Annotated in this window: 46 protein-coding genes and 1 tRNA gene (1 of these 47 cut by a window edge); 32 read left to right on the top strand and 15 right to left on the bottom strand. The window is 71.4% G+C overall.

What is annotated here, in order from left to right; translation table 11 throughout:
• Positions 1 to 79 precede the first annotated feature (79 nt).
• From pflA to IE206_RS09330, 8 genes are all read left to right on the top strand, one after another.
• Positions 80 to 910, top strand: a complete 831-nt coding sequence (gene pflA / locus IE206_RS09365; RefSeq protein ID WP_189961585.1) for a pyruvate formate-lyase-activating protein — start codon at positions 80 to 82, stop codon at positions 908 to 910.
• Between the two features lie 163 nt (positions 911 to 1,073).
• Positions 1,074 to 1,508: an ester cyclase gene (locus IE206_RS09360; protein WP_189961584.1), complete on the top strand. Its 435-nt coding sequence runs from the start codon at positions 1,074 to 1,076 to the stop codon at positions 1,506 to 1,508.
• Positions 1,509 to 1,759: 251 nt separating this feature from the next.
• Entirely contained in the window at positions 1,760 to 2,770 is a 1,011-nt protein-coding gene (locus IE206_RS09355; RefSeq protein ID WP_226598900.1) for an MFS transporter, read from the top strand.
• Positions 2,767 to 5,067: a molybdopterin oxidoreductase family protein gene (locus IE206_RS09350; protein WP_189961582.1), complete on the top strand. Its 2,301-nt coding sequence runs from the start codon at positions 2,767 to 2,769 to the stop codon at positions 5,065 to 5,067. Before IE206_RS09355 ends, IE206_RS09350 begins: the two co-directional genes overlap by 4 nt.
• An 8-nt stretch (positions 5,068 to 5,075) precedes the next feature.
• Positions 5,076 to 5,678 (top strand): 4Fe-4S dicluster domain-containing protein, encoded by a 603-nt coding sequence (locus tag IE206_RS09345; RefSeq protein ID WP_189961581.1) that lies wholly within the window; start codon positions 5,076 to 5,078, stop codon positions 5,676 to 5,678.
• Positions 5,675 to 6,328, top strand: coding sequence for a QcrA and Rieske domain-containing protein (locus IE206_RS09340; protein ID WP_189961580.1), 654 nt, complete (start codon positions 5,675 to 5,677; stop codon positions 6,326 to 6,328). Before IE206_RS09345 ends, IE206_RS09340 begins: the two co-directional genes overlap by 4 nt.
• Positions 6,325 to 6,750: a hypothetical protein gene (locus tag IE206_RS09335; protein ID WP_226598888.1), complete on the top strand. Its 426-nt coding sequence runs from the start codon at positions 6,325 to 6,327 to the stop codon at positions 6,748 to 6,750. The genes IE206_RS09340 and IE206_RS09335 overlap by 4 nt, the downstream gene beginning before the upstream one ends.
• Before the next feature lie 162 nt (positions 6,751 to 6,912).
• Positions 6,913 to 7,116 (top strand): hypothetical protein, encoded by a 204-nt coding sequence (locus IE206_RS09330; protein WP_189961579.1) that lies wholly within the window; start codon positions 6,913 to 6,915, stop codon positions 7,114 to 7,116.
• Between the two features lie 16 nt (positions 7,117 to 7,132).
• Here the strand turns inward: IE206_RS09330 and mscL are convergent, their stop codons facing one another.
• The 6 genes from mscL to IE206_RS09300 all read right to left on the bottom strand — a co-directional run bounded on the left by mscL (position 7,133) and on the right by IE206_RS09300 (position 12,935).
• Positions 7,133 to 7,582 (bottom strand): large conductance mechanosensitive channel protein MscL, encoded by a 450-nt coding sequence (gene mscL, locus IE206_RS09325; protein ID WP_189961578.1) that lies wholly within the window; start codon positions 7,580 to 7,582, stop codon positions 7,133 to 7,135.
• Between the two features lie 123 nt (positions 7,583 to 7,705).
• Positions 7,706 to 8,269, bottom strand: a complete 564-nt coding sequence (locus tag IE206_RS09320) for an RcpC/CpaB family pilus assembly protein (RefSeq protein WP_189961577.1) — start codon at positions 8,267 to 8,269, stop codon at positions 7,706 to 7,708.
• A 238-nt stretch (positions 8,270 to 8,507) separates the two neighbouring features.
• A complete protein-coding gene (locus tag IE206_RS09315; protein WP_189961576.1) occupies positions 8,508 to 9,341 on the bottom strand; it encodes an S-methyl-5'-thioadenosine phosphorylase in 834 nt (277 codons plus the stop codon).
• A gap of 74 nt (positions 9,342 to 9,415) precedes the next feature.
• Positions 9,416 to 9,721: an FmdB family zinc ribbon protein gene (locus tag IE206_RS09310; RefSeq protein ID WP_189961575.1), complete on the bottom strand. Its 306-nt coding sequence runs from the start codon at positions 9,719 to 9,721 to the stop codon at positions 9,416 to 9,418.
• Positions 9,722 to 9,789: 68 nt separating this feature from the next.
• Positions 9,790 to 11,061, bottom strand: a complete 1,272-nt coding sequence (locus tag IE206_RS09305) for an MFS transporter (protein ID WP_189961574.1) — start codon at positions 11,059 to 11,061, stop codon at positions 9,790 to 9,792.
• 293 nt (positions 11,062 to 11,354) lie between these two features.
• Positions 11,355 to 12,935 carry a potassium/proton antiporter gene (locus IE206_RS09300; RefSeq protein WP_189961573.1) on the bottom strand — a complete coding sequence of 527 codons (1,581 nt, stop codon included), beginning with the start codon at positions 12,933 to 12,935 and terminating at the stop codon, positions 11,355 to 11,357.
• Positions 12,936 to 13,187: 252 nt separating this feature from the next.
• Between IE206_RS09300 and IE206_RS09295 the strand changes: the two genes are divergently transcribed.
• Positions 13,188 to 15,938 (top strand): penicillin acylase family protein, encoded by a 2,751-nt coding sequence (locus tag IE206_RS09295; RefSeq protein WP_189961572.1) that lies wholly within the window; start codon positions 13,188 to 13,190, stop codon positions 15,936 to 15,938.
• A gap of 22 nt (positions 15,939 to 15,960) precedes the next feature.
• On the opposite strand, the gene IE206_RS09290 is transcribed toward IE206_RS09295, so the two are convergent.
• Positions 15,961 to 16,554, bottom strand: a complete 594-nt coding sequence (locus IE206_RS09290; RefSeq protein WP_189961571.1) for a 5-formyltetrahydrofolate cyclo-ligase — start codon at positions 16,552 to 16,554, stop codon at positions 15,961 to 15,963.
• Positions 16,555 to 16,647: 93 nt separating this feature from the next.
• Between IE206_RS09290 and galU the strand changes: the two genes are divergently transcribed.
• From galU to IE206_RS09255, 7 genes are all read left to right on the top strand, one after another.
• Positions 16,648 to 17,550, top strand: coding sequence for a UTP--glucose-1-phosphate uridylyltransferase GalU (gene galU, locus IE206_RS09285; protein ID WP_189961570.1), 903 nt, complete (start codon positions 16,648 to 16,650; stop codon positions 17,548 to 17,550).
• A gap of 6 nt (positions 17,551 to 17,556) precedes the next feature.
• Positions 17,557 to 18,858, top strand: a complete 1,302-nt coding sequence (gene glp / locus IE206_RS09280) for a molybdotransferase-like divisome protein Glp (protein WP_189961569.1) — start codon at positions 17,557 to 17,559, stop codon at positions 18,856 to 18,858.
• A 59-nt stretch (positions 18,859 to 18,917) separates the two neighbouring features.
• Entirely contained in the window at positions 18,918 to 19,415 is a 498-nt protein-coding gene (gene moaC / locus IE206_RS09275) for a cyclic pyranopterin monophosphate synthase MoaC (protein WP_053729598.1), read from the top strand.
• Positions 19,412 to 20,002: a MogA/MoaB family molybdenum cofactor biosynthesis protein gene (locus IE206_RS09270; protein WP_189961568.1), complete on the top strand. Its 591-nt coding sequence runs from the start codon at positions 19,412 to 19,414 to the stop codon at positions 20,000 to 20,002. Before moaC ends, IE206_RS09270 begins: the two co-directional genes overlap by 4 nt.
• Complete coding sequence (locus tag IE206_RS09265; RefSeq protein WP_189961882.1) at positions 19,999 to 20,643, top strand: GNAT family N-acetyltransferase; 645 nt, start codon at positions 19,999 to 20,001, stop codon at positions 20,641 to 20,643. Before IE206_RS09270 ends, IE206_RS09265 begins: the two co-directional genes overlap by 4 nt.
• A 152-nt stretch (positions 20,644 to 20,795) precedes the next feature.
• Positions 20,796 to 21,893 (top strand): divisome protein SepX/GlpR, encoded by a 1,098-nt coding sequence (gene sepX / locus IE206_RS09260; protein ID WP_189961567.1) that lies wholly within the window; start codon positions 20,796 to 20,798, stop codon positions 21,891 to 21,893.
• Between the two features lie 75 nt (positions 21,894 to 21,968).
• Positions 21,969 to 22,042: transfer RNA gene (locus IE206_RS09255), tRNA-Ala, on the top strand.
• Between the two features lie 125 nt (positions 22,043 to 22,167).
• On the opposite strand, the gene IE206_RS09250 is transcribed toward IE206_RS09255, so the two are convergent.
• Positions 22,168 to 22,653, bottom strand: a complete 486-nt coding sequence (locus IE206_RS09250; RefSeq protein WP_189961566.1) for a GNAT family N-acetyltransferase — start codon at positions 22,651 to 22,653, stop codon at positions 22,168 to 22,170.
• 58 nt (positions 22,654 to 22,711) lie between these two features.
• Here IE206_RS09250 and IE206_RS09245 point away from each other — a divergent pair, with 58 nt between their 5' ends.
• Positions 22,712 to 23,515 carry an exodeoxyribonuclease III gene (locus IE206_RS09245; protein WP_189961565.1) on the top strand — a complete coding sequence of 268 codons (804 nt, stop codon included), beginning with the start codon at positions 22,712 to 22,714 and terminating at the stop codon, positions 23,513 to 23,515.
• Between the two features lie 36 nt (positions 23,516 to 23,551).
• On the opposite strand, the gene IE206_RS09240 is transcribed toward IE206_RS09245, so the two are convergent.
• Complete coding sequence (locus tag IE206_RS09240; protein ID WP_189961881.1) at positions 23,552 to 24,172, bottom strand: MerR family transcriptional regulator; 621 nt, start codon at positions 24,170 to 24,172, stop codon at positions 23,552 to 23,554.
• Between the two features lie 291 nt (positions 24,173 to 24,463).
• On the opposite strand from IE206_RS09240, the gene IE206_RS09235 reads away from it, so the two are divergent.
• Genes IE206_RS09235 through IE206_RS09225 form a run of 3 tightly spaced genes read left to right on the top strand, consistent with a single transcriptional unit; the run spans position 24,464 to position 27,788 of the window.
• Entirely contained in the window at positions 24,464 to 25,981 is a 1,518-nt protein-coding gene (locus tag IE206_RS09235; protein ID WP_189961564.1) for a flavin-containing monooxygenase, read from the top strand.
• Positions 25,978 to 26,895 (top strand): alpha/beta fold hydrolase, encoded by a 918-nt coding sequence (locus IE206_RS09230; RefSeq protein ID WP_189961563.1) that lies wholly within the window; start codon positions 25,978 to 25,980, stop codon positions 26,893 to 26,895. Before IE206_RS09235 ends, IE206_RS09230 begins: the two co-directional genes overlap by 4 nt.
• Complete coding sequence (locus IE206_RS09225) at positions 26,892 to 27,788, top strand: SDR family oxidoreductase (protein WP_189961562.1); 897 nt, start codon at positions 26,892 to 26,894, stop codon at positions 27,786 to 27,788. The genes IE206_RS09230 and IE206_RS09225 overlap by 4 nt, the downstream gene beginning before the upstream one ends.
• 242 nt (positions 27,789 to 28,030) lie before the next feature.
• Here IE206_RS09225 and IE206_RS09220 read toward each other — a convergent pair whose 3' ends face one another.
• The gene (locus tag IE206_RS09220) at positions 28,031 to 31,294 is read right to left on the bottom strand and encodes a S41 family peptidase (RefSeq protein WP_189961561.1); all 3,264 of its coding nucleotides are present in this window, start codon (positions 31,292 to 31,294) and stop codon (positions 28,031 to 28,033) included.
• Positions 31,295 to 31,515: 221 nt separating this feature from the next.
• On the opposite strand from IE206_RS09220, the gene IE206_RS09215 reads away from it, so the two are divergent.
• Both IE206_RS09215 and IE206_RS09210 read left to right on the top strand, forming a co-directional pair.
• The gene (locus tag IE206_RS09215; RefSeq protein WP_373300893.1) at positions 31,516 to 32,091 is read left to right on the top strand and encodes a TetR/AcrR family transcriptional regulator; all 576 of its coding nucleotides are present in this window, start codon (positions 31,516 to 31,518) and stop codon (positions 32,089 to 32,091) included.
• 111 nt (positions 32,092 to 32,202) lie between these two features.
• Entirely contained in the window at positions 32,203 to 34,437 is a 2,235-nt protein-coding gene (locus IE206_RS09210; RefSeq protein WP_189961560.1) for an MMPL family transporter, read from the top strand.
• 145 nt (positions 34,438 to 34,582) lie between these two features.
• Here IE206_RS09210 and IE206_RS09205 read toward each other — a convergent pair whose 3' ends face one another.
• The gene (locus IE206_RS09205; RefSeq protein ID WP_189961559.1) at positions 34,583 to 34,987 is read right to left on the bottom strand and encodes an SsgA family sporulation/cell division regulator; all 405 of its coding nucleotides are present in this window, start codon (positions 34,985 to 34,987) and stop codon (positions 34,583 to 34,585) included.
• Positions 34,988 to 35,198: 211 nt separating this feature from the next.
• Here IE206_RS09205 and IE206_RS09200 point away from each other — a divergent pair, with 211 nt between their 5' ends.
• From IE206_RS09200 to IE206_RS09180, 5 genes are all read left to right on the top strand, one after another.
• Complete coding sequence (locus tag IE206_RS09200) at positions 35,199 to 36,275, top strand: energy-coupling factor ABC transporter permease (protein WP_189961558.1); 1,077 nt, start codon at positions 35,199 to 35,201, stop codon at positions 36,273 to 36,275.
• A 1-nt stretch (position 36,276) separates the two neighbouring features.
• Positions 36,277 to 37,038, top strand: a complete 762-nt coding sequence (gene cbiQ / locus IE206_RS09195) for a cobalt ECF transporter T component CbiQ (RefSeq protein ID WP_189961557.1) — start codon at positions 36,277 to 36,279, stop codon at positions 37,036 to 37,038.
• Between the two features lie 11 nt (positions 37,039 to 37,049).
• Complete coding sequence (locus IE206_RS09190) at positions 37,050 to 37,826, top strand: energy-coupling factor ABC transporter ATP-binding protein (RefSeq protein WP_189961556.1); 777 nt, start codon at positions 37,050 to 37,052, stop codon at positions 37,824 to 37,826.
• Between the two features lie 174 nt (positions 37,827 to 38,000).
• Positions 38,001 to 39,209, top strand: a complete 1,209-nt coding sequence (locus IE206_RS09185; RefSeq protein ID WP_189961555.1) for a serine hydrolase domain-containing protein — start codon at positions 38,001 to 38,003, stop codon at positions 39,207 to 39,209.
• On the top strand, positions 39,206 to 40,000 hold the full coding sequence (locus IE206_RS09180; RefSeq protein ID WP_189961554.1) for an SDR family NAD(P)-dependent oxidoreductase: 795 nt from the start codon (positions 39,206 to 39,208) through the stop codon (positions 39,998 to 40,000). The genes IE206_RS09185 and IE206_RS09180 overlap by 4 nt, the downstream gene beginning before the upstream one ends.
• A gap of 28 nt (positions 40,001 to 40,028) precedes the next feature.
• On the opposite strand, the gene IE206_RS09175 is transcribed toward IE206_RS09180, so the two are convergent.
• The 4 genes from IE206_RS09175 to IE206_RS09160 all read right to left on the bottom strand — a co-directional run bounded on the left by IE206_RS09175 (position 40,029) and on the right by IE206_RS09160 (position 44,967).
• On the bottom strand, positions 40,029 to 40,874 hold the full coding sequence (locus IE206_RS09175) for an EamA family transporter (RefSeq protein ID WP_189961553.1): 846 nt from the start codon (positions 40,872 to 40,874) through the stop codon (positions 40,029 to 40,031).
• On the bottom strand, positions 40,871 to 41,356 hold the full coding sequence (locus IE206_RS09170; RefSeq protein ID WP_189961552.1) for a YbaK/EbsC family protein: 486 nt from the start codon (positions 41,354 to 41,356) through the stop codon (positions 40,871 to 40,873). Before IE206_RS09170 ends, IE206_RS09175 begins: the two co-directional genes overlap by 4 nt.
• 76 nt (positions 41,357 to 41,432) lie before the next feature.
• The gene (locus tag IE206_RS09165) at positions 41,433 to 43,058 is read right to left on the bottom strand and encodes a penicillin-binding transpeptidase domain-containing protein (RefSeq protein WP_189961551.1); all 1,626 of its coding nucleotides are present in this window, start codon (positions 43,056 to 43,058) and stop codon (positions 41,433 to 41,435) included.
• A gap of 133 nt (positions 43,059 to 43,191) precedes the next feature.
• Positions 43,192 to 44,967 carry a dolichyl-phosphate-mannose--protein mannosyltransferase gene (locus IE206_RS09160; protein WP_189961550.1) on the bottom strand — a complete coding sequence of 592 codons (1,776 nt, stop codon included), beginning with the start codon at positions 44,965 to 44,967 and terminating at the stop codon, positions 43,192 to 43,194.
• 85 nt (positions 44,968 to 45,052) lie between these two features.
• Between IE206_RS09160 and rsmI the strand changes: the two genes are divergently transcribed.
• The 5 genes from rsmI to rsmA form a co-directional block, all read left to right on the top strand.
• Positions 45,053 to 45,931, top strand: coding sequence for a 16S rRNA (cytidine(1402)-2'-O)-methyltransferase (gene rsmI / locus IE206_RS09155; protein ID WP_189961549.1), 879 nt, complete (start codon positions 45,053 to 45,055; stop codon positions 45,929 to 45,931).
• A 192-nt stretch (positions 45,932 to 46,123) separates the two neighbouring features.
• Positions 46,124 to 46,492 (top strand): hypothetical protein, encoded by a 369-nt coding sequence (locus IE206_RS09150; protein WP_189961548.1) that lies wholly within the window; start codon positions 46,124 to 46,126, stop codon positions 46,490 to 46,492.
• A gap of 60 nt (positions 46,493 to 46,552) precedes the next feature.
• Positions 46,553 to 47,425: a TatD family hydrolase gene (locus tag IE206_RS09145; RefSeq protein ID WP_189961547.1), complete on the top strand. Its 873-nt coding sequence runs from the start codon at positions 46,553 to 46,555 to the stop codon at positions 47,423 to 47,425.
• A 244-nt stretch (positions 47,426 to 47,669) separates the two neighbouring features.
• Positions 47,670 to 48,959: a resuscitation-promoting factor gene (locus tag IE206_RS09140; protein WP_189961879.1), complete on the top strand. Its 1,290-nt coding sequence runs from the start codon at positions 47,670 to 47,672 to the stop codon at positions 48,957 to 48,959.
• Positions 48,956 to 49,385: the beginning of a 16S rRNA (adenine(1518)-N(6)/adenine(1519)-N(6))-dimethyltransferase RsmA gene (rsmA, locus tag IE206_RS09135; RefSeq protein ID WP_189961546.1), read on the top strand. Its footprint extends 434 nt past the window's final position; the window shows 430 of its 864 coding nt (coding positions 1-430); it begins with the start codon at positions 48,956 to 48,958; its stop codon lies beyond the right edge, outside the window. The genes IE206_RS09140 and rsmA overlap by 4 nt, the downstream gene beginning before the upstream one ends.

The raw sequence follows: 49,385 nt of genomic DNA, 5'->3' as shown, positions 1-49,385 counted from the left end.
CCTCCCGCCCCCCGCGCCCACCCACCCCACCCGCCCACCACCCCTCCCCGCGCCCCACCGTTTGAGGAAGGTCCCTGCCATGGCCGTTCTGCTCAGCCCCGAGTTCCCCGTCGGCCGTCCGGCCCGTGCCGGCGGCGACGAGGACGCCAGCACGCTCGCCGGGGCGGCCACCCGCCGGCCGATCGTCGGCTCGGTGCACTCCTGGGACCTGTCGACCGGCGTCGACGGCCCGGGCACGCGCTTCGTCACCTTCCTCTCGGGCTGCCCGCTGACCTGCCTGTACTGCCACAACCCCGACACCTGGCGGATGCGCAACGGCAAGCGCACCACCGCGGACGACGTGGTCGCCGAGGCCGCGAAGTACACGACGTTCATCCGCGCGGCGGGCGGCGGCGCCACCGTGAGCGGAGGTGAACCGCTGCTCCAGCCCGTCTTCGCCGGTGAGCTGCTGCACCGCTACAAGCACGAGCTGGGTCTGCACACCGCCCTGGACACCTCCGGTTTCCTCGGCACCCGGGCCACCGACGCGCTGCTGCGCGACGTGGACCTGGTGCTGCTCGACATCAAGTCCTGGGACCGCGACACGTACAAGAAGGTCACGGGTCGCCCGCTGCAGCCGACCCTCGACTTCGCACGCCGTCTCGCGGACCTCGGCAAGGAGGTCCACGTCCGCTTCGTCCTCGTCCCGGATCTGACCGACGACCCCGCCAACATCGAGGGCGTCGCCTCGTTCGCCGCCTCCCTCGGCAATGTGTCCCGCGTCGACGTCCTCCCGTTCCACAAGCTGGGCGAGGGCAAGTGGCAGGCCCTCGGCATGAACTTCTCCCTCCACGACACCCCGTCACCCACCGCCGGCCAGGTGGCGGCGGCCCGGGAGGCCTTCACCGCGCACGGGCTGTACGCGGTCTGAAGCGGTCGCGGCGTGCACAACTGCTTCCGTAGCTGCGTCCGGGTGAACCTTCGGGGCGGCCCGGCTCGTCGTGCGGCCGCACGGGGAACCCCAGTGGTGACGCTTCCGGCCAGGTGTGCCGTTTCCGGCGTCACCACCCACGCGACCGCGAAGAGGGGTTCCGGTGTCAACGGAAGAGAACAAGAAGCTTGTACGCCGCTTCTACCAGGAGATCGACGCGGGCAACATCGACGCCCTGGACGAGCTCGTGGCCGAGGACTACCAGGACCACTCGCCGCCGCCCTTTCCCGGTTTCGGAGAGGGGCGCGAGGGACTCAAGGAGGCGTTCAGGGTGTTCTGGGAGGCCACGCCCGGCACCCACACGATCGAGGACCAGATCGCGGAGGGCGACAAGGTCGTGACCCGCCTGACGGCTCGTGGAGTGCAGGAGGGGGACCTCCCGGGCATCCCGCGCACCGGCAACCAGATGGAGATGACGGCGGTGGTGATCCATCGCATCGAGAACGGCCGGCTGGCCGAAAAGTGGTCGGAAAAGGACCTCCTTCGTCTTCTGCAGGAACTTGATGTCGTGCCGACGCCCGGCGGGGCAGCGGGTTAGCGAGCGTGGCGGGTTGTGCTTCCCGGAGCCGAGCCGCCGGCGCCCCGGGGCCTGGCTCCGGTGCGGCAAAGGCCGAGTGGGCTCACCCTGTTGACCGCTAAAACAGGCTGTTTGTCCCTGAACATCCCTACCGTGGCAAAGTGACCGAGCCACCCGCACCCCCCGTCGCATCCCGGGCCGCCTCCTCTCCCGGCGTGCCACCGCCACCGGTGCCGGCCGTCGCCCCCGCGCCCGCCCCGCGTTCCGTGGCGATGCGCGCGACGCTGGCCGGTACGGCTGTGTCCGTTCTGCTCGTCCTGGCCATCGTGTTCGGCAGCCGGCTGCTCCGGGACTTCGATTCCGCGCTCCTTCCGTACGCGGTCGCCACCGTCTTCCTGGCCTTCGGTGTCGCCTACCGCTACACCGTGTGGATCTCCTCCCCGGGCGCCCGCCGCCTGTTCAGGCAGGGCTGGCGGAGCCTGTTCTCGGCGGCCAACTTCCGCAAGGCGCCCACCGCCCTGCCGAAGATGATCGCCACCTATCTCGGCTTCCAGAAGTTCCTCGGCGCCCGCTCGCACGCCCGCTGGGGTGCCCACCAGCTGATCTTCTGGGGCTGCATCCTGGCTGCCGCGATCACGTTCCCGCTGACCTGGGGCTGGTTCACGTTCACCTCCGCGTCCGGCTCGGGACCGGGGTACGAGATGCGGATCTGGGGGTTCAAGGTCCTCGGGTTCGACTCGCTGAGCGTCGTCGGCTGGCTGATGTTCCACGGCCTGGACATCGCCGCCGTCCTGGTGATCCCCGGCGCCTCGTACTTCCTGTGGCGGCGGATGAAGGACCGCGGCGCCATCACCGGCCAGCGTTTCGCCTACGACCTCGTCCCGCTGATCGCGCTGATCGTCATCTCCGTGACGGGGCTCCTCCTCACCTTCTCGTCGATCTTCCTGCACGGCGGCGGCTACCAGTTCCTGTCGGTCCTGCACATGGTCTCGGTCGTGTTCACCCTCATCTACATCCCGTTCGGGAAGTTCTTCCACATCGTGCAGCGGCCGGCCGTGGTCGGCATGCAGCTCTTCAAATACACGGCCCGCCAGGACGAGCAGGTCTTCCCGTGCAAGCGCTGCGGTCAGCCCATCGACACCGCCCCGTACGTCGAGAACCTGCGGGGCACCATGCGCGACCTGAAGCTCGATTTCGACGCCTGGGCCCAGTACTGCCCGCGCTGCAAGCGGGTGCTGCGCGGCACCGCCTACCTCGGCCACGTCAAGAAGGGCTTCAAGTGAGCAGCCGGCCCATTCCGCTCGACCCTTCGATCGCGCCGCCCGGCACCCGCAACTTCAGGGACGCGGGCGGCATCCCGGCCGACCAGTGGCACGCCGACCAGAACGGCGAGACCCTCGTCCCCACCCACTGCTGCTTCTGCGGGGTGCAGTGCGGCATGTATCTGCGGGTCGACCGGGCGGGCAAGGTGTTCGGGGTAGAGCCCCGCAACCACGACATCAACCGGATGCGGCTCTGCCCCAAGGGCATCAACGCCTACCAGCAGGTCAACCACCCCGACCGGCTGACCTCGCCGCTGATGCGCCGCTCCCGCGACGAGCCGTTTCGCGAGGTCTCCTGGGAGGAGGCGCTCGACTTCACGGTCGCCGAGGTCCGCCGCATCCAGTCCGCCCACGGCAACGACGCGTTCGGGCTGCTCGGCGGGGCGAGCCTGTTCTCCGAGAAGACGTACCTGGTCGGCAAGTTCGGCCGGGTCGCCCTCAAGACGCGGCACGTCGACTACAACGGCCGGCTGTGCATGGTCTCCGCCGCCGGAGCCAACAAGCTCGCCTTCGGCATCGACCGGGCGGGCAACCCTTTCTCCGACATCCTCCTCACCGACTGCCTGCTGATCGCCGGGTCCAATGTGGGGGAGTGCTTCCCCGTCATGACCCAGTACCTGTGGGGAGCCCGGGACCGTGGGGCGAGCCTGATCGTGGTCGATCCGCGCGAGACGGCCATCGCGCGCACCGCCGACATCCACGTCGCGCTGCGGCCCGGCACCGACGCGGCCTTCTTCAACGCCGTACTGAACGTCGTCATCGAGGAGGACCTCGTCGACAAGGAGTTCCTCGCCGAGCACACCACCGGCTGGGACGAGGTGTGCGCGGCCGTCGCCTCCGTCACGCCCGATGTGGCAGCCGACATCTGCGGGATTCCCGCCTCCCAGGTCGTCCAGGTCGCCCGGGCCTTCGCGGGTGCGGAGCGGGCGATGGCCTGGCACGCACGGGGCATCGAGCATCATTCGCAGGGCGTCGAGAACTGCCTGACCGTCATCAACCTCTGCACGGCCACCGGCAACCTCGGCAAGCCGGGCGCCGGTTACGGCACCATCACCGGCCAGGGCAACGGGCAGGGCGGGCGGGAGCACGGCCAGAAGTCCGACCTGCTGCCCGGCGGGCGTTCCATCTCGAATCCGGAGCACCGGCGGCAGATCTGCGAGATCTGGGGCATCGAGGAGTCCGAACTGCCGCCCGCGGGCACCTCGATGATGGAAATGGTCTGGCAGATGCAGCGCGAGGAGATCCGCGGCCTGATCGGCATCTGCAACAACCCCTTCGTCTCCCTTCCCAACTACGGGACGGTGAAGGCGGGTTACGACGCTCTGGAGTTCCACGCTCAATTCGACTTCTTCCTTTCCGAGACCGCGGCCAACGCGCATGTCGTCTTCCCCGTCACCACCTGGGCCGAGGACGAGGGTGTGATGGCCAACGCCGAGGCCAGGGTGGTCAAGCACAACAAGGCACAGGAGCCGCCCGGGGGTGTGCGCACCGACACCTGGGTGATGTGCCAGCTGGCCCAACGCCTCGGCGTGGGCGACAAGTTCGCCTATCCGGGCTCCCGTGAAGTGTTCGAGGAGCTGCGCATCGCGTCGGCCGGAACGGTCAACGACTACTACGGCATCACCTACGAGCGCCTGGAGGAGACCGGCGGTATCGCCTGGCCCTGCCCCTCCACCGACCATCCGGGTACGCCCCGCCTGTTCGAGGGCGGCCGGACCTCGCACCCGGACGGCAAGATCCATATGCAGGTCGTCGAGTGGCATCCGCCGATGGACCCGTACGACGAAGAGCATCCGATGTCGCTGACCACGGGCCGTACGGTGGCGCACTTCCTTTCCGGCAACCAGACACGCCGGCTCGGCGCGCTCGTCGAGCAGACCCCGCGCCCCTGGGTGGAGGTCCACCCCTCGCACGGCTTCCGCAACGGCGACCCGGTGCGGGTGGTGACCCGGCGCGGCAGCGAGGTCTTCCCGGCGCTGGTCACCGAGGCGATCCGGCCCGACACGGTGTTCATTCCGTACCACTGGCCCGTTCCGACGGCCGCGAACGCGCTCACCATCGACGCCCTCGACCCCCGTTCCAAGATCCCCGAGTACAAGGTGTGCGCCTGCCGGATCGAGGCCGCCGAGCGCATCGACGAGGTGCCGGCGCCGCCGACCGCGCCGGGCCACGAGGCGTACCCGGCGACGCAGGTCTCGCGCACCGACCCCCTGCCGCCCACGTCCCCGCAGGGCCGTGGCACCGCGGAGAGGAGCTGACGCCCGCCATGATGGGCAGAACGATCTTCATCGACCCGGGGCGCTGCATCGGCTGCCAGGCCTGTGTGTCGGCCTGCCGCGAGTGCGACTCGCACCGCGGCAAGTCCATGATCCATCTCGACTATCCCGACGAGGGTCATTCCGTCGCCTCCCTTCCGACCGTCTGTATGCACTGCGAGGACCCGGTCGCCCCGTGCGCCGAGGTGTGTCCCGCCGACGCGATCCTGGTGACCGCGGACGGTGTGGTGCAGCAGGCCGACACCACCCGCTGCATCGGCTGCGCGAACTGCGTGAACGCCTGCCCCTTCGGCGTACCGAAGATCGACCTCCAGGCGAAGCTGCAGATGAAGTGCAACCTCTGCTACGACCGCACCGCCTATGGACTTGCCCCCATGTGCGCCACGGTCTGCCCGACCGGTGCGCTGTTCTACGGGACGGTCGAGGAGCTCCGCGCGGAGCGCCCCGGTGTCCAGGTCGCCGACTCCTTCACGTTCGGCGACGTCGTCGTCTCCACCGGCGTGGCCATGGTCGTGCCCGCCGACAAGGTCCAGTGGCCGGTGCCGGGTGGCCTTCCGATCGTCGAGGTCAACGGGAAGAGGGTGGGCCCGTGAGCGTCACCGACCAGTCGCCCCCCGCCCCCGACCCCGGCGCGGATCCGGCCCAGGCCGCCCTCCACGACCGCATCGCCGCCGACTCCCTCACCACCCGCCGCGACTACCTCCGTATCGTCGCCACCGTTTCGGGCGGCCTGGCGGTCGGCAGCGTGGCCGTTGCCGGGGGAGTGCTGCACCGGCACGGCGACAGTGACGACCCGCCCGCCGCCAAGCGCGTCGCGGCCGTGCTCCCTCGGGGCCAGTCCGTCGCCTTCCGCTTCCCCGGTGAGGACGACCGCGCGGTCGCCGTCCGCCTCGCCGACGGCACCCTCGTCGGCTACTCCGCCATCTGTACGCACCTGGCCTGCGGCGTTCTGTGGCGCGAGGACCGCGGCGCGGAGGGCGAGCTGTACTGCCCTTGCCACGAAGGGGTCTTCGACGCCCGCACCGGCGAGGTCACCGCCGGGCCGCCGCCGCGCCCGCTGCCCAAGGTGCTCCTCGTCGAGGAGGCCGACGGCAGCGTCTGGGCGGTGGCCACGGCGCGCTCCGGCGAGAGCGTCAAGGACGCCATGTGCCGCCAGTTCGCCGACAAGCGGCCCGACATGGCTGCCCGCATGGGCTGCCCCGCTGCGAACGCCAAGCCGGCCGAAAGGAGCGAGCGGACATGAGCACCGACGGCAACGCGGCCCCCGGTCGGGCCTCTCAGGGCGGGCCCGTCCCGGGTGAGGGCCTCCCGGTCCCTCCGCGGCCCGTGTACACCCCCGGTTCCGCACAGCCCCGGCTCAACCGGCCGGTCCACGAGCGCTACCCGCAGATCCGCGCGACCAGCGGCTACGGCGACCCCCGGATCCGGCACACCGGGCCGGGGCCGGGCGCCGGCAGCGAGCAGGAACCGGAGCGCTCATCGAAGCTGACGGCCCGCCTCACCCTGGCGATCACCGTGGTCATCGGCCAGCTGTGGGGCCTGACCGTGGTGGTCAACGAGTGGATGCGGGGCAACACCGGCACGGCCTGGTGGGGCGCGGGATTCCTCTGCCTGTCGTTCCTGGCGGTCCTCGGCCTCTGGCTCCTCGACCCGAAGGACCGGTGAGCGGGGGCTGCCGGATCGCGGCGACGCCGGCCTGAAGACCGCCGCCCCGGCTTCGTACGCCACTGGCCGAAGGACCGCTGAGGCCACCGTCCGCAGGGTCGGCGACCCGAGGGGCGCCGACCGGCCCGCGTACCCCGGCTCCGCCCGCCGTACCCTTGACGTATGAGCACCGCCCCCGCCCCCGGATCGCGCGACCGGGAATCAGCGCCCAAGGAGCAGCCCAAGCCGGCGCTGGTCTTCGACGATCCGCTGGACCAGCAATCCTCGGACGACACGGACCGCGGGTGGGGTGAGCGGCCCGCGTCCGCGGGCAGCGCCGCCGACCTGGCACGCTTCCTCGACGAGAAGCCGCCCCACCACATCTGAGCCGTACGCGGCGGCGCTACGACTCGCTGGGGCCGCGCTGGGCGACCAGCACGTCGCGGATCTCCTTCAGGACCTCCAGCTCGCTGACCTCCATCGTCTCGCGCACGCCTTCCTTCGCCTTGTCCTGCCGGGCCCGCCGGGCCAGGAACTTGGCCATGGGCAGCACCATCAGGAAGTACACGACGGCGGCGGTGATGATGAAGCTCAGCAGGGCGCTGAGCACTCCGCCCCAGGCGATCTGGATGCCCGAGTCGGCGGTGCAGGGGCCCTTCAGGCAGGAGGCGTAGCTCTCCAGGTCCTTGGTGCCGAAGGCGCCGACGAGCGGGTTGATCACACCCTTCACGACCGAGTTCACGACGTTGGTGAACGCGGCGCCGATCACCACGGCGACGGCCAGGTCGATCACATTCCCGCGCATCAGGAAGGCCTTGAAGCCGGCCAGCACGCCTGTCTTCTCCTCGCTCACCAATGAGCCTTTCTTCGCATGTGCAGGGGGCGGAGCAAACTTCTGTGCCACCTTGGACAGGGCAGCACCGCACTGTCCAATCCATGTATGCGAATGGGGGACTTGACCGTTCGCCTGTGCGAATCAACACAACGTCACCGCCAGCCGGGATGTCGTCCCCGCGCCGACCAGCGCCCTGGCGGCATCGCGCGGCACGGCGAGGACCACGAGCGCTCCGGCGTCGGAGGAAGTCCCACGTGCTCCCGGAACTTCCGTGACCCGGGCACCCGTTGCCACCACACGGGCCTGGTCTCCGCCCGCGGAGGCCGAGTTGGGGGACGCGATCACATCGACCCGGTCGCCGGGCTTCAGCAGCCGTACGGTCTCGGCGTCCGCGATCCGTACCGGCGCCGACACCAGCGCGGCCGGCCGCGCAGGCCCGCGCTCGCGTGGCGCAGGGGCCGCGGGCGGATGCGTACGCTCCGCCGCCTGCGGGCTGGAGACGGCGAGGGCCGCGGCCGTGACGGCGAGCCCGGCGGCCATGGCGCGCCGCCGCCTGCGCATCGCACGCCGCAGCCCGTGCTTTCCGCCGCGCACCCGCAGCGGCGGGAAGCACGGCACCCCGCCGGGCTCGGGCGCGGGCACGGGAGGCAGGTAGGGGAGGGGGCGGGGAGTGGGCGAGGCGGTTGATGCGGAGCCTGCGGACATGGTGATCACTGCCGATCGTGAGGAGCCTGTGCTGCTCGGACGTTCCTCACGATCCCCCGTCCCGCGGGATCTCGCCGGCGCCTGTGGACCACCGCCCGCCTGTGGACAACTCGCTCACCCGGAAGGGAGTTCAGCCGTGGAAGGGGCGTTCGGGCCCGCAGCCCGCCCCAGCGCCCCGCCCGGCCCCGGTCAGCGCCCGGCCCCGAAAAGGCGCCCGGCGCCGGGCCCGCGCCCCCGCTTACGGCAGCTCGATCCCCAGGTCCCAGCCGTCATGCGCATGCATGCACAGGCAGTCGCGGTCCGCGGTGGCCGGAAGGGCGGCGACCGCGTCGAAGAGCACCTCGCGCAGGCGCGCCACGTTCTCGCCGAACACCCGCAGGACCTCGGCGTGCGAGACGCCCTCGCCGGTCTCGGCGCCCGCGTCCAGGTCGGTCACCAGGGACAACGAGGTGTAGCAGAGCTCCAGTTCGCGGGCGAGGTAGGCCTCGGGGTGCCCGGTCATGCCGACCACCGACCAGCCCATCGAGGCGTGCCACTTCGATTCGGCGCGGGTCGAGAAGCGGGGGCCCTCGACGACGACCATGGTGCCGCCGTCCACGGCCTGCCAGCCGCGCCCGTCGGCCGCGCCCAGGGCCGCCTTGCGGCCGCTCGGGCAGTACGGGTCGGCGAACGTGGTGTGCACGACGCCCGGGACCGTGCCGTCGGGCAGCGGAAGCCCGTCGAAGAAGGTCTGGACGCGTGCCTTCGTACGGTCCACCAGCTGGTCCGGTACGAGCAGCGTGCCCGGCCCGTACTCCTCGCGCAGGCCGCCCACCGCGCACGGCCCGAGCACCTGGCGCACCCCGACCGAACGCAGCGCCCACAGGTTGGCGCGGTAGTTGATGCGGTGCGGGGGCAGGTGGTGGCCGCGGCCGTGACGGGGCAGGAAGGCCACCTTCCGGCCGGCGATCTCGCCGAGGAAGAGGGAGTCGCTGGGGGATCCGTAGGGAGTGTCCACCTGGACCTCGGTGACGTCCTCCAGGAACGAGTAGAACCCCGAGCCGCCGATGACGCCGATCTCTGCGTTAACCATGCCGGTCACACTAACCGTGGGCGGAAACGACAGAACCCCCGCCGTAGTACGGCGGGGGTTCGTACGAGGCTGGGTCAGGCGGCCGTGCCGGAGCTCGACGTCGACGCGGCCGGCTTGGAGTCCGAGCCGGACGAGCTCGACGACGTCTTCGACGCGGACGAGCCGGAGCTGGACGACGACGCGGGCGAGCTGCTCGTCGACGCGCCGCGGCTGTCGTTGCGGTAGAAGCCGGAGCCCTTGAAAACGATGCCGACCGCCGAGAACACCTTCTTCAGGCGTCCGTCGCAGTTCGGGCACACGGTCAGGGCGTCATCGGTGAACTTCTGCACCGCCTCGAGGCCCTCGCCGCACTCGGTGCACTGGTACTGGTAGGTCGGCACTTGTCTTCCTCCTGGCACTCTCACTCGATGAGTGCTAACGACGGTCCATAGTGACGTATTCCCCGGGATCAGTCCACCGTGACGGGGACACGGTGACCGACGCCACGCGCCACGGTACGTGCCGCCGGGCGCGGGGAGAGCCGGGAGCGGAGCGCGAGCAGCGTGACCAGGGCCAGCGCCGTGCCCCCCATCGGCACCAGGAATCCCGCGGTCGAACCGTGGGCGTCGGTCAGCCGTCCGGCGACCGTGACGGCGGCGGCCTGGCCCAGCGCGACCGCGCCGGTCAGCCAGGTGAACGCCTCGGTCCGCGAGGTCGCCGGGACCAGCGTCTCGACCAGCGTGTAGCCGGTGATCAGGGCCGGGGCGATGCACAGGCCGACGATCAGGCCGAGGCCGCCGAGCAGCAGTACGGAGTGCGCCGCCCACAGTCCGGAGGCCGCCAGGGTGAGCGCCGCGTAGCCGGCGATCAGCCGGGTGCGGGGCGCGGACTTCCAGGCGATGGCGCCGCAGGCTATGCCCGCCAGCATGTTTCCGGCGGCGAAAATGCCGTAAAGGACGCCGTTGATTCCGGGGTTGCCGATCTCTTCCGCGAACGCGGTCAGCGAAACCTGCATGCCGCCGAAGACCGCGCCGATGCCGAGGAAGGCCATCGCCAGGACGCGTACGCCCGGGATGGACAGCGCGGAGGTGTGCTCGGCCGCCTCGTGCTCGGCGGCGCTGCGTACCGGCGGCTGGGTGCCGCGCCGGGCCGCGAACAGGAGGCCGCCGACGAGGGTCAGGGACGCCTCGGCGACGAGGCCCGCGGCCGGGTGCACGCTGGTGCACAGGGCGGTCGCCAGGACCGGGCCGATGACGAAGGTGAACTCGTCGGTCACCGACTCGAAGGCGGCGGCGGTCGCCATCAGGGGCGAGCCGTCCAGCTTGTTGGCCCAGCGGGCCCGCACCATGGGGCCGACCTGCGGGACAGAGGCACCGGTGGGCACGGCCGCGATGAACAGCGCCCACAGGGGCGCGCCGGCCAGCGCGAGGGCGGTCAGCGCGGACACGGAGGCCGCGTGGACCAGGACGCCGGGCACCAGGACGGCGCGCTGTCCGAAGCGGTCCGCGAGCTTGCCGCTCTGCGGGGCGAACAGCGCCATGGAGACGCCGGTGAAGGCGGCGACGGCGCCAGCGCCTCCGTAGGAGCCGGTGGTGTGCTGGACGAGCAGCAGGATGCCGATGGTGAGCATCGCGAAGGGCTGCCGGGCCGCGAAGCCGGGCAGGAGGAAGGACAGTGCGCCAGGTGTGCGCAGAAGCTGCCCGTAACCGGGCCGCTTGTCAGAAGTGACCGTGGATGCCACGGCCCCTTGCCTTTCTGCCGCCTGGTAGCGCGCCCCATGCACAGATCTGTGGGTGCGGGCGTTGCCGAGAGCTGTCCTCTTGCGCGGAACTGCGGTAGATGCCGGGGGCTACTGCGGGGGCTCCCGACCGCCATACGGTCGCGCCAGCTCTGCGTCAGGCAGAGTTGGTCGATCAGTGGTGTACCTTCATGATACAGAGCTTTGGCACTCCGTGCCTACGAATCCGCACGGAGTGCCGAGTTTAGGCCTGTGTTTATGTGGACGACACGCGGTTTAACGCGGCGCCACGCGGCTTAATGCGCCGTTCGCCTGGGCTTCGCCTTCTGGGGAGGCCCGCTCGCTGCCGCGCCCCCGGTGCCAAGCCAGCCGGCCAGCTTGCCGCCCTGGCCGACCGCCCGCAGCCGGTTCTCGGCCGCGTCCCGTACCGGATCGGTGGCGACCACCAGGAGCTCGTCGCCGTGGCGCAGCACGGTGGTCGGCCCCGGCACGAAGCTCTTGCCGTCGCGTACGACGAGGGTGACGGCGGCGCCCGGCGGCAGCCTCAGCTCGTGCACCTCGACGCCGTGCATCCTCGACTTCGGCGGGATGGCCACGGAGAGCAGATGGCCGCGCAGGCGCTCCAGGGGGGCCGATTCGACGCCCAGGTCGGCGGCCTCGTCGGAGTCCGAGAGCTGGAGCTTGCGGGCCAGCCACGGCAGCGTCGGGCCCTGGATCAGGGTGTAGACGACGACCAGGATGAAGACGATGTTGAAGACCTTCTCGCTGCCGTCGATCCCCGAGACCATGGGGATGGTGGCGAGGATGATCGGTACGGCGCCGCGCAGACCCGCCCACGACATCAGGGCCTTCTCCTGCCACGGCATCCGGAACGGCAGCAGGCTGAGCAGCACTTCCAGGGGCCGCGCCACCATCGTCAGAACGAGGCCGATGATCACGGCGGGCCAGAAGTCGGCGCCCAGGTTGTGCGGGGTGACCAGGAGGCCGAGGAGGACGAACATGCCGATCTGGGCGATCCAGCCGAGCCCGTCGGCGAAGCCGCGGGTGGCGGGCCAGTGGGGCAGCTTGGCGTTGCCGAGCACCATGGAGGCGAGGTAGACCGCGAGGAAGCCGGAGCCGTGGGCCATGGCGCCGGCCGCATAGGCGGTCACGGCGATCGCCATCACCGCGATCGGGTAGAGGCCGGAGGCGGGCAGCGCCACATGGCGCAGTCCGTACGATCCGAGCCAGCCCACCGCGAGCCCGATCGAGGCGCCTATGGCGAGCTCCAGGGCTATCTTCCCGACAAGCAGGTACCAGGAGTCGACCGGTCCGGGTGTGGAGAAGGCGACGACCAGGATCACCACGGGGGCGTCGTTGAAGCCGGACTCGGCCTCCAGGACGCCGGTGACGCGCGACGGCAGGGGCACCTTGCGCAGGACGGAGAAGACGGCCGCGGCGTCCGTGGACGACACCACCGCGCCGATGATCAGTGCCTGCCGCCACTCCAGGCCCACCAGGTAGTGCGCGCCCGCCGCCGTGACTCCCACGCTCACCGCGACGCCGACGAGCGACAGCACGACGGCCGCAGGCAACGCCGGTCTGATCTCCTTCCACTTGGTGCCCAGGCCGCCCTCGGCCAGGATCACCACCAGTGCGGCATAGCCGATCACCTGCGTCAGTTCGGCGTCGTTGAACTTGACGTTGAAGATGCCGTCCTGCCCGATCGCGATCCCGATGCCGAGATACAGGAGCAGGCTGGGGAGCCCGCTGCGGGAGGAGATGCGCACCGCCGCGACGGCGATGAGCAGGACGAGCGAGCAGATGAGCAGGAGTTCGTTGAGCTGGTGGACAGTCAGTGGCCGATCCTTCCCCTCAGGCGCCGCCAGGCACCCCATGAAAATCGTGCATCCCGAAGTGACCGGTGCGCATCCGGGGGACCCCCCGAGCTGTCTGACGCACCTGGTGAAACGTTCCGTCACCCAAGGTACTTCGTTACCTTACCTAATCTTTGACGCTTTCTTTACGCGAGGGCTCCTCTGCGCGACGCCCCGGTGCGCGAACTCAGGCACCGCGTCAGGGGCTGTCAGCGGCTGCGCCTATGGTTGCTCCCAGCACTCCTGGACCACCCTGCCCCTCGAAGGACAGCGATGCCCGCCACCACAACCGCCCCTTCCGCCGGTACGACGGCCGGCAAGACGAGCAGGAAGAGGGGACGCCGCCTGAGGCTGTTCGTCCTCGTCCTGGTGCTGGCGCTGGTCGCGGGCGTCGCCTACGGCGCGTACTGGTCGGTGAGTACCGTGCGCGCCTCGTTCCCGCAGACCACCGGCACCCTCAAGGTCCCGGGCCTGCTCGGCCAGGTCGAGGTCAAGCGCGACGACTACGGCGTTCCGCAGATCTACGCCGACAACGACGCCGACCTGTTCATGGCGCAGGGCTACGTCCAGGCGCAGGACCGCTTCTACGAGATGGACGTCCGGCGGCACATGACGTCGGGCCGGCTCTCGGAGATGTTCGGCAGCGGCCAGGTCGACACCGACGCCTTCCTGCGCACCCTGGGCTGGCGCAAGGTCGCGCAGCAGGAGTACGACACCAAGCTGTCCCCCGCCACCAAGAAGTACCTCCAGTCCTACGCGGCGGGGGTGAACGCGTATCTGAAGGGCAAGGACGGCAAGGACATCTCCGTCGAGTACGCGGCCCTCGGCTTCACCAACGACTACACGCCCGAGGCCTGGACGCCGGTCGACTCGGTGGCCTGGCTCAAGGCGATGGCCTGGGACCTGCGCGGCAACATGCAGGACGAGATCGACCGGTCCCTGATGACCAGCAGGCTCAGCCCGAAGCAGATCAACGACCTGTACCCGGCCTACCCTTCCGCCACCCACCGCCCCATCGTCGACGAGGGCTCGTACAACAAGGCCACCGGGAAGTTCGACCCCCAGCGCCCCGCGACGGGCTCGGACGGGGCCCCGGGGAGCGCCCAGGACGCCCTCCAGGGCATGCAGAGCCAGCTTTCGTCGCTCTCCGACACACTGGACAAGATCCCGGCACTGCTCGGCCCCAACGGCAGCGGCATCGGCTCCAACTCCTGGGTGGTGTCGGGCAAGTACACGACGACCGGCATGCCGCTGCTCGCCAACGACCCGCACCTCGCGCCGATGATGCCCTCGCTCTGGTACCAGATGGGTCTGCACTGCCGGACCGTCTCCAGCAAGTGCACCTACGACGTCGCGGGCTACACCTTCTCCGGCATGCCCGGTGTGGTCATCGGCCACAACCAGGACGTCTCCTGGGGCTTCACCAACCTCGGCGCCGACGTGACGGACCTGTACCTGGAGAAGATCAACGGCTCCAGCTACCTCTACGACAACCAGGAGAAGCCGCTCGCCACGCGCGAGGAGGTCATCAAGGTGGCCGGCGGATCCAGCAAGACCATCACGATCCGCGAGACCAACAACGGCCCGCTGGTCTCCGACCGCGACGACGAGCTGGAGAAGGTCGGACAGAAGGCGCCCGTCAACTCCGCGGCCCCCGACCGGGGCACCGGCTACGCGGTCTCCCTGAAGTGGACGGCCCTTGAGCCCGGCAAGTCCATGGACGCGGTGTTCGCGCTGAACCGCGCCACCGACTTCAAGTCCTTCCGGGCCGCCGCCAAGGACTTCGAGGTCCCCTCGCAGAACCTGATCTACGCCGACACCAAGGGCCACATCGGCTACCAGGCGCCCGGCAGGATCCCGGTGCGCGCGGACGGCGTCGACGGCACCATGCCGGCCCCCGGCTGGGACTCGAAGTACACGTGGAAGAAGTACATCCCCTACGACGCGCTGCCCTACGAGTACGACCCCAAGCGCGGCTTCATCGTCACCGCCAACCAGGCTGTGATCGACGAGAAGAAGTACCCGTACCTGATCACCAAGGACTGGGGCTACGGCACCCGCAGCCAGCGGATCAACGACCTCATCGAGTCGAAGATCAAGGGTGGCGGGAAGATCTCCACCGAGGACATGCAGAAGATGCAGATGGACAACAGCAGCGAGATCGCCGCGCTGCTGACGCCCGCTCTGCTGAAGATCAACGTGTCCGACCCGTCCGTCCGCGAGGCGCAGAAGCTCCTCGAGGGCTGGGACTACACCCAGGAGAACGACTCGGCGGCCGCCGCCTACTTCAACTCGGTGTGGCGCAACGTCCTGAAACTGGCGTTCGGCAACAAGCTGCCCAAGGAGCTGCGCCCCAAGGGCGAGTGCCTGTACGTGACTCCGCCGGCCGGCACCGGTCCGGTCGACGACCCCAACCAGAAGGTCCAGGAGTGCGGCGAGCGCGAGGGCGACTCGACGCAGCCCGACGGCGGCGACCGCTGGTCCGAGGTCGTCCGGAAGATCTTCAACGACCAGAACAACGCCTGGTGGCAGTCGCCCGCGACCCGTCTGGACAAGGCCACCACGACCCGCGACCAGCTGCTGGCCCGCGCCATGAAGGACGCCCGCTGGGAGCTGACCGCCAAGCTCGGCAAGGACACCACGACCTGGAGCTGGGGCCGGCTCCACCAGATGATCCTGAAGAACCAGACCCTCGGCAAGGAGGGCCCGGGCTTCCTGCAGTGGGTCCTCAACCGGGGCCCGTGGAACCTGGGCGGCGGCGAGGCCGCGGTCAACGCCACCGGCTGGAACGCGGCGAGCGGCGACTACGGCGTCACCTGGGTCCCCTCGATGCGGATGGTCGTCAACCTCAAGGACTTCGACAAGTCCAAGTGGATCAACCTCACCGGTGCCTCGGGCCACGCCTACAGCGCGCACTACTCGGACCAGACCGAGAAGTGGGCCAAGGGCCAGCTCCTGGACTGGTCGTTCAGCGGCAAGGCGGTCGACGGGTCAACCGTGGACACGCTGAAGCTCACGCCGTAGTACGGGCTCGCAAGACGGGCCTTCAGGCGCTGAAGCGCGTCACCCCGCGGGGGGTGACGACAGCCTGCACGGGGTGGTCGTGCGGTTCCTCCGGGACCCGCGCGACCACCTCGTTCGCGTAGAGGAGCACCACCAGGGCGGGCGCGTGGCCGGACGCCTCGATGCGGGCCAGAACCCGGTCGTAGGAGCCGCCGCCCCGGCCGAGCCGCATCCCGCGCGCGTCCACCGCGAGGCCGGGCAGCAGCACGGCGTCCGCGCCTGTCACGGCGTCCGGGCCGAGCCGTTCGCCGTCCGGTTCGAGCAGCCCGCGCCCGGCCGGCACGAGGTGCTCGGGGCCGGCGTAGGGCGCCCAGTCCAGGTCGTTGTCCGCGAGCAGCACCGGAAGCAGCACCCGTACACCGCGGGCGTACAGCGCGTGGACGAGGGCGCGGGTGCCCGGTTCGCGGCCCACCGAGATGTACGCGGCCACCGTGCCCGCCGCCGCGAGTTCGGGCAGGGCCAGGGCCCGGTCGGCGAGCGCCAGGGAGGCGGTGCGCAGTTCGTCGTCGCTCAGCTGCTTCCTGGCGTCGAGAAGGGTGCGCCGCAAGAGGGCCTTTTCGGACGTGTGATCACTCACGGTGCTTCTGCAATCCCCTCAAATGCGCGGGTAAGAGAGCGAATTCACCGACGGATCATCTTCCGCACATACGCAGCGGATAGGGTGCCCCGCATGACTCAGTCGCCCCCACGGATCACCAAGGCTGTCATCCCCGCGGCCGGGCTCGGTACCCGGTTCCTTCCGGCCACCAAGGCCACCCCGAAGGAAATGCTGCCGGTGGTGGACAAGCCGGCCATTCAGTACGTGGTGGAGGAGGCGGTGGCGGCGGGCCTCTCCGACATCCTGATGGTGACCGGCCGCAACAAGCGTCCTCTGGAGGACCACTTCGACCGGAACTACGAGCTGGAGTCGGCGCTGACCCGCAAGGGCGACGCGGACCGGCTCGCCAGGGTGCAGGAGTCCAGCGACCTGGCGACCATGCACTACGTACGCCAGGGGGACCCGCGCGGTCTTGGCCACGCGGTGCTGTGCGCGGCCCCGCACGTGGGCAGCCAGCCCTTCGCGGTGCTCCTCGGCGACGACCTGATCGACGCCCGCGACCAGCTGCTCTCGCGGATGGTGGAGATCCAGGAGCACGAGGGCGGCAGCGTGATCGCGCTCATGGAGGTCGATCCCGAGCAGATCCACCTCTACGGCTGCGCGGCCGTCGAAACCACCGCCGAGAGTGACGTCGTGCGGGTCACCGGGCTCGTCGAGAAGCCCGAGGCGGGCGAGGCGCCCTCCAACCTCGCCGTGATCGGCCGCTACGTCCTGGACCCGGCCGTCTTCGGCGTGCTGCGTACCACCGAGCCGGGCCGCGGCGGCGAGATCCAGCTCACCGACGCCCTCCAGCAGATGGCCGCCGACGAGTCGATCGGCGGCCCCGTGCACGGCGTCGTCTTCAAGGGCCGCCGCTATGACACCGGCGATCGCGGAGACTATCTCCGAGCCATTGTCAGACTGGCGTGCGAACGTGAAGACCTGGGCCCGGACTTCAAGGCCTGGCTTCGCCGGTACGTCACCGAGGAGATGTAGGCACCCGTGAGCAACACGATCTGGTCGGTGGACGAGCACCTGGACGACATCCTCGCCGCGGTCAGGCCGCTCGAACCGATCGAGCTGCAACTGCCCGACGCCCAGGGCTGCGTTCTGGTCGAGGACGTCATGGTGTCCGTCGCCCTGCCGCCCTTCGACAACAGCTCGATGGACGGGTACGCGGTGCGGGTCGCCGATGTCGCGGGCGCCAGCGAGGAGTTCCCCGCGGTGCTCACCGTCATCGGCGACGTCGCGGCGGGCAGCGGTGAACTGCCCACCGTGGGCCCCGGCCAGGCCGCCCGGATCATGACCGGTGCCCCGCTGCCGCCCGGCGCCGAGGCCGTCGTCCCCGTCGAGTGGACCGACGGCGGGGCCGGCCGGGGAGCCGCCACCACCATGCGCCCGGCGGGGGACGCCCCCGAAGGGGCGAGCGGCGAGGTGCGGGTGCACCGGTCGGCCGAGGCCCGCGCCCACGTCCGCGCGCGAGGCAGCGACGTCCAGGTGGGCGACCTCGCGCTGACGGCGGGCACCGTGCTCGGCCCGCCCCAGATCGGCCTGCTCGCCGCCATCGGCCGCGGCACGGTCACCGTACGCCCGCGCCCGCGCGTGGTCGTGCTCTCCACCGGAAGCGAACTGGTCCAGCCCGGCGAGGAGTTGGGCCAGGGTCAGATCTACGACTCCAACAGCTTCGCGCTCGCGGCCGCCGCCCGGGACGCGGGCGCCATCTCCTACCGGGTCGGCGCGGTCACCGACGACGCGGCCGTGCTGCGCGACACCATCGAGGACCAGCTGATCCGCGCCGACCTCCTGGTCACCACCGGCGGGGTCAGCGTCGGCGCGTACGACGTCGTCAAGGAGGCGCTGTCCTCCGTGGGAGACGAGGACGAGCCCGGCAGCGGCATCGACTTCCGCAAGCTGAAGATGCAGCCCGGCAAGCCCCAGGGCTTCGGCTCCATCGGCCCCGACCACACCCCGCTGCTCGCCCTGCCCGGCAACCCGGTTTCGTCGTACGTCTCCTTCGAGCTGTTCGTGCGCCCCGCGATCCGCACCCTGATGGGCCTCGACGACGTCCACCGGCCCACCGCGCGCGCCGTCCTGAAGACGGACAAGGCGCTGTCCTCGCCCGCGGACCGGCGCCAGTTCCTGCGCGGCACCTACGACGCCGAGGCGGGCACCGTCCGCCCGGTCGGCGGCTCCGGATCGCATCTGATCGCGGCGCTCGCGCAGGCCGACTGCCTGATCGTGCTGCCCGAGGACACCACGTCGGCGGAGCCCGACAGCGAGGTGGAAGTGGTCCTGCTCGGCTGAGTGCCGGTCGGTGGGGGTACGGTGTCTGCCCACAGAAGCCGTACCGGGAGCGCCACCGAATGAGTACGACGCAAGGCAGGCTCACGCACATCGACGAGGCGGGTGCGGCCCGCATGGTCGACGTCTCCGAGAAGGACGTCACCGCACGCACCGCCCGCGCGAGCGGCCGCGTGCTCGTCTCGCCGCGTGTCGTGGAGCTCCTGCGCGGCGAGGGCGTCCCCAAGGGCGACGCCTTGGCCACCGCCCGCATCGCCGGGATCATGGGCGCCAAGCGCACCCCCGACCTCATCCCGCTGTGCCACCCCCTCGCGGTCTCGGGCGTGAAGCTCGACCTGTCGGTGGCCGACGACGCGGTGGAGATCCTCGCGACGGTGAAGACCACCGACCGCACCGGCGTCGAGATGGAGGCGCTGACCGCCGTCTCGGTGGCCGCCCTCACCGTCGTCGACATGGTCAAGGCGGTCGACAAGGCCGCCGTGATCACCGACATCCGGGTCGAGGAGAAGACCGGCGGCAAGTCCGGCGACTGGAACCGGCCCGAGGCGGCCGGAGCATGACGCCCCCTCAGCCCGCCGTGCGGCCCGGCCCACAGGCCGCCGTGCCCTTCCCCGAGGGCGGCGAAGAGCTCGGCGAGGCGCTGTTGTCTCCGTACGCGGCCCTCGTCGTCACCGCCTCCAACCGGGCGGCCGCCGGGGTGTACGCGGACACGGGCGGGCCGCTGCTCGCCGAGGGCCTGGCCGCGATCGGCTTCGCGGTGGACGGCCCGCTGGTCGTGCCCGACGGCGACCCGGTCGAGCAGGCGCTGCGCGCGGGCGCGGCCGCCGGGTACGACGTGATCGTCACGACCGGCGGCACCGGCGTCTCGCCCACCGACCGCACCCCCGACGCCACCCGCAAGGTCATCGACTACGACGTGCCCGGCATCCCCGAGGCCATCCGCGCCGAGGGCCTGGCCAAGGTCCCCACCGCCGCCCTCTCGCGGGGTCTGGCCGGAGTGGCCGGCGGCCGCACCCTGATCGTCAACCTGCCGGGCTCGACCGGCGGCGTACGCGACGGGCTCGCCGTCCTGGAGCGGATCCTGCGGCACGCCGTGGACCAGATCCGCGGCGGCGACCACCCGAGACCCGCGGGGAGCCCGAGCTGAACGTTCCTTCCTGGCCGGTCGAGCTCGCGGAGGGCGATGTGGTCCTCCGCCCCATAAAGCTGCGCGACCAGCGGGCCTGGCGCGAGGTCAACCGGCGCAACCGCGACTGGCTGCGGCCCTGGGAGGCGACGATCCCGCCGCCCGCGGCCGGCGCGCCCTTCGCCCAGCGTCCCACGTACCGCCAGATGGTCCGCCATCTGCGCGCCGAGGCCAACGCGGGCCGCATGCTGCCGTTCGTCATCGAGTACCAGGGCCGCCTGGTGGGCCAGCTGACGGTCGCCGGGATCACCTGGGGCTCGATGTGCTCGGGCCACGTCGGGTACTGGGTGGACCGCGAGGTGGCGGGCCGGGGCGTGATGCCGACGGCCGTCGCCCTCGCCACCGACCACTGCTTCCGCACGGTCGGGCTGCACCGCATGGAGGTGTGCATCCGGCCCGAGAACGCGCCGAGCCGCCGGGTGGTGGAAAAGCTCGGTTTCCGAGAGGAAGGGCTGCGCCCGCGCTATCTCCACATCGACGGCGCATGGCGCGATCACCTGGTGTACGCGCTCACCGCGGAGGAAGTCCCCGACGGGCTCCTCGCCCGGTGGCGGCGGGCCCGCCAGTCCCATCACGGGAACACGGGGAACACCGGGAAATGAAATAAACGTTCGAATTTGATCGCGATCCGATCCCTCTCTCCTGTCGATCGATCCGAGAAATCACAAAAAAAGCCGGTGATATCAGCCAGATCGTGCGACACACCGGCTCAATTGGCGTATCCCCGCGCGCCCGTCCCTCTACGGTGTGGTGTGTGAGCAGCAGCGGCCTCATTTACGCAGTCATCGTCGGGGCCTGGGCCGCCTACTTGGTGCCGATGTGGCTCCGCAGGCAGGACGAACTCAATGAGGCCCGTCCGACGGAACGCTTCAGCACCGCCATCCGGCTGCTGTCCGGACGGTCGGCCATGGAGCGCCGGTACGCCAAGGAGCTGAGCCAGCGGGCCACCGAGGAGGCAGTGCCCGAGGCGGACCCCGCGACCCCTCCGGACGCCCCGACGGAACCCCTCGCCACGCCGGGAGAGTCCACCGGCGCCCGGGAATCCGCCGTGCCCCCGGCCCGTGCGGCCCACCCCGCACGGCCGGAGCGGCGCGAGCGGCCAAAACCCCCGGCGCCGCGGCGTGAGCGCCCCGCGAACCTCGCCTCGGCGGAGCGGGCCCGGCGCGCCCAGCGCAGCGCGGTGCTCGCCCGGCGCCGGCGTACCACCGTCGTCCTCTTCCTCGCCTTCACGCTGGGCGCGGTCGTCGCGGGCGTGGGCGGGCTCGGATTCCTGTGGGCGCCGGCCGCCCCGGCCGCCCTGCTGAGCGCGTACATCGTGCACTTGCGGACCCAGGAGCGGCGGCGCTTCGCCTTCACCATGGACCGGCGCCGCGCCGAGGCCGCGGCCCAGCGGCTGCGCGAGAGCCGGCCGCGCGCCCGGGCCACGGCGCCGGGCGCCGAGGCCGACGACGAAGCGGAGTCCCACCACCCGGCCCCCGTGCCCGAGCCCGCGCCCGCCCCGGCCCTCTCCCCGCAGGAGGCCGGCCGGCGCGCCCTGGTCGAGCAGACCGACCACCAGGAGTGGGTCGACCAGCAGCGCGAGCGCGGCCCCGAACGCGGCGCCAGCTGGGAGCCGGTGCCGGTCCCGCTGCCCACGTACGTCACCGCGCCGGTCGCCCCGCGTGCCACCAGCGGCATCGACCTGGGCGCCCCCGACACGTGGTCCTCGGCCCGCTCCTCGACCGCCGACCCCACCCCGGCCCCGCCCGCAGCCGACCCGCCCCCGAGGCAGCGCACCGGCCCAAGTCGCCGCCGCACCCCGCTGTTCGACCAGTACGCGGACGAGGACCGCCCCCGCGCCGCCAACGAATGACCCCGCTCTCGCTGACCAGCGAGGACCGGATTTCCGAGCACTCCCATCCGGGTGCTAAGGTTTCACTCGTTGCAAGGGCCTGTGGCGCAGTCCGGTAGCGCACCTCGTTCGCATCGAGGGGGTCAGGGGTTCGAATCCCCTCAGGTCCACAACAACAGCGAGATCCCGTCCGATCATCACGATCGGGCGGGATCTCGTCGTTTCCGGGGGCGATTGAGCGGGGCGGGCGAGGGGGCGGCCGAACGGAACCGCCGGGCCGGGGCCGGGATCGGGGTCAGGAATCCGTGAGCGGCTTCGCGAAGCAGCGGCTCGTGTCGTACGTGCGGTAGTGGCCGAACTTCTCGCAGGGTTCGTAGCCCGTCGACGCGTACAGGGTGATCGCCTCGGGCTGCTTGATGCCGGTCTCCAGGACCATGCGGGTGCGGCCGGCCGCGCGGGCGTCGGCCTCCAGGGCGGCGAGTATGCGGCGGGCGAGGCCCAGGCCCCGGGCCTCGGGAATGACGTACATGCGCTTCAGCTCGGCGTCGCCGTCGCGGTAGTTCTCCTCGTTGGCGTCCTGGCTGCGCCAGCCGCCGGTGGCCACCGGGCGCCCCTCGGCGTCGTACGCGATCAGGTACAGGCCGCGCGGGGGCAGGAACATCGCGGCGTCCAGGGGTGTGATGTCGCCCTCGTCCCCGTACCGCTCGGCGTATTCGAGCTGGACCTGGTCGTTGAGCTTCACGGCGTCGGGGTGGTCGTAGCCGAGCTGGTGGATATTCATGCGTTATAGCGTACTTCTATGCGGAGGGTGGGCGGTGCCGGGTCGGTAGGGTGCCGGGATGCTCACTGTTACCTCTGTGAATGTAAACGGGCTGCGGGCCGCCGCCAAGAAGGGCTTCGTGGAGTGGCTCGGGGGGACCGGGGCCGACGTCATCTGCCTGCAGGAAGTGCGGGCCGAGCCCCACCAGCTGCCCGCCGAGGCCGGCGCGCCCGAGGGCTGGTTCGCCGTGCACGCCCCGGCCGCCGCCAAGGGCCGTGCCGGTGTGTCCCTGCTCACCCGGCGCGAGCCGGACCGGGTGCGGATCGGGTTCGGGAGCGCGGAGTTCGACGGCAGCGGGCGCTACATCGAGGCGGACCTGCCCGGCGTGACCGTCGCCTCGCTGTACCTGCCCTCCGGCGAGGTCGGCACCGAGCGGCAGGACGAGAAGATCCGCTTCATGGCGGAGTTCCTCGAATACCTCGGCGAGCTGAAGGCGAAGGCCGCCGCCGACGGCCGCGAGGTCGTGATCTGCGGCGACTGGAACATCGCCCACCAGGAGGCCGACCTCAAGAACTGGAAGGGCAACAAGAAGAACTCCGGCTTCCTGCCCGAGGAGCGGGAGTGGATGACGCGGGTCTTCGACGCGGCGGACGGCGGCTACGTCGACGTGGTGCGCGCCCTGCACCCGGACGTCGAGGGCCCGTACTCGTGGTGGTCCTACCGCGGCCGCGCCTTCGACAACGACACGGGCTGGCGCATCGACTACCAGGTGGCGACCCCCGGCCTCGCCGAGCGCGCCGTGAAGGCCTTCGTCGAGCGGGCCGCGACGCACGGGGAGCGGTGGAGCGACCATGCGCCGGTGACGGTGGTGTACGACCTTTAGGGGCTGGCGTACCCGGGGTTGGGATCCGGGGGCCGGTCAGGACTCCGCCGACAGCCGCCGGTCCAGTGCCAAGGACAGTTCCGCGTCCACCACCGCCTTGGCCAGGGGGCGCAGGCGTTCGGTGTCGTGCGGGGACGCGTGGGTGTGCAGGAGGTCGGTGAACAGGGCGGCCAGGGCGTCGGCGTGTTCGCGGACTTCGCGGCCCGCCGCCAGGACCGCCGCCAGCGGGACGCCCTCGCGGACCAGGGAGGCCGACACGTCCAGGAGGCGGCGGCTGATGTGGACGATCTCCTCGCCCGAGACGGCCAGGTAGCCCAGGTCCAGCGCGGCCGCCAGGTTCTCGGGGGTGACCTCGCCCGCGAAGTGGTCGGCCAGCGCCTCCGGGGTCAGCCGCACCGGGGTCTCCTCGGTCGGCTCCACCAGGCCCAGCGCCTCGCCCGCGTCCCGGCCCGACTCGAAGGCCGAGGTCAGGTCCGCGATGCCGGACAGGGTGTGGCCGCGCTCCAGGAGGGCGGAGATCGTGCGCAGGCGGGCCAGGTGGCGGTCGTCGTACCAGGCGATACGGCCCTCCCGGCGCGGCGGCGGGATCAGGCCGCGCTCGCGGTAGAAGCGCAGGGTGCGTTCGGTGATGCCGGCCTTCTGGGCCAGCTCCGCCATGCGGTACTCGTGGGTGCCGTTGGCCGAAGTCGGCTCGGGAGGCTTCGGGATGGGGTTCTCGCGGACGCCTTCGCCCGGCTGCGGCGTACCGCTGTCGCCGCCCTCGCGCCGCCTGCCGCCCTTGCTTGCCTGGTCTTCTGCCACCACGTCAGCCTATGCGGTGGCCGGCGCCCCGCACCGACGAGTTGTACCGGCGGTAACTTTCCCCGCCCGTACCCCTACCGCTCGGTAGGCGACTGCTCTACCCTCCCAACAGTGCCAGTGATTACTGGCGGAATTGGAGGCGGTGGCATGGGCCAGCACGAGCGCGAGCATGTGCGGGTGGCGGTGATCGGGTCGGGGTTCGGCGGGCTCGGGGCGGCGGTTCGGCTGCGGCGCGAGGGGATCACCGACTTCGTCGTCCTGGAGCGGGCCGGCTCCGTCGGCGGCACCTGGCGCGACAACAGCTACCCGGGGTGCGCCTGCGACGTACCCTCGCACCTCTACTCCTTCTCCTTCGCGCCCAACCCCGACTGGCCCCGCACCTTCTCCGGGCAGGAGCACATCCGCGCCTATCTGGAGCATGTCGCCGACGTGTTCAGGCTGCGGCCCCACATCCGGCTCGATCACGAAGTGACCATGATGCGGTGGGACGCCGAGCAGGTGTGGTGGGAGATCGAAGTGGCGAATGGGGTCACCCTCACCGCTGACGTCGTCGTCTCCGCCACCGGGCCGCTCTCCGATCCCAAGATGCCCGAGATTCCGGGGCTCGCCTCCTTCCCCGGCAAGGTGTTCCACTCCGCCCGCTGGGACCACGACTACGACCTGCGCGGCAAGCGGGTCGCCATGGTCGGTACCGGCGCCTCGGCGATCCAGATCGTGCCGTCCATCCAGCCCGACGTCGCCCGGCTCACGCTCTTCCAGCGGACGCCGCCCTGGGTCATGCCGCGCATGGACCGTGAGATCACGGGAGTCGAGCGCTGGCTGCACCGTCAGCTGCCGTTCACCGGGGCCGCCCGGCGCGGACTCCTGTGGGGCATACGGGAGTTGCAGGTCAGCGCGTTCACCAAGCGGCCGAACGAGCTCGGGCTCATCGAGTCGATCGCCAAGTCCAACATGGCCCGGTCCATCAAGGACCCGGCTCTGCGGGCCAGGCTGACCCCCGACTACCGCATCGGCTGCAAGCGGATCCTGCTGTCCAGCGCGTACTATCCGGCGCTCGCCGAGCCCAATGTCGACGTCGTCGCCTCCGGGCTCGCCGAGGTGCGCGGTTCCACCGTCGTCGCGGCCGACGGCACCGAGGCCGAGGTCGACGCGATCGTCTTCGGCACCGGGTTCCACGTCACCGACATGCCCATCGCCGACCGCGTCGTCGGCGCCGAGGGGCACACGCTCGCCGACGCCTGGAAGGACGGTATGCAGTCGCTGCGCGGCGCGACCGCCGCCGGGTTCCCCAACTGGATGACCATCATCGGGCCCAACACCGGCCTCGGGAACTCCTCCATGATTTTGATGATCGAGTCCCAGCTCAACTACATGGCGGACTACCTCCGGCAGCTGAACGTGCTCGGCGGCCGGGTCGCGCTCGCCGCCCGGCCCTCCGCCGTCGGCGCCTGGAACCGGCGGGTGCAGGAACGCATGAAGCGGACCGTGTGGAACACCGGCGGCTGCACCAGCTGGTACCTCGATGCGGGTGGCCGCAACACCACCGTCTGGCCGGGCACCACCAGCGAGTTCCGCCGCGCGACCCGCGAGGTGGACCTGGCGGAGTACGAGGTCGTACGCGCCCCGGTGCGCGAGCCCGCCGAAGCGCCGGCGGTGTCCGCGTGAGGCGGCACGGGGGGTACGCGCCTCCCGTCGCCGAGCGCGAGCTCACCGCCCGCTCCGCCGACGGCACCCCGCTGCACGTCGAGGTGCACGGGCCTGCGGACGCGCCCGCCGTCGTGCTCGCGCACGGCTGGACCTGCTCGACCGCGTTCTGGGCGGCGCAGATCCGGGCGCTGTCCGGGGAGTGCCGGGTCATCGCGTACGACCAGCGCGGCCACGGGCGTACGCCCGCCGGCTCCGGCTACTCCACCGAGGCGCTCGCCGACGATCTCGAAGCGGTGCTCGCCGCGACGCTCGCGCCGGGTGAACGGGCCGTGCTCGCCGGGCACTCCATGGGCGGCATGACCCTCATGGCGGCCGCCGGGCGGCCCGGCCTGCGCGAGCACGCGGCGGCGGTTGTGCTGTGCAGTACGGGCGCCTCGCGTCTGGTGGCCGAGTCGCGGGTGGTGCCGATGCGGGCCGGGCGGCTGCGGACCGGGCTCACCCGGCGCATCCTGGGGTCGGGAGCGCCGCTCGGGCCCGTCACGCCGCTCGCCAAGAAGATCCTGCGGTACGCGACGATGGGGCCCGGGGTCGCGCCCGAGCGGGTCGAAGCGTGCGCCCGCATCGTGCACGCCTGCCCGCGCGAGGTGCGCCAGGACTGGTCGCATGTGCTGGACGGGCTCGAACTCGGCCTGCTCGTACGGGAGTTGGCGGTGCCCACCGCCGTGGTGGTGGGCAGCGCGGACCGGCTCACTCCCTCCGTGCACGCGGAGCGGATCGCGGCCGGGCTGCCCGACTGCCGCTCCCTCGACGTCCTCACCGGCGTTGGGCACATGACGCCCATCGAGGCGCCCGAATTCATCACCGAGAAGATCCGCGCGCTGGTGGCCACGCATCTGGCCCCCGCCGTCGACGCCGAGGAGCAGGCCGTATGAGCAGGGTCAGTCTTGAGGGGCAGGTCGCGGTCGTCACCGGCGCGGCCCGGGGCGTCGGCGAACTCCTCGCACGCAAGCTGTCCGCGCGCGGCGCCAGGGTCGCGCTCGTCGGCCTCGAACCCGACGAGCTGAAGCGGGTCGCGGCACGGCTGCACACCGAGGCCGAGTCCTGGTGCGCGGACGTCACCGACCACGCGGCGATGGCGCGGGTCGCGGGCGAGGTCAAGGAGCGGTTCGGGAAGGTCGACATCGTCGTCGCGAACGCGGGGGTGGCCTCCGGGGGGCCGTTCGTCGACTCCGACCCGGACGCGTGGCGCCGCGTCATCGAGGTCAACCTCATCGGCGGGGCCGTGACGGCTCGCGCCTTCCTGCCCGTCCTGATGGAGTCGCGCGGGTACTTCCTCCAGATCGCCTCCCTCGCGGCGATCATCCCGGCGCCGATGATGACGGCGTACTGCGCGTCGAAGTCGGGCGTCGAGGCGTTCGCGCACAGCCTGCGGGCGGAGGTGGGCTACAAGGGGGTGCGGGTCGGGGTCGGGTATCTGTCGTGGACGGATACGGACATGGTGCGGGGGGCGGACCAGGACGCGGTGATGCGTGAGCTGCGCTCTCGGCTGCCGTGGCCGTCGAACCGGACGTATCCGCTCGGGCCGGCGGTGGATCGTATCGTCGCCGGGATCGAGCGGCGGGGCTCGCATGTGTATGCGCAGTGGTGGTTGCGGGGGATGCAGTCCGTGCGGGGGTATCTGCCTTCGGTGATCGGGACGGTGGGGGCTCGGGAGATGCGGCGGTTCGAGCCGCGGCTCTCCGAGGTTGGGCGGGGGTTGGTCGGGGCGGGTGGAGCGGCGGACGAGGAGTCCCGGCAGTCTTCCCCCACCCCGCCCCTTCCCTAGACCCTCCGGGGGTTGTGGGTGCGCTGGGCCGGACTCCTGGGGCTCCGCCCCAGACCCCGTTCGCGCCTGAAGGGCGCTCGTCCTCAAACGCCGGACAGGCTGAAATGCCCGGTCCAGGCCAGAATCGATGCTGCTAGGGGCGCGGGGAACTGCGTGACCAGCCGCCCTCGGTGCAGTCAGGCACCCTCGGTCCGCAGGCCGAATGTCCTTCAGGGGGCGGGGGCGGCCCCCATGCGCCCCCCTCAACCCACCTCCCTCGGCGGCAACTTGGGCCGCTGGCGGTTCGGGGTTGTCGTATAGCCTGGCGGGACCGACGCCGGATGCAGGGTCAGGAGGTCCAGCGCCAGGCGCACCGCGTCGTCCAGCACCGCATGTCTCCCCTCCGCCCAGTCCAGCGGCGTGCGCAGGATCTCCAGGTCCGGTTCCACCCCGTGGTTCTCCACGGACCATCCGTACTCGTCGAACCACGCCGCGTTCATCGGCACCGTGATGACCGTTCCGTCGCCCAGGGTGTGGCGGCCCGTCATGCCCACCACCCCACCCCAGGTGCGCTGGCCCACCACCGGGCCCAGTTTGAGCAGGCGGAACGCTGCCGTGATCATGTCGCCGTCCGAGGACGTCGCCTCGTCCGCCAGCGCCACCACCGGACCCCGCGGTGCGTTCGACGCGTACGACACCGCCTGGGCGTTTCTCGTCAGGTCCCAGCCCAGGATCCGGCGGGTCAGTTTTTCCACCACCAGTTCGCTGATGTGGCCGCCCGCGTTGCCCCGCACGTCCACGATCAGCGCGGGGCGGCTCACCTCCAGGCGCAGGTCCCGGTTGAACTGGGCCCAGCCCGAGCCGCCCATGTCCGGGATGTGCAGATAGCCGCACTTTCCGCCGCTCAACTCCCTGACGACCTCCCGGCGTTTGGCCACCCAGTCCTGGTAGCGCAGGGGGCGTTCGTCGACCAGCGGGACCACGGCCACCCTGCGCGGTCTGCCTTCGCCCTCCGCCGGCCGGAACGTCAGCTCCACCGTCGTGCCGCCCGCGCCCGCCAGCAGGGGGTAGGGGCCCGCGACCGGGTCGACCGGACGGCCGTCCACATGGGTCAGGACCGCGCCCTCGCGGATGCCCGCGCCCGCGAGCGGGGAGCGCGCCTTGGAGTCGGAGGAGTCGCCCGGCAGGATGCGTCTGATCTGCCAATTGCCGTCCCGGCACACCAAGTTCGCGCCCAGCAGGCCTTGCGCGCGCTGGTAGTGCGGGGGGCCCTCGTTGCGGCGGGCTGCCGTCACGTACGCGTGTGATGTGCCCAGCTCGCCCAGGACTTCGCGGAGCAGGTCCGCGAACTCGTCCGGGGACGCCACCCGTTCCACCAGCGGGCGGTACTGGTCCAGGACCGTCGACCAGTCGATGCCGCACATCTGCGGCTCCCAGAAGTAGGAGCGGATGATGCGGCCCGCCTCGTCGTAGGCCTGGCGCCATTCGAGCGCCGGGTCGACGTCGTGCAGGATGCGGCGCAGGTCCAGGTAGACCGTGGAGTCGCTGTCGCCCGTCTCCGTGGCCGGGACGGCCCGCAGCTCGCCCTCGTCGACCACGACCAGCCGGCTGCCGTCGCCGCTGATCGCGAAGTAGTCCAGGTGGTCGACCAGTTCGGTCTTGCGGGCCTTGGAGATGTTGAAGTGTTCCAGGGTGGGGCGGCCCGAGGTGTCGGCCGGGTTGGCGAAGGTCTCGCCCAGCGCGCCCGAGATCGGCCACCGCAGCCACACCAGGCCACCCCCCGACACCGGGTACAGGGCCGAGTACTTCGACGCCGAGACCGGGAAGGGGGTGACCCGGTTCTCCAGGCCCTCCACCTCCACCGTCACCGTGCCGTCGGCCGAGTCGTCCAGGGGGTCCATGCCGCCCGCCGCCGGCCTGCCGTCCGGTGACAGCGCGAACGGGGACGGTGTCGCCGAGGACAGCGGCACCAGGTACGGGCGGCAGCCCAGCGGGAAGGACAGGTCCCCGGTGTGCACGTCGTACACCGGGTCGAAGCCGCGCCAGGACAGGAACGCCAGATAGCGGCCGTCGCTGGTGAACACCGGGTTCTCGTCCTCGAAGCGGCCGTTGGTGACGTCCACGACGGCGTGGACGCCGGGCCCCGAGATGCGGGCCATCTTGATCTGGCGCAGCGAGCGGCCGATGCCCGGGTGCGACCAGGTCACCCAGGCCCCGTCGGGCGAGAAGGCGAGGTCGCGGACCGGGCCGTTGACCGAGCGGATGAGCTCGGTGACCTCCCCTCCACCGGATTCCTCCGTCACGTCGATGAGCAGCAGGCGGCCGTCGTTCGAGGCGATCGCCAGGCGCTCGCCGTCGGGGTCGGAGACCATCTCCTGCACCCGGCCGAGCTCGCCCGCCGCGAGGCGGCGCGGCTCGCGCTCGCCGCTCGCGCGCGGCAGGAAAGCGATCTCGACGGCGTCCTCGCCGTCGGCGTCGGTGATGTAGGCGACCTGGCCGCCGCTGCCCAGCATCTCGGGCAGCCGGACCCGTACGCCCGGGGTGTCGGCGATGGTGCGGGCCGGGCCGTCGCGGTGGGTGAGCCAGTACAGGCTGCCGCGCACCACGACGGCGCTGGCCCGGCCGGTCGTGTCGACGGACAGCGCGTCCACGTGGTTGGCGGCCGGGACCTGGTAGCTGCGCCGCCCGGCGCGGGGTCCGCCGAGCCGTACGTCCAGCTTGCGCGGCACCGAGTCGGGGGTGAGGTCGTCCACGATCCACAGGTCGCCCGCACACTGGTAGACGACCCGGCGGCCATCGCTGGAGGCGTGCCGGGCGTAGAAGGCGTCGTGGTCGGTGTGCCGGGTCAGGTCGCTGCCGTCGGGCAGGCACGAGTACAGGTTGCCGACGCCCTCGTGGTCGGAGAGGAAGGCGATGCGGCCCTCGACGAACATCGGGGAGTCGAGGTGGCCGCCGATGTCGGGGAGCAGCCGTTTGCCGTGCAGCCACAGGCGGCCGGTGGCGCCGCCGCGGTAGCGCTTCCAGGCGGCCGGCTCGTGCGGCGGCTTTCCGGTGAGCAGCAGGGTGCGGCGCTCGCCGTCCACATCGGTGACGGCGATGTCGGAGACCGGGCCCCAGGGGAGCTTTCCGCCGGGGGAGCCGTCGGTGGGCACGCTGTAGGCCCAGGAGAAGTACGAGAACGGCTGGCCGTGCGAGGACACCGCGAGGATGTGGCCGTCGGGCGCCCAGCCGCACACCCGGGTGTCGGAGGACCCCCAGTACCCGAGCCGGCGGGCCGGGCCGCCGGTCACCGGCGCCAGATGGATCTCCGGGTCGAGGCTGCGCCAGGTCGTGTACGCGATCTGGCGGCCGTCGGGCGAGAAGCGGGGGTGGCCGACCTTGGTGCGGTCGACGGTGACCCGCCAGGCGCGGGACGGGCTGTGCCCGGCCGGCACGAGGGGGGCGACCCACAGGTCGTCCTCGGCGGCGAAGCACAGCAAATCGTCGTGCAGATGCGGGAAGCGGAGGTACGCGGCGTCGTCACTCACCCCCCAATGCTTTCCGCGGGAGGTGGCCGCGGCAACTCGTAGGAGCGCTTTATTCCGTTCCGACACCTGTGGTCGACGACACAAGCGAAACGGTTCCGTTTCGCTTCGGGGGAGGGTTACCTTCGTACGGTACGAAAAGTGCGGTACGCACAATTCGTACGTCCCGTTCGTGCGCCCGGTTTGTATGTACACGTCGTGTGCGCAAGGAGAGGAGGTCGATCATGGCAGGCAGGCTCACCCCGGAACGCGAGGCGGAGCTCTACGAGGCCGTGCTCGACCTGCTGCGCGAGGTCGGTTACGACGCCCTCACCATGGACGCCGTCGCCACCCGCACCCGCTCCAGCAAGGCCACCCTCTACCGCCAGTGGGGGAACAAGCCGGAGCTGGTCGCGCGCGCCCTGCGGCACAACAAGCCGGTCGGTCTCGCCGAGATCGACACGGGCTCGCTGCGCGGCGATTTCCGTGAGCTGATGTCCCGCGAGGACGACTGCAAGCTGGAGAAGGACTCCGCGCTGATGCGGGGTCTGATGCGGGCCGTGCACGACAACCCCGATCTTCACCAGGCCCTGCGGGAGCTGCTCATCGAGCCGGAGATCACCGGTCTCGACACGGTGCTGCGACGCGCCGTGGACCGCGGCGAGGTCCGCGGGGACAACCCCGCGTTGTCCTATGTTGTACACATGCTGGTCGGCGCGTTCGTCGCCCGGCAGCTCATCGAGGACCGCCCGGTCGACCGGGCCTTCCTCGGCCATTACATCGACGCCGTGGTCCTCCCCGCCCTCGGCGACCCCTGCTAGACACCCCCTCCCCGAGCACCACCCGCCCCACCTGACGCACGCCGCTCTCGTCGTCGGGCTGGTTCCCCATGCCCTGCTGGTTCCATACGACTTGACCGGGAGTACGCCCTCGTGGCCACGTTCCTCTATCGCCTAGGCAGGTTCGCCTTCCGGCGCCGCCGCTATGTCGCCCTGGTGTGGGTGGCGCTGCTCGCCCTCGCCGGGTTCGGCGCCGCCTCCGCCGCCACCGCCACCTCCTCCTCGTTCTCGATCCCGGGCACCGAGGCGCAGCGCGCGTTCGATCTGCTCAAGGAGCGGAACCCGAACGTGCGCGCCGACGGCGCCACCGCCCGGATCGTCTTCAAGGCGCCCGCGGGCCAGAAGATGGCCGACCAGGCCAACAAGGCCGCGGTCGAGAAGACGGTCGCGGGCCTGAAGGCCGGCTCGGACCAGGTCGCCGCGGTGACCGACCCGTTCAAGGCCAACGCCGTCTCCGACAGCGGCAAGGGCCCGATCGCGTACGTCCAGGTCTCGTACAAGGTCAACGCGATGGAGCTGACCGACGACACCCGGGACGCGCTCAAGAAGAGCGGGGACGAGGCGAAGAAGGCCGGGCTCACCGTCGAGATCGGCGGTGACGCGCTGCAGGCCATGCCGGAGCAGGGGGCCGGCGAGATCATCGGCGTGATCATCGCGGGCGTCGTCCTGGTGATCACCTTCGGGTCGCTGGTGGCGGCCGGGCTCCCGCTGCTCACCGCGCTCATCGGCGTCGGCATCGGCATCTCCACGATCACCGCGCTCGCCAACGTGCTCGACCTCGGCACCACCACCGGCACCCTCGCGATGATGATCGGGCTCGCGGTCGGCATCGACTACGCGCTGTTCATCGTCTCCCGCTACCGGGCCGAGCTGGCCGAGGGCAGGGAGCGCGAGGAAGCCGCCGGACGGGCCGTCGGAACGGCCGGTTCCGCCGTGGTGTTCGCCGGTCTGACCGTGGTCATCGCGCTGGTTGGCCTCGCCGTCGTGAACATCCCGATGCTCACCAAGATGGGCGCGGCCGCGGCCGGCACGGTCGTCATCGCCGTCCTCATCGCGCTCACCCTGATCCCCGCGCTGCTCGGCTTCGCCGGCAAGCGGGTACTCGGCCGCAAGGCCCGCAAGGCGTACGAGCAGGGCGACAGGGCCGCCGAGGGCAAGGCCAACATGGGCACCCGCTGGGCGAGCTTCGTGCTGCGCAAGCCGGTGTGGGTGTTGCTCGTCGGCGTGCTCGGCCTCGGCGCGATAGCGCTGCCGGCGAGCTCGCTCCAGATGGGCCTGCCGGACGACGGCTCGCAGCCGACCTCCACCACGCAGCGCCGCGCCTACGACACCCTCTCCGAGGGCTTCGGGCCCGGCTTCAACGGGCCGCTCATGGTCGTCGTCGACGGCAAGGACAGCACGAACCCGCGGGCCGCCGCCGACAAGACGGTCGACGCGATCAAGAAGCTGCCGGACGCGGGCCCGGTGCTCCCGCCCCTGTTCAACAAGGACAACGGCAACAACACGGCGACCATCACGGTCATACCGAAGTCCAAGCCGTCCTCCACCCAGACCGAGGACCTGGTCCACTCGATCCGGGACACCAACGCCTCGATCAAGGCCGAGACCGGGGCGAAGCTCCTGGTCACCGGCTCGACCGCGATGAACATCGACTTCTCGCAGAAGATGAACGACGCCCTGCTGCCCTACCTGGCACTCGTCGTCGGGCTCGCCTTCCTGCTCCTGATGGTGGTGTTCCGCTCGGTCCTGGTCCCGCTGAAGGCGGCCCTCGGCTTCCTGCTCTCGGTGGTCGCGGCTCTCGGCGCGGTCGTCGCGGTCTTCCAGTGGGGCTGGCTCGGCTCGCTGTTCGGCGTGCAGCAGACCGGCCCGATCATGTCCATGATGCCGATCTTCATGGTGGGTGTGGTCTTCGGCCTCGCGATGGACTACGAGGTCTTCCTGGTCACGCGGATGCGCGAGGCGTACGTCCACGGCGAGCGTCCGGGTCAGGCGATCGTCACCGGGTTCAAGCACGGCGCCCGGGTGGTGACGGCCGCCGCCGTGATCATGATCGCGGTGTTCTCCGGCTTCATCGGCTCAAGCGAGCAAATGATCAAGATGATCGGCTTCGGCCTCGCGATAGCGGTCTTCTTCGACGCGTTCGTCGTCCGCATGGCGATCGTGCCCGCGGTGCTCGCGCTGCTCGGCGCGAAGGCCTGGTGGCTGCCGCGCTGGCTGGAGCGGGTGCTGCCGAACGTCGACGTGGAGGGCGAGGGCCTGCGCAAGCAGGAGGCCGAGCTCGACAGTGACGGCGACCCCGACGGGCGTCGCGAACTGGCGCGGGTCTGACCCCGCCTCCCTGAACGCCGGGACCCTGCGAACCGAGCGGCCGTGGGTCCCGGCCGACGTCGGCGGCCTGTGGGGACGGGACCGCCGGCGCCCCTCGGCCCCTCGTGCGTACCGCGCACGGGGGGCCTCCGCATGTCCGGGGGCCTCAGCGGCGGCGGCCCGCCGGGGACGGGGCCGTCCGTGTGTCGGTGGCGTAGGTGTGGCTCAGGAAGCGGACCAGGGGCGAGTTGTCGAACTGGACCACCGCGACTCCGTCCGGCGAGTGGAATTCGAGCACCGTCTGGGCCCGGCCGCACGGCCACACCTCCACGTCGCCCCGGCGGGCGGGCGCGCGCAGCCCCGATTCGAGGAGGTCGCGCGGGAAGACCCATTCGTTGTCGCCCGGGAAGGCGAAGCAGACCGTGCCGGGGGAGTCGGCGGGGTCGTAGCGCAGCTTCACCGGGACGGGGTTGGTGAGCGGGGCGTCCGTGACGATGCGGGCCCGGGCGTGATCCTCGACGGAGCGGCTTTCGGCGTGTTCCTCGGAGTGGTCCTCGACTGCGGGGGACATCGGTCGCTCCTCACGCTGGGTGCTGCTGGAAATCTGGTTCGGGCTATTTGGTATCAAATGTCCCATATTTTTCGGGTAAACCCCCAGCGAGTCGGCTTGTCATCTAGTACTGAGCCGCTCTTGCGAAGGGTTCGCAACAGGGCACTATCATCAAACGGTTCTGCGCATGCCGCGCAGGGAAGAGGGCCCCACGGGAAATCGGAGTCCCCCCATGCACGTACCCGATGGATTCATCAACGCACCTGTATCGGCGGTCACAGGTGTGGTCGCCGCCGGAGCCGTCGCCGTCAGCCTGCGCGGAGCACGCAGGGAACTTGGGGGTCCCTCCCACGCATTCAGCGGTGGGGGAGAGAAGACGGCGCCGCTGGCCGGGCTCGTCGCCGCGTTCATCTTCGCCGTGCAGATGCTCAACTTCCCCGTCGCGGCCGGCACCAGCGGCCATCTGCTCGGCGGCGCGCTCGCCGCGATCCTCGTCGGGCCCTACACCGGCGTGCTGTGCGTGTCCGTGGTCCTGCTCATGCAGGGCATCCTGTTCGCCGACGGCGGGCTCACCGCGCTCGGCGTGAACATCACCGACATGGCGATCACCACCACCGTCGTCGCCTACGCCCTCTTCCGCGGCCTGGTGAAGGTGCTGCCCCGCACCCGCCGCTCGATCACCGCCGCCTCGTTCGTCGCCGCGCTGCTCTCCGTCCCGGCCGCCGCCCTCGTCTTCACCGCGATCTACGCGCTCGGCGGCACCACCGACGTGCCGATCACCAAGGTGCTCACCGCGATGGTCGGCGTGCACATCCTGATCGGCATCGGCGAGGCCGTGATCACCGCGCTGACCGTGGGCGCCGTCATCGCCGTACGCCCCGACCTCGTGTACGGCGCCCGCGGCCTGACCGCACCGCTCAAGCTGCGCGTCGGCGGCGAGCTCGTCGACGCGCCGGCCGCCGCCCCCGCCGCGGCCCGCACCCGCTCCACGAAGAAGGTGTGGGGCATCGGCATCGTCACCGCGCTCGTCCTCGCCGGATTCGTCTCCTTCTACGCCTCGGCCAGCCCCGACGGCCTGGAGAAGGTCGCCCACGACAAGGGCATCGACGCCAAGACCAAGCAGCACGCCACCTCCGACTCGCCGCTCGCCGACTACTCCGTCAAGGACATCGGCGACGCCCGCCTGGCCGGGGGCCTCGCCGGAGTGATCGGCGTCGGCGTCACCGTCGTGGTGGGCAGCGGCGTGTTCTGGGCCGTACGCCGCCGCCGTGCGGAGCCCGCATCCGAGCGCACCCCGGAAGCGGTCTGACATGGGAGCGGGCCACTCCCACCGGCTCTACCGGCACGGCCACTCGCCCGTCCACGACCTGCCCCCGCACTGCAAGCTCGCCGCGGTGTTCCTGTTCGTGGTCGTCGTGGTGTCCACACCGCGCGAGGCGATGTGGCCCTTCGCGCTGTACGCCGTACTGCTCGCCGGCGTGGCAGGCGCGGCCCGCATCCCGGCCGGTTACCTCCTGAAACGGCTGCTGATCGAGATCCCGTTCGTGGCGTTCGCGCTGCTCATGCCGTTCGTCGTGCCCGGCGAGCAGGTGCATGTGCTCGGCCTCTCGCTCAGCGAGAACGGGCTGTGGGGCGCCTGGAACGTCCTGGCCAAGGGCACCCTCGGCGTCGCCGCCTCCGTGATCCTCGCCTCCACCACCGAACTGCGCGCCCTGCTGCTCGGCCTGCAGCGCCTGCGGCTGCCGTCCATCCTGGTCCAGATCGCGTCCTTCATGATCCGCTATGGGGACGTCATCACCGACGAGATGCGCCGCATGTCCATCGCCCGCCGCTCGCGCGGCTTCGAGGCACGTGGGGTGCGCTCCTGGGGCGTACTCGCCAAGTCGGCCGGCGCGCTCTTCATCCGCTCCTACGAACGCGGCGAACGCGTCCATCTCGCGATGGTCAGCCGCGGCTATGCCGGGGCCATGCCGGTGATCGACGAGGTGACGGCGACCCGCGCCCAGTGGACGAGGGCGGTGTCCCTGCCGGCGGCGGCGCTGGCGGTGTGCGTGCTGGGCTGGACGCTGTGAGAGGTACTCCGATGACTGAGGCAACTGTGAACGCTGTGAACGTCCCCTCCCTGGAAGTGTCGGGGCTGGCCTTCGCCTACCCCGACGGCCATCAGGCGCTGTTCGGCGTCGACCTGGCGGTGGCGCGGGGGGAGCGGGTCGCGCTGCTCGGCCCCAACGGCGCGGGCAAGACCACCCTCGTCCTCCACCTCAACGGCATCCTGGAGGGCGGTGCGGGATCGGTGAGGGTCGCCGGTCTTCCGGTCGCGAAGGAGAACCTCGCGGAGATCCGGCGCCGTGTGGGCATCGTCTTCCAGGATCCCGACGACCAGCTCTTCATGCCGACGGTCCGCGAGGACGTCGCCTTCGGCCCGGCGGCGTCGGGCGTGCGCGGTGCGGAGCTGGAGGAGCGGGTGCTGGCCGCCCTGGCCCAGGTGGGGATGGCGGAGTACGCGGACCGGCCTCCGCACCACCTGTCCTTCGGGCAGCGCCGCCGGGTGGCCGTGGCGACGGTCCTCGCCATGTCCCCGGAGATCCTGGTCCTGGACGAGCCGTCGTCCAACCTGGACCCGGCGTCGCGGCGCGAACTGGCCGACATCTTGCGGGGGTTGGACGTGACGGTGCTCATGGTGACCCATGACCTGCCGTATGCGCTGGAGCTGTGCGGGAGGTCGGTGATCCTGAGCGAGGGAGTCATCGCGGCGGACGGCCCCACGGCGGAGGTCCTGTCCGACGCGGCCCTGATGCGAGCGCATCGCCTTGAACTCCCGTTCGGCTTCGACCCGTCGTCGCCGGTGGCGCTCCGCTAGGGGCGGGTTGTTTCGGGCGCGGGGTGCGCGAGGCCCGTCGCGCAGTTCCCCGCGCCCCTGGCAGGGTCGGCGCCGGCCAGCACCGGAGCATTTCGGGGTCTGGGGCGGAGCCCCAGTGCACCCGCTCCGGCCGCGACCCCGCCCGCTCCGGCCCCGCCCACCCCATCAGGCACCATGGACAGGGGGCACCACCGAGGCGCCCAGCAAGAATGGGGAGCGATCGTGGTCGACGTACAGGGCGCCGTAGCACCGGGCTACGAGCCCGTGAAGGACGCCTTCGTGCGGAACTTCGAGCAGCGGGGCGAGCGCGGCGCGGCAGTCGCCGTGTACCGGCACGGCCGCAAGGTCGTCGACGTGTGGGCCGGCACCAAGGACGCGGACGGCACCGCCCCCTGGGCGCCGGACACCGCCCAGATGGTCCGCTCGGCCACCAAGGGCGTGGCCGCCGCCGTCCCCCTCCTCCTGCACCAGCGCGGCCGACTGGACCTGGACGCCCCGGTGTCGACGTACTGGCCCGAGTTCAAGGCGGCCGGCAAGGAGCGCACCCTCGTACGGCACCTCCTGTCGCACCGCGCCGGGGTGCCCGCCCTGGACCACCCGCTCACCCTCGCCGAAGCGGCCGACGGCGAGAGCGGACCGGCCGCCGTCGCCGCGCAGCCACCGGCCTGGGAGCCCGGCACCACGCACGGCTACCACCCGCACACCTTCAGCTGGCTGATCGGCGAGCTGGTCCTCCGCGTCACGGGCCGCACCATCGGCCGCTGGATCGCCGAGGAGATAGCGGCCCCGCTCGGCCTGGACCTGTGGGTCGGCCTGCCGCCCGAACAGGCCCACCGGGCGGGCCGGGTCGCCCGGATCGAGGCCCCCGAGGTGCCCGGCGCGCTGCGGGCCCGCCCCAAGAGGGCCGTCGCTGAGGCCTACGCCGACCCCGCCTCGCCCACCCGCCGCGCCTTCGGCGCCATCGATCCCGCCCCGGACGAGAACGACCCGGTGTACCGGGCCGCCGGGCTGGCCGGGTCCACGGGCATCGCCACCGCCCGTTCCCTTGCCCGTTTCTACGCCGCCCTGATCGGCGAAGTCGACGGCGCGGCACGGCTGTTCGCGCCCGCCACGCTCACCCTGGCCCGGACCGAGGAGAGCGCGGGCCCGGACCGCACGCTGGTCGTGAACACCCGCTTCGGCCTCGGCCACATGCTGCACGGCAGCGCCTCGCCGCTGCTCGGCGCCGGATCCTTCGGCCACCCGGGGCGCGGCGGCCCACTCGGCTTCGCCGACCCCGAGTCGGGCATCGCCTTCGGCTACGTCACCAACGGGATGGCCAGGTCGGTTACCGCCGATCCTCGTGCCCAGGCCCTGGTGCGGGCACTACGTTCGACCGTATGACGCATCCTCAGAAGACCATCCGGGCAACACGCTTCGACGGACACGCGGTATTGATCACCGGCGCTGGGCGCGGCATCGGAGCCGCCACCGCGCGTCGGCTGGCCGCCGAGGGGGCCCAAGTCCTCGTCACCGACGTCGAGTCGGCGCGGGCCGAAGCCGTGGCCGCCGAACTGAAGGGTGCCGTCGCCCGGCACTGCGACGTGTCCGACCGGGCCTCGGTGGAGGCCGCGGTCGCCTTCGCCGTCGAGGAGTTCGGCCGGCTCGACGTCCTGGTCAACAACGCCTACTCCTGCAGCCCGGACGCCGCCCGCTTCGAGGACCAGGACGACGAGAGCTGGGCCCGCGACCTCGACATCAGCCTCACCGGCGCCTTCCGCTGCGCCCGCGCCGCCCTGCCGCACCTCGCCGAGTCCGGCCGGGGTGCGATCGTCGGCATCGGCTCGGTCAACGGCGAGCAGGACTTCGGCAACCACGCCTACAGCGCCGCCAAGGCGGGCCTCGCCTCGCTGACCCGTACGCTCGCCGGGGACGCCGCGCCGCGCGGGGTGCGGGTCAACCTCGTCGAGCCCGGCACCGTCCACACCCCCACCTGGGACGGCCGCGAGGCCCAGCTGGAGCGGATGGCGAGGATGTACCCGCTGGGCCGGGTCGGCGAGCCCGAGGACATCGCGGCGGCCGTCGCCTTCCTCGCCTCGGCCGACGCGTCCTGGATCACCGGCACCACCCTGCGCGTCGACGGCGGCCTCCTCGCCGTCAACACCGGCCTCCAGCGGGCGGCCCGCGGGGAGTGATGCCCCTGGCCGCGGGCGCCGGTGTGGCTCACCCCGCCCGCAGCATCAGGCCGATGCCCACCACCAGGAGGCCCGCCGCGGCGATCCGGGGTGCGCCGAAGCGCTCCTTGAAGAAGACCGCGCCGATCGCCGCGCCCACGATGATCGACGATTCGCGCAGCGCCGCGATCGGGGCGAGCGGCGCCCTGGTCTGCGCCCACAGGACGAGCCCGTACGCGGTGACCGAGAGCGCCGCGCCAAGGAGCCCGCGAGCGGCGAACGGGCCTAGTTCCGCGGCCAGTCGAGAGCGCCGGCGGTACACGGCGTAAGCGGGAATGGCCAGGCCCTCCAGGAGCATCAGCCAGGCGATGTAGCCGAACGAGGAGCCCGAGGCGCGCACGCCCATGCCGTCGACGACCGTGTACCCGGCGATCGTGAGGCCGGTGGCGAGCGCCGCGAGGATGGCCGGCCAGTCGGGCCGCGAGCCGCGCAGGCCCCACAGCGCGACCCCGACCAGACCCGCGCAGGCCACCGCCACGCCCGCCGTCTGCCAGGCGCCCGGCATCTCGTGCACGAAGACGGCGGCGAGCACGGTCACCACCAGCGGGGCCGTGCCGCGCGCGATCGGATACATCTGCCCGAAGTCGCCCAGTGTGAACGACCGCATGAGCAGCAGCATGTACGCGACGTGCAGCGCCGCCGAGACCAGCAGATACGGCCAGGCCCCGGCGTGCGGCAGCGGCACGAACGGCAGCGCGAGCAGTCCGATCAGCGCGCCGCCGCCCGAGATCAGGGTGAAGGAGAGCAGCTGGTCCTTGAGGTGGTGGGCCAGCGCGTTCCAGCTGGCGTGCGTGAGGGCCGCGAGCAGCACCGCGCACGTGACGGTCAGCGTCACTTCTGCTCGGCCACGTCGACGAGGGTGCCGCCCGCGTGCGCGATCAGCGTCTTCGGGTCGAGCGGGAAGACGGTGTGCGGGGTGCCCGCCGCCGCCCACACCACGGGGTGGTCGAGCAGCCCCCGGTCGGCGAGCACCCGGGTGCGGGTGAGGTGCCCGAACGGCGGGACCCCGCCGATCGCGTACCCGGTGGTCTCGCGGACGAGATCCGCGTTCGCCCGCTTGACCTCCCCGGCCCCCAGCTCCCGTCGTACCAGCTCCACATCGACGCGCGAGGAGCCGTCCATGAGGACGAGCACGGGCACCCCGTCCGCCGCGAAGACCAGCGACTTGACGATCTCGCCCACATCGCAGCCGATGGCGGCGGCCGCCTCGGCCGCGGTGCGTGTGGCGTCGGGGAAGCGGCGCACCTCGACGTCGAGGCCGAGGGTGCGCAGCGCCTCGGCGAACCGGGGGTGGGCGGGGGATTCCTTTGAGCTCATGGCCCGCACGCTACTGGTGGGTGTACGGGCCGTGCGAGGGGGTTTCACAGCCCGGTCACAGAGCTGCGAAAGGGCCTCAGCCCGCGCGCAGGACCTGCGCCACGATGGGCCCGGCCGCGTCCCCGCCGTGCCCGCCGGACTGCACCAGGGCGGCGGCCGCCAGGTCGTCGCTGTAGCCGGTGAACCAGCTGTCCGACTTGTTCTGGCCGTCCTTCTCCGCGGAGCCGGTCTTGGCGCCCTTGTCGCCGTCGACGCCCGCCATGGCCTCGGTCGCCGTCCCGTACGAGGCGGTGGCGGTGATGTGCATCAACTGGCGCAGCTGTCCGGCGATGCCCGAGGGCAGCGGGTCGGCCTGGGCGAGCTGACGGCCGTCCAGGGACTGCGGCACGATCACCGGCTGGCGGAAGTGGCCCGACTTCGCGGTCGCCGCGATGGACGCCATGTCGAGCGGGCTCATCTGCACCTTGCCCTGCCCGATGTACGCGGCCGCCGTCTCGGCACCCGCCGACGCGGGCACGCTGCCGTCGAAGGAGGGCACGCCGACCTTCCAGTCCTGGCCGATGCCGAAGTAGTTGGCCGCCACCCGCCCCAGCGCCCCGTCGTCGTTCACGTCGTCGACGAGCTTGATGAAGGCGGTGTTGCAGGACCGGGCGAAGCTCTTGGAGAAGGGCTGGCCGTCCATCGAGAAGTTGTTGAGGTTGTGGAAGGTGACCCCCTGCCACATCGCGTCCGCCGGGCATTCGGCCGGCTTGTCCGGGGACGCCTTGCCCTTCTCGATCAGCATCGCCGAGGTGACGATCTTCATCGTCGAGCCGGGCGCGACCCGGCCCTGGAGCGAGGCCGGGAACTTGTCGTTGCGGTTGTCCGCGACCGCGCGGATCTCGCCGGTGCTGGGCTTGACGGCCACCACCGACGACTCCCCGAACCGCTTCACGGCCTTCTCGGCGGCCGCCTGCACGTCCGCGTCCAGGGTCGTCTTCAGCTTGCCCGGCGTGCCCTTCCGCAGGGTGATCAGCGTGCGGGCCGGGGCGGAGTTGCCCTGGATCTGGAGCTCGATGCCCGGCGTGCCGTCCACCTTGGCGCCGTACTTCTCGCGAAGGCCGTCCAGGATCGCCCCCAGCGAGGGGTACTGCTCCTTGGTCAGCGGGCGGTCCTTGTAGTCGACGGCCTGGATCTCGGGGTTCTGCGCCTTGTCGGTCACCAGGCGATCGCCCGTCTTCAGCTGCGGGTGCAGCACGGAGGGCTGCCAGTCGACCAGCGCCTTGTGCGTGGACTGGCCGCGTACGACGGTGAGTTGGGAGGCGTAGGACAGCGGGGCCGTCTTTCCCTCGTAGGAGACGTCGGCCTTGACCGTGTACGGGACGACCGGCCCGTTCGGTGCGCCCGGCGTGACCACCACGTTCGTGATGTGCGCCTGGTCGCGGAAGCCGGTCAGCGCGGCCGAGGCGCCCTGCTGGTTGTTGGTCAGGGCGGCGGCCCCCGCCGCGTCGCCTTTCGCCCAGGCCTGGAAGAAGCCGGTGGAGGTCTCCTTGATCTCGTCCTCGACCGGCGGCCCGGTGCGCGCGGGCGCGCCCTGCGTGTGTGTACCGCCGGAGCTCTTGCCGTCGCCCCCGCCCACCATCTCGTACGCCCCGAACGCCACGCCTCCGGCGGCCACGACGAACACCCCGCCCGCGATGGCGACCTTCGCTCCACTGCGCATCCCGCAGTTCCCCTCCCCAGGAGTCCCCCGAACCCCTTGAACGTGTTCAAGGGGTTACTTGGGGGCGACTCTACGGGACGGCAGTGACAGTGGTGCTCTGAGTTGTCGAACGGTTACCGGAACGCGACCGGCATCACACCCAGCTGTCCAGCCACATCCGGCTGCGCCAGGAGTCGAGCGGGATGGCCGTGCCGGTGTAGATCGGCCAGAAGTACACGAAGTTCCACACGATCAGCAGGACGAGCACGCCCGCCCCGATCGCCCCCACCGCGCGCCGCCGCTCCTCCGAGCCCGGGGGCCCGATGATCGCGCCGATCATCATCGCCACGGCCAGACACAGGAACGGCACGAACACGACCGCGTAGAAGAAGAAGATCGTCCGCTCCTGGTACATGAACCAGGGCAGGTACCCGGCCGCGATGCCGCACGCGATCGCGCCGGCCCGCCAGTCGCGCCGGAAGAACCAGCGCCACAGGACGTACAGGAGCGCGAAGCAGGCGGCCCACCAAAGGAGCGGGGTGCCGAGCGCGAGGACCTCGGCGGCGCACTTGCCGCTCGTGCCGGTGGGGCAGCCCTGGGTGCCGGGGGAGGGGCTCTCGTAGTAGTAGGAGACGGGCCGGCCGAGGACCAGCCAGCTCCACGGGTTCGACTGGTAGGTGTGGCCCTCGGTGAGGCCGACGTGGAAGCTGTAGACCTCGGTCTCGTAGTGCCAGAAGCTGCGCAGCGAGGCCGGCACCCAGCTCAGGTCGAACTGCGGCAGGTGGTTGATGGTGCCGATGACCGGCAGCTTGATGTGGTCGGGGGACAGGCCCGCGCGGCCGTCCGCCCAGTGCCGCCCGTACCCCTTGTCGGTGACGAACCAGCCCGTCCACGACGCCATGTACGTGGCGATCGCGACCGGCACCGTGGAGAGGAACGCCCAGAACGCGTCCCGGCGCAGGACCGCCCGGTAGGGGGTGACCGCCCCCGCCGTGCGCCGGGCGCCCACGTCCCACAGGACGGCCATGACGCAGAAGAAGACCAGGATGTAGAGGCCGTTCCACTTGGTGCCGCAGGCCAGGCCGAGCATGAGCCCGGCGCCGATCCGCCACGGCCGCCGGCCGAACCTCAAGGTCGCCGCGATCTCCGCGTCCGGGCGCAGCCGACCGTCCTCGCCCTCGGGCAGCGCGGCCGCGAGTTTCGCCCTCGTACGGTCGCGGTCGACCAGGAGGCAGCCGAAGGCGGCCACCACGAAGAACATCAGGACCGTGTCGAGCAGCGCGGTGCGGCTCATCACGAAGTGCAGCCCGTCGACCGCGAGCAGCGCGCCCGCCAGGCATCCCAGGAACGTCGAGCGGAAGAGCCGCCGCCCGATCCGGCAGATCAGCAGCACCGACAGGGTGCCGAGCACGGCGACCATGAAGCGCCAGCCGAACGGCGTGAAGCCGAACATCTTCTCGCCGATGCCGATCAGGTACTTGCCGACCGGCGGGTGCACCACATAGCCGGGCGCGGTCGGCACCGAGATCAGATCGGGGTTGGCGAGGATCGACTTGTCGATGTCTTTCGGCCAGTCGCCCTCGTAGCCGTGGTTGATGAGCGCCCAGGCGTCCTTGGCGTAGTACGTCTCGTCGAATATCACCGCGTGCGGGGCGCCCAGGTGCCAGAACCGCATGAGCCCCGCGACCAGCGTCACCAGGAGCGGCCCCGCCCACGCCGACCAGCGCACGAGGCGCGCCGCCCACAGCGGGGAGATGCCGAGCACCGTCCACAGCTGCCCCGAGGGCCGGGTGAACGGAGGCACCAGACGCTCGCGCAGCCCGGTTCTCGGCCGCACGACATGGCCGAACCGGCGCATGCGGTGCGGCCAGGAGGGCGGCTCGTCCCCGGCTTCGTGGCCCGGCAGGGTCTGTGGCGCAGTACTGGTCACCGCGCCATCGTAGGGAACCGGGCTGTGCGAGTCCCGTGGCCGGGCCCGGCGGCCCGGGCGCCGCCGGGCTGCGAGGATGGTTCGTGTGACCGGAACTCTCGTACTCGCAGGCACCCCCATCGGCGACACCGCGGACGCCCCGCCCCGGCTCGCCGCCGAACTGGAGCGGGCCGACGTCGTCGCCGCCGAGGACACCCGGCGGCTGCGCCGGCTGACCCAGGCGCTCGGCGTGCACACCCAGGGCCGGGTCGTCTCCTACTTCGAGGGCAACGAGTCCGCGCGCACCCCCGAACTGGTCGAGGCCCTCGAAGGCGGCGCCCGGGTGCTGCTCGTCACGGATGCGGGCATGCCGTCGGTCTCCGACCCCGGGTACCGCCTGGTCGCGGCCTGCGTCGAGAAGGACATCAAGGTCACGGCCGTGCCGGGCCCCTCGGCGGTGCTCACCGCCCTCGCCCTGTCCGGGCTTCCCGTGGACCGCTTCTGCTTCGAGGGGTTCCTGCCCCGCAAGGCCGGCGAGCGCCTGGGCAGGCTTCGCGAGGTCGCCGACGAGCGGCGCACGCTGGTCTACTTCGAGGCCCCGCACCGGCTCGACGACACCCTGGCCGCGATGGCCGAGGTGTTCGGCGCCGGGCGGCGCGCGGCGGTGTGCAGGGAGCTGACCAAGACGTACGAGGAGGTCAAGCGCGGCCCGCTCGAGGACCTGGCCCAGTGGGCGGCCGAGGGCGTGCGCGGCGAGATCACGATCGTGGTCGAGGGCGCGCCCGAGACGGGCCCCGCCGATCTGGACGAAGCCGAGCTGGTCAGGCGCGTGCAGGTCCGGGAAGAGGCGGGGGAGCGGCGCAAGGAGGCCATCGCGGCCGTCGCCGTCGAGACGGGTCTACCCAAGCGCGAGGTCTTCGACGCGGTGGTGGCGGCAAAGAATGCGGCACGCCAGGGCCCCGCGGCAGGTAAAGGACTATCGTAAAAAGTAAAACGCAGGCCGCGCACCGGGGCAGGGAAATGCACGCAGCCCTAGGAAAGGCCAAGACCACGCCAACTCTCGACAGCCCCTGATGCGTTTTGGCAGCGAAAGGCGTCTCCTGGATCGGGGACGCTTTCGCCCCCGCTCGCAAGAGCGCTCGCAAGAGCTTGTCCAGCGGACAAGAGGAGCCGGCACATGAGTGAGATCGCTGAGACCACGGCACACGAGGCATATGCCTTCGCGTGCATGAGGTGTGGATATGGCTGGGAACAGGCGTACGAAATAGAGCACCACACCGACGCCACTGGCCAGGCATTCGTCATATACAAGGCCAACGGCGAACGGGTGCCGTCCCCGCTGTCCGCCCCCACCTGCCTCAACTGCGGCGGGCACGTGGTGCGCATCATGCGTGCCGGGCGGGTGTCGTCCGCACAGCAGGGGATGGTCCAGTACCGTGCCCCCGCGCCGACACAGCCCGCACCCCAGGACGAGGCCGACGCGACCGCGAAGCCGGAGCACCACTGGCACCTTTCGGACCTGCTGCACCCCTTCCACCGGAAGTAGGTGCCCGCACCTGCGTGACCGGTCGCGACGGGGGCGCGCCCCTTTCGTAGGATCGCCCGTATGAGTGCCGCCAAGGATGCCCCGCCGCCGCTGCCGGAACCGCTCGGAGTCGCGGTGGCCGATTCGCACACCCACCTGGACATGCAGGACGGCACGGTCGAACAGGCCCTGGAGAAGGCCGCGGCCGTGGGCGTCACCACCGTGATCCAGGTGGGCTGCGACGTGAAGGGCTCCCGGTGGGCGGCGGAGACCGCCGAGGCGTACGCGCCCGTGCACGCCGCCGTCGCCCTGCACCCCAACGAAGCCCCCCGGATCGTCCACGGAGACCCCGACGGCTGGTCGCGTCAGGGCGCGCGCGGCCCCGGCGGCGAGGGCGCGCTGGACGAGGCCCTCGCCGAGATCGAGCGGCTCGCCGCTCTGCCCTGGGTCAAGGGCGTCGGCGAGACCGGCCTCGACTACTACCGCACCGGACCCGAGGGCAAGGCCGCCCAGGAGCGGTCCTTCCGGGCGCACATCGAGATCGCCAAGCGGCAGGGCAAGGCGCTCGTCATCCACGATCGCGAGGCGCACGCCGATGTGCTCCGTATTCTGCGCGAGGAAGGCGCCCCCGAACGTACGGTCTTCCACTGTTATTCCGGCGACGCGGAAATGGCCGAACTCTGCGCCGAATCCGGGTACTTCATGTCCTTCGCGGGAAACGTGACCTTCAAAAACGCCCAGCCGCTGCGCGACGCTCTCAAGGTCGCCCCACTGGAACTCGTTCTTGTGGAGACCGACGCGCCGTTCCTCACGCCCGCGCCGTACCGCGGACGGCCCAATGCGCCGTATCTCATTCCGGTCACGGTGCGGGCGATGGCGGCCGTAAAGGGCATCGGTGAAGACGCGCTGGCCGCGGCGATCGCGGACAACACTGCGCGTGCGTTTGATTACTGACCGATAACAGCATCCGCCCGTCGTCGGGCGGCGCACAGGGTAGTGCCACGACACTGTGTAGTCGAGTTGCTTTGGAGAGTGACCGCTGCTCCGCTAGTGTCCCGGCCCGCACCATCGGACCGGACCCTGGAGCGTCGTGAGCAATTCGCAGGGCAGTCACCGTGCCGCACGCGGCGGGCACCGCGCCGGGACCGCCACGGCAACGCCTCCGTACGGCGTCGCCACGGGCGCCGCCGAGGCCTCCATGCCTCCCTTCGGCTCCCGTGTGCCCCGGTACGACGGCTTCACGCCCTCCTACGCCGACCACGAGACCCTGGGCGCCCCGGTGTCCATCCCCGAGCCGCGCGAACCCCTGCCGCCCCGCCAAGAACGCCAGGACGGTGCGCCCGGCGGGCGGGCCGGGGCGCGCCGGGCGGCCCGGCGCCGTAAGTCCTCGGGCGGGCCCGACGCGCTGCGCCGGCTCCTCCCGCAGGCCCTCGTCGTCGCCTTCCTGGCGGGCGGCACCTCGGCATTCGTCGTCAGCGACAAGGCCGTCAGGCTCACCGTCGACGGGGTGCCGCGCACGATGCACACCTTCGCCGACAGCGTCGACGAACTCCTCGCCGACGAGCACGTGCCCGTCGGGGCGCACGACCTCGTGGCGCCCGGCCCCGCCGCCGGGCTCGCCGGCGGCGACGAGGTCGTGGTGCGCTACGGCCGCCCGGTCCAGCTCACCCTGGACGGACAGCGCCGCCAGGTGTGGACGACCGCCCGCACCGTCGACGGGGCCCTGCGCCAGCTCGGGGTGCGCGCCGAGGGCGCCTATCTGTCGGCGTCCCGCTCCTCGGAGATCGGCCGCGCGGGCCTCACCCTGGAGGTACGCACCGAACGCTCGGTGACCTTCCTCGCGGACGGCCGCGAAAGCACCCTGCGCACCAACGCGGCCACGGTCGCCGAGGCTCTTCAGGAAGCGGGCATCTCGCTGCAGGGCCAGGACACGACGTCCGTCACCCCGTTCTCCTTCCCGCACGACGGCCAGACGGTCACGGTCATGCGGATCAGCGGAACGAAGGAGGTGCGCGAGGAGCCGATCCCCTTCACCGTCGAGAAGACCAAGGACGACACGCTGTTCGCGGGTACGCAGGTCGTGGTCCGCCAGGGCGAGAAGGGCGCCCGCAGGGTCACGTACGCGCTGCGTACGGTCAACGGGGTCAAGCAGAGGCCGAAGAAGATCGACTCGGAGATCGTGCGCGAACCGGTGACCCAGCAGGTCAAGGTCGGCACCAAGGCGCTGCCCACGTCGGTGGGGGGCGCGGACCACCTCAACTGGAGCGGCCTGGCGCACTGCGAGTCGGGCGGCCGCCCGGGCGCGCTCGACCCGTCGGGCACCTACGGCGGGCTCTACCAGTTCGACGCGGGCACCTGGCACGCGCTCGGCGGCAGCGGGCGGCCCGAGCAGGCACCGGCCGGCGAGCAGACGTTCCGGGCGAAGAAGCTGTTCGTGAGCAGGGGAGCGAGCCCGTGGCCGCACTGCGGCCGTAGGCTGTATCGGTGAGCACCACTGAGCCCGACGCACTCCTTACCCCCGCCGACATCCGCGAACTGGCCGCAGCGCTTGGCGTACGCCCCACCAAGCAGCGCGGCCAGAACTTCGTCATCGACGCCAACACGGTCCGCCGCATCGTGCGGACCGCCGAGGTCCGCCCCGACGACGTGGTGGTGGAGGTGGGCCCGGGCCTGGGCTCGCTGACCCTGGCGCTGCTCGAAGCGGCGGACCGGGTGGTGGCGGTGGAGATCGACGACGTGCTGGCATCGGCGCTCCCCTCGACGATCGCGGCCCGCATGCCGGCCCGAGCGGACCGTTTCTCCCTTGTCCACTCGGACGCGATGCAGGTCCAGGACCTGCCGGGCCCGCCCCCCACGGCACTGGTGGCGAACCTCCCGTACAACGTGGCGGTCCCGGTCCTCCTGCACATGCTGG

It is taken from the genome of Streptomyces violascens (assembly GCF_014649955.1).
Taxonomy (GTDB): Bacteria; Actinomycetota; Actinomycetes; order Streptomycetales; family Streptomycetaceae; genus Streptomyces; species Streptomyces violascens.
This window is presented reverse-complemented; position numbering and strand designations above follow the sequence as displayed.

Excerpts from the sequence above, each read along its gene's own strand:
- pflA (WP_189961585.1), top strand. The coding sequence starts at position 80 with ATGGCCGTTCTGCTCAGCCCCGAGTTCCCCGTCGGCCGTCCGGCCCGT.
- IE206_RS09355 (WP_226598900.1), top strand. The coding sequence starts at position 1,760 with ATGCGCGCGACGCTGGCCGGTACGGCTGTGTCCGTTCTGCTCGTCCTG.
- IE206_RS09345 (WP_189961581.1), top strand. The coding sequence starts at position 5,076 with ATGATGGGCAGAACGATCTTCATCGACCCGGGGCGCTGCATCGGCTGC.
- IE206_RS09335 (WP_226598888.1), top strand. The coding sequence starts at position 6,325 with ATGAGCACCGACGGCAACGCGGCCCCCGGTCGGGCCTCTCAGGGCGGG.
- IE206_RS09330 (WP_189961579.1), top strand. The coding sequence starts at position 6,913 with ATGAGCACCGCCCCCGCCCCCGGATCGCGCGACCGGGAATCAGCGCCC.
- IE206_RS09320 (WP_189961577.1), bottom strand. The coding sequence starts at position 8,269 with ATGTCCGCAGGCTCCGCATCAACCGCCTCGCCCACTCCCCGCCCCCTC.
- IE206_RS09315 (WP_189961576.1), bottom strand. The coding sequence starts at position 9,341 with ATGGTTAACGCAGAGATCGGCGTCATCGGCGGCTCGGGGTTCTACTCG.
- IE206_RS09300 (WP_189961573.1), bottom strand. The coding sequence starts at position 12,935 with ATGGGGTGCCTGGCGGCGCCTGAGGGGAAGGATCGGCCACTGACTGTC.
- IE206_RS09295 (WP_189961572.1), top strand. The coding sequence starts at position 13,188 with ATGCCCGCCACCACAACCGCCCCTTCCGCCGGTACGACGGCCGGCAAG.
- galU (WP_189961570.1), top strand. The coding sequence starts at position 16,648 with ATGACTCAGTCGCCCCCACGGATCACCAAGGCTGTCATCCCCGCGGCC.
- moaC (WP_053729598.1), top strand. The coding sequence starts at position 18,918 with ATGAGTACGACGCAAGGCAGGCTCACGCACATCGACGAGGCGGGTGCG.
- IE206_RS09270 (WP_189961568.1), top strand. The coding sequence starts at position 19,412 with ATGACGCCCCCTCAGCCCGCCGTGCGGCCCGGCCCACAGGCCGCCGTG.
- IE206_RS09250 (WP_189961566.1), bottom strand. The coding sequence starts at position 22,653 with ATGAATATCCACCAGCTCGGCTACGACCACCCCGACGCCGTGAAGCTC.
- IE206_RS09245 (WP_189961565.1), top strand. The coding sequence starts at position 22,712 with ATGCTCACTGTTACCTCTGTGAATGTAAACGGGCTGCGGGCCGCCGCC.
- IE206_RS09240 (WP_189961881.1), bottom strand. The coding sequence starts at position 24,172 with ATGGCGGAGCTGGCCCAGAAGGCCGGCATCACCGAACGCACCCTGCGC.
- IE206_RS09235 (WP_189961564.1), top strand. The coding sequence starts at position 24,464 with ATGGGCCAGCACGAGCGCGAGCATGTGCGGGTGGCGGTGATCGGGTCG.
- IE206_RS09225 (WP_189961562.1), top strand. The coding sequence starts at position 26,892 with ATGAGCAGGGTCAGTCTTGAGGGGCAGGTCGCGGTCGTCACCGGCGCG.
- IE206_RS09215 (WP_373300893.1), top strand. The coding sequence starts at position 31,516 with ATGGCAGGCAGGCTCACCCCGGAACGCGAGGCGGAGCTCTACGAGGCC.
- IE206_RS09205 (WP_189961559.1), bottom strand. The coding sequence starts at position 34,987 with ATGTCCCCCGCAGTCGAGGACCACTCCGAGGAACACGCCGAAAGCCGC.
- IE206_RS09200 (WP_189961558.1), top strand. The coding sequence starts at position 35,199 with ATGCACGTACCCGATGGATTCATCAACGCACCTGTATCGGCGGTCACA.
- cbiQ (WP_189961557.1), top strand. The coding sequence starts at position 36,277 with ATGGGAGCGGGCCACTCCCACCGGCTCTACCGGCACGGCCACTCGCCC.
- IE206_RS09190 (WP_189961556.1), top strand. The coding sequence starts at position 37,050 with ATGACTGAGGCAACTGTGAACGCTGTGAACGTCCCCTCCCTGGAAGTG.
- IE206_RS09185 (WP_189961555.1), top strand. The coding sequence starts at position 38,001 with ATGGACAGGGGGCACCACCGAGGCGCCCAGCAAGAATGGGGAGCGATC.
- IE206_RS09180 (WP_189961554.1), top strand. The coding sequence starts at position 39,206 with ATGACGCATCCTCAGAAGACCATCCGGGCAACACGCTTCGACGGACAC.
- IE206_RS09170 (WP_189961552.1), bottom strand. The coding sequence starts at position 41,356 with ATGAGCTCAAAGGAATCCCCCGCCCACCCCCGGTTCGCCGAGGCGCTG.
- IE206_RS09165 (WP_189961551.1), bottom strand. The coding sequence starts at position 43,058 with ATGCGCAGTGGAGCGAAGGTCGCCATCGCGGGCGGGGTGTTCGTCGTG.
- IE206_RS09150 (WP_189961548.1), top strand. The coding sequence starts at position 46,124 with ATGAGTGAGATCGCTGAGACCACGGCACACGAGGCATATGCCTTCGCG.
- IE206_RS09145 (WP_189961547.1), top strand. The coding sequence starts at position 46,553 with ATGAGTGCCGCCAAGGATGCCCCGCCGCCGCTGCCGGAACCGCTCGGA.
- IE206_RS09140 (WP_189961879.1), top strand. The coding sequence starts at position 47,670 with ATGCCTCCCTTCGGCTCCCGTGTGCCCCGGTACGACGGCTTCACGCCC.